The following is a 57,671-nucleotide window of genomic DNA, read 5'->3' as shown; positions in this document are numbered from 1 at the left end:
GAACTTGTGCGCGGAGGCCGCAAGCGTCGTCGCCCCGATTTTGTGGAAATCCACCGGGATTTTGCCCACCGCTTGCACCGCATCGACGTGGACGGCCGTATCCTGCTCGGCGGCGCGCCGGGCGATCTCTGCCACCGGTTGGATCGCGCCCGTTTCGTTGTTGGCCATCATGCAGGCCGCTACCGCCGCCGGGGAGTCGAGCGCGCTGAGATCCCTGACCGCACCACCTCGCCCGACGGGCAGACACGCCACCTCTGCGCCTTCCTCGCGCTCCAGAGACAGCACCGTCTCGCGCACCGCAGGGTGCTCAATTGTCGACGCCACCACGCGCCGCGGACCCCCAGCCGACACCGCAGCACGGTAGAGGCCACGTACCGCGATGTTATCGGCCTCCGTACCGGAGCCGACGAACACAACCTCGGCAGGCTCGGCGCCGAGTGCCTGGGCGACGGCCTCGCGGGCGTCGGTAAGAGCTGAGTTGGCGCGCCGCCCCGACGCGTACTGTCCGCCAGGGTTGACGGCCCCGGCGTGCTCGACCCAGGCGTCGATGGCGCACTGGCGCATGGGGGTGGTTGCGGCGTGATCGAAGTAGGCCATGTCCCCACAGCCTAGTCCCGGCTACTGCGCTACCGGCGCCCACACCCGCGGCCCGCAGACGTAAGCCGTCGCGCCGTTGCCGACACGAGCGATGACCACCGCAGCCTGGCCCCCACCGGACAGCTTGAGCTTCTTGCGCAGCACGTCCGGGTCGACGTCGACACCGCGCACGAGAATCTCCGCTGCGCCAATACCACGCGTCTTAAGCGCCGCCTTCAACTGTTTCAGCGGCACCTCCTCGAGAAACGGAAACCCCGAGTGCCCTGGTGGGATGGTCGGGCCGGTCAGAAACGCGATGTGCGGGTCGAGCATGCTCAAGTTGTGGTGGTGCGCCCAGTGACGCACGAGGCCGGCGCGCACGACTGCGCCGTCGGGCTCGATGATGTAGTCTTGCGCGCCCGTGACGTCGACATCGTCGTTTTCCTGCGAGGTGATCCGCTCGGTGAATCCACCCACCACCACCGCCTCGCGGGCGAGGCCCTCGGACAGGCCCGGGGTGTAGAGACAGGCTTCCTTCACGCCCCCGTCGACAGAGACGATGCTGACCAGGCCCTCCCACGAGGAATAATCGATGCCCGGGGCACACTTGACCGCGAGTTCGCGACCCGACTGCGCCTGAACGAGATCTGGCAGCGGCGGCAGAAGCTTGGCCGGGTCAGTGATCCGGCGCCCGCCTGCCCGGCGCGCGGGGTCTGCAACCACCGCGGTGCGCATGTTTTTCGACGCCGCAGGTGACGTCACCGGTACGAGCGCGTCCGCACGGGCGAGCCACGCCCCGGGGCCCAGGTTGTGCCGGGCCATGAGCAGTCGCGCTGGATCGAGGTCGGAGCCGAGCCACGCCATCCCGGCCTCGCCAACGGCGACTGCCTCGGTGCCGACGGAGCAGGTGACGTCGTGGACGAACTCCACGCCCGCGCGCCGCAGCCGATCTGCGCGCACTGCGGCAACGCGGGCGGGTGTGGCCTGCTGGGCGGCGTCGGTGTCCGTGAGCCACGTTTCCGGGAATTTGCCCGCGGCAGATCGCCGGGCCGCGGCGAGCTCAAGCGCGGCGCGCGAGAGCTCCCCGAAGATTGGGGTGAGCAGCGCGCGGTCGGCAAACGCACTCGCCTTGGTCAATTGCAGCTCCCCGGCGACGGCGGAGATCTCATCGGATCGCGCGGCGAGTTCGGCAACCTCGGCCACGCTAAAACTCATGGGGCTTGCCGATCCGATCTGTGGGGGTCACGGTGAAGTACTCGCGGTAGCGCGGGTGGTTGACAGGGTCGCCGATCATTGGCGTCAGGTTCACGCCCTTGACAGCGGCGAGCACATCCTCGACGCACGAGTACCGGGAGAGGTCGAGCAGCTGCGCCCACGTCGCCGGGGCGAAGCGCACTAAGCCGGCACGCCAGCCCTCAAGCAGCAGTGCTGGCGGGAACCAGTTGGCGTCATCAGCCTCGCCGGTGACCTCCAACTGATCCTGCCCGCCGGGCGAGACCGCGATCCAGGAAAAGACGTCGAACCACGTGCCACGCTCGGATTGGCCCACCCACCGCGCGTAGGGGTGGAGCAGGTCGGCGTGGACGTTGAGCTTGTTCATCTGCAGCACGTCCGTCAGCGACAACTCATGCGACTCCAGTTGGAGGCGTTGGCTGTCGAACGCGCGGGAGTCGTTGAGCAGCACACCGTCGTCGTCGACGGCGAGCAACGTACCGGTTTCCTCAAACAGCTCGCGCACCGCGGCGAACAAAAGAGCGTGGGCCTTGTACTTCGTCACGCCGAGCTGGCGCGCCAGCGAGATTGCGGAGCGGCCGACCCACAGCTCGCCGTCGCCCCAAGAGCGGCCCGGGAAGTCGCGGCTGTCCACGCCGCCGCCGGGAAAGACCGTCATGCCCGGGAAGTTGCGCATCGTCATCACGCGCTCTTGCATCCAAACTTCGAGGCCACGTGGACTGTTGCGAGTCAGGATTACCGTGCTGGCGAGCCGGGAGCCGTTGTAGCCGAGCATGTCGAACGCATCGACCTCGTCCTTTGTGTCCTTGAGGTCCCGTCCGTCGTGGTGCGCCTGAGCCACAGACTCTCACCTCCCCACGGGTTGCACGATTCGCTGTCGCTAGCCGGCGTTGTTGGTTGATTCGGTTGGTTTCCTAGATTAGTCGCCCGATTGCGCGCGGTGGGTGCCGCCGCGGCGCACCCGCCGCGCTGAGTAGCGCCCGTCGACCTGGGTGACCTCGATGGGCTGGTGGTAGGCGCGCGAAACATTCTCTGAGGTGAGGACGTCGTCGATGAGGCCCTGGGCGACGACCTGCCCTTCGTCGAGAAGCATGGCGTGCGTGAAGCCATAGGGAATCTCTTCGACGTGGTGGGTGATCATCACAGTCGCGGGGGCGTCCGGATCGAGCGCGAGCTCGCCGAGGAAAGCCACGAGGTCCTCGCGCCCGCCGAGGTCCATCCCCGCGGCAGGTTCGTCCAGGATGAGCAACTCAGGGTTCGTCATCACAGCGCGCGCGATGAGCACGCGCTTCTTCTCGCCGTCGGAAAGCGTGCCCCACGTGCGGTCAATCAGGTGCATCGCACCGACCTGCTCGAGCACCTCGAGGGCCTGTTCATAATCCATCTCGTCGTACTCTTCGCGCCACCTACCGACGATGGCGTAGCCCGCAGAGACCACCAGGTCCTTGACCTTCTCGTCGGAGGGCACCCGCTGGGCCACGGCTGAGGACGTCAGGCCTATCGACGCCCGCAGGTCACGCATGTCCGTGCGCCCAATCCGCTCCCCCAGAACAAACGCGGTGCCGTGGGTGGGAAACTCCAGCGCCGCCGCCATGCGGATCAAGGTCGTCTTGCCTGCGCCGTTGGGCCCGATGATGACCCAGCGCTCGTCAAGTTCGACCTGCCAGTCAATCGGCCCCACGAGCGTCGCGCCACCCCGGACGAAGTCCACCCCATGGAAGTCGACCATGAGGTCCGGGTTCGGCTCGAGCGACTCCGTGGAGGCGGAGGCCGCGGGTTGGGAAGTCTGGGTGCTGGGGGTGTGGGCGTCGGAAGTCACGCCCCCCATTTTGGCCTAAATTCCGCCCGCCTGGTGGACCTTGTCCGCGCCCCGGCGCGCCAGGCGGCGCGTGGCTATTCTGGGAGGCGAATCGTGGGTGGCGAATGCCTGGGCAACGATGCCTCAGGTTGCACCACGCATACACACGCCGAGAACATCAACCCGAGTAAGGAAGTCTCCCCCGATGATTGGACGCTTTGGCATTGACGACGTCCGCCCGCAGGTCTCCGGGCGCACCCTGCCGTCGAAAGCTGTGGTCGGCGAGGTAATTCCGATCTCTGCCCTGGTGTGGCGCGAAGGCCACGACGCCGTGGCCGCCACCTTAGTTGTGACCCGCCCGGACGGTGAGCAGGATTCGGTGCACATGCAGCAGGAGGTCTACCGCCCGGACTACGTCCACGCCGTCATTGTGCCGGACACCGAGGGCCTGTGGCGCTTCCGCATCGATGCCTGGAGCAACGTCATGGCCACGTGGCGCAACGCTGTGACGAAGAAGTTCAACGCCGGGCAGACCCCCGCGGAGCTTGCCAACGACCTCGCCCACGGCGTCGAGCTGTTCGAGGCCGCCGCCGCGCAGACCCCGGCAGAGGAAAACGGGATTCTGCTCCGCGCCGCGCGCGCTCTCGCCGACGAGTCGGCGCCACTGCCCGATCGCCTCGCCCCGGGGTTGAGCGAGGACGCGCTCGAGGTGCTCGACGCTTACCCGCTGCGCGAGCTGGTCACCCGCGGTCCGGTCTGCGACATCCTCGTGGAGCGCCGCGAGGCCCTGGTCAATTCCTGGTACGAGCTGTTCCCCCGCTCCACCGGCGGCCGCGACGCAGCGGGCCGCCCCGTCCACGGTACGTGGGCCACGACCGCACAAGCACTCGACCGCGTCGCTGCAATGGGCTTTGACACCGTCTACTTCCCCCCGATCCACCCGATCGGAACCGAGAACCGCAAGGGCCGCAACAACTCGTTGACCCCGGAAGATGGCGACGTCGGCTCGCCGTGGGCCGTGGGCTCCGCCGACGGCGGCCACGACGCGTTCCACCCCGAGCTCGGTGGCGAAGACGAGTTCGTGGCAATGCTCGAACACGCCGCTGACCTCGGCCTGGAAATAGCCCTGGACTTCGCCCTCCAGGCCGCGCCCGACCACCCGTGGGCTAAGGAACACCCGGAGTTCTTCACCGTGCTTGCCGATGGCACCATTGCCTACGCCGAAAACCCGCCGAAGAAGTACCAGGACATCTACCCCATCAACTTCGACAACGCGCCGGAGACCCTGTACGAGGAGATCTACCGCGTGCTCATGTACTGGGTGGATCTGGGCATCACCACCTTCCGCGTGGACAATCCCCACACCAAGCCGGTGAACTTCTGGCACTGGCTCATCTCCACCGTGCACGAGACTCACCCCGAGGTCATCTTCCTTGCCGAGGCGTTCACCCGCGCGCCGCGCATGTACGGGCTGTCCAAGGCCGGGTTCTCCCAGTCGTACACCCACTTCACGTGGAAGACGACCAAGGCCGAGCTCACCGACTTCGCGCGCTCGCTTGTCGACGTCGCCGATGTCTCCCGCCCCAACCTCTTCGTCAACACCCCCGACATCCTTCACGCCAGCCTGCAGACAGGCGGCCCCGCGGTCTTTGCTATCCGCGCCACCCTGGCGGCGACGCTGAGCCCGCTGTGGGGCGTGTACTCCGGCTACGAACTCTACGAGTTCGAGCCCGTGCACGAGGGCAGCGAGGAATACCTCGACTCGGAGAAGTACGAGCTGCGCCCGCGCGACTTCACGGGCGCGCTCGAACGCGGAGAGTCTCTCGAGCCGTACCTGACGCTGCTCAACTCCATCCGCCGCGACAACCCGGCCCTGCAGCAGCTGCGCCAGATCCGCTTCCACGAGGCGCCCAACGACCAGATCCTCGCCTACTCCAAGGTCGACGCGATCACCGGCAACGCGGTGCTCGTCGTGGTCAACCTCGACCCCGCATCTGCACAGGAGGCAACCGTCTACGTCGATGCCGAGGCCATCGGCCTCAACCCGGGTGAGTCGTTCGTAGTCCACGACCTTGTCACCGGTGGGCGCTACACCTGGGTCGCAGGCGCCGGAAACTATGTGCGCCTCGCCCCCGACAACAACGTCGCTCACATCTTCCGGCTTCCGGACGTCAACCCGCAGCGTCGCGAAGCGCTCGCGTTCCGCCAGATTTCCGACCATGACTACCGGCCGTAACCACGATATCCGGTAGCGTCAGACAGACGAAACCCTCCCCGCAACGACCCGACACATCCCTAAGGACAAGTCCATGGGCATCGACCCGAAGCTCCTCATTCCCGAGCAAGACCTTGCTCGCCTGCTCGCCTGCAAGCACCACGCGCCCCACGACTTCTACGGCTGGCACGCCACCGGCGACGGCTCCGTGGTGCGCACGCGGATCCTCGGCGCTGAGCGAGTGGAGCTGCTCATCCACAACACTCACGTGCCGATGACCGCTACGGGCGACGACATCTGGGTCGCCGAGCTTGACGACGACCGAGCCCCCGACTACCGCCTCCACGTGACCTACCCAGGCGGAACAACGGCCATCATCGCAGACCCGTACCACTTCCTGCCCACCCTGGGATCGCTGGATCTCCACCTGATCAGCGAGGGCCGCCACGAGCGCCTCTGGGATGTCCTCGGCGCAAACGTTCGCTCCTATTCCACCACTCTCGGTGAGGTTCGCGGCACGTCCTTTGCCGTGTGGGCTCCCAACGCGCAGGGCGTGGCTGTCATCGGCGACTTCTGCGGTTGGAACCCCAACCAGTACCCGATGCGCACACTCGGTTCGTCTGGGGTGTGGGAGATCTTCATCCCGGGTATTGAACCCGGCACCTCCTACAAGTTTGCCGTTCACACGGCAGACGGGACGCGCATCGACAAGGCCGACCCCATGGCGAAGCGGACGCTGACTCCCCCGGAGACGGTCTCGGTCGTCGCCGAGCCGTCGAGCTTCGCGTGGAGCGACGACGACTGGATGCGTCAGCGCCAAGGCGTCGACGCCACGAACGCCCCCATGAGTGTCTACGAGTGCCACATCGGATCCTGGAAGCAGGGGGCGACGTATCGCACCCTGACTGAGGAGCTCGTGCCCCACCTCGTGGACCACGGCTTTACCCACGTCGAGTTCCTCCCCGTCGCCGAGCACCCCTTCGGCGGCTCCTGGGGCTACCAGGTCAGCGGCTACTACGCCCCGAGCGCGCGCTGGGGCACCCCGGACGAGTTCCGCGAGCTCGTGGACACCCTCCACGCGAACGGGATCGGCGTCATCGTCGACTGGGTCCCCGCTCACTTCCCCAAAGACGACTGGGCGCTCGCCCGCTTCGACGGCACCGCCCTCTACGAACACCCGGACTGGCGCCGCGGCGAGCAGAAGGAATGGGGCACCTACGTTTTCGACTTCGGCCGCAACGAGGTCCGCAACTTCCTCGTGGCCAATGCGCTGTACTGGTGCGAGGAGTTCCACCTCGACGGCCTGCGCGTCGACGCGGTGGCCTCTATGCTCTACCTCGACTACTCCCGACAGCCCGGCGAGTGGCTGCCCAACCAGCACGGCGGGCGCGAGAACTGGGATGCGGTGCAGTTCCTCCAAGAGATGAACGCGACGGTCCACCGCACCCACCCTGGCGTGGTCACTATCGCGGAAGAGTCCACCGCGTGGCCCGGTGTGACCGCGCAAACGTCTTCCGGCGGGCTCGGCTTCAGCCTGAAGTGGAACATGGGCTGGATGAACGACACCCTGGAATACTTCTCCCTCGACCCGATCCACCGCTCCTACCACCACAACGAGATCACCTTCTCGCTGGTCTACGCGTTTTCGGAGAAGTACGTGCTGCCGTTCTCCCACGACGAGGTCGTCCACGGCAAGGGCTCACTCTGGGACCGCATGCCTGGCGACGACTGGAACAAGGCCGCTGGCCTGCGCGCACTTTACGGCTACATGTTCTCCCACCCCGGCAAGCAGCTGATGTTTATGGGCTGCGAGTGGGGCCAGACAACCGAATGGGACGAGGCGCACTCCATCAACTGGGATAACGTCTCCGATTCCTGGGGGCACGGCTACCACCGCGACATCCAGCGCCTCGTGCGCGACCTCAACCGTGTCTACCGCGACACCCCGGCGCTGTTCTCTCAGGACAACACCCCGCTCGGGTTCCAGTGGATCAAGAGCGACGATGCCAACCGCAACGTCCTGGCGTACATCCGCTGGGGCGCCGACGGCGTACCCGTGCTCGCCGTGGTCAACCTCTCCGGAGCCTCGCACCTGGACTACCGCCTCGGGCTTCCCGAGGCCGGTAACTGGGAGATGGTTGTCAACACCGACGACGCCGTCTACGGCGGCGCCGGCAACGACCTGCCCCGTATGGTGCACACGGAGCCGACGCAGTGGGACAACTTCGAGCAGTCCGTCTCGCTCCACCTGCCCGCGATGAGTACCCAGTACTACCGCCTGGTGAGCTAATGCGTCGTTAGAACAGCGCCGAGGCCAGCTTCGTGCGGGCCTCGATCACACGGGGATCTGCGGGCTCGAACAGAGTGAACAGTTCGAGCAACCGTTCCTTCGCGCGCGGCTCGGCTTTCACCAGTGCCAACAGTCGGTCGAATGCGCGCTCCGGTGCCCCGGCAACGACCTCGGCGTCGGCGGCGTCGAGCTGCTTGTCCACGTCCGCCGGGGCCGCGTCTGCCTCTGCCAGCGGGTCGGTGGTGCGGTTCTGCGGGTCGAGGCGCTTGAGCACCGCGACGGTGGCCTTGGCCTGCTTTACCTCGGCGTTGGAGGGATCCTGCGCCAGGATCTCGTCGTAAACCGCCGTTGCCCCGTCAAAATCCCCGGCGTTGAGCAGCTCACTGGCCTGCTCCAGGCGCGGATCCTGCGCTTCGGATTCGTCTGCGCCTTCCGCGCCGCCAAGCCCCTCGAGCTGCGGGCCGACCTGGGAAACAAGCGCCGACACCCACTGTGCGAGCTGCTCGCGCGGCTGCACGCCAGGGAAGCTGGCCACCGGACGTCCCGCTGCCAGCGCCAGTGTGGTCGGTACCTGCTGCACGCCGAGCATCTGCGGCAGCATGGGGTGCTTGTCCACGTCGACGTACGCCACGCGGAAGCTGCGCTGGCCCGCGGAAAGCTCAGTAAATGTCGCCTTGAGCTGCTCGGATTCCCCCGACGCCGACGACCCGACCAGGAGAATAACCGGGATCTTCGCAGACATGCGCAACACCTCGGCCTCGAGATTGTCCTGGGTCGCGGTAATAAACGCCTGGAACTCCCCGCCGCCTGTGCCGTTGGCAGGCTCCGTCTGGTTCAGGGCCGAAAGGTCAAACGCACCAGATCCGAAATTAGCCATTGTTCTCCTCTGCCTCGAAGTGCTTGTTCAACGACTCCACCTTTTGGTGCAGCATGTCCGTGTAGCCACGGCGGATATCCGCCTTGATCACAAGAGAAACGCGCGGCGACACCGCTTCCACGGCTTGGGTGGCACGCTTGATCACGTCCATGACCTCGTCCCATTCGCCCTCGATGAGGGTAAACATCGCGTTGGTCTCGTTCGGCAGTCCAGACTCCCGAACAACGCGGACAGCCTCGGCGACCGCGCCCGACAGCTCAGCCTCCGGATTGTCAGCCACGGCAGGGGCAACAGAAAATGCAACAATCATGGCACCAAGCTTAGCGACGATCCCAGCAATGCCGGTGCCAATGCCTCCGGTCGTCTCCTCCCCGGCCGGTGTCGCGGGGTCAGGCCACAACGTGGGTAACTCCGGGCGGGATGTTCTGGTTGCACCCTGGGCAGACGTAGAACTTCACCGCCGCGGCCGACCCGATGACGCGCATCAGATATGTCTCGCCATGTGTCCACGACGGCCCCTCGACCTCGCGGGTTCCAAGAAAAGTGGAACCGTCGCGAGGCAGCCCGCGCGACGGGGTGACGTTGCTGCGTCTGTTGCGCCTAGGCATGAGTGACTCTTTCTCCAGTGTGACCTAGAACAGTCGCAGCTCGTTGGACTCAATCCCGCGCAACTCGTCGTAGTCGAGCACAAGGCAGCGAAAGCCACGGTCGGCAGCCAAAGTGCGTGCCTGAGGCTTGATCTCCTGAGCCGCGAAGACGCCCGTGACTGGCGCGAGGAGCTCGTCTCGGTTGAGCAGCTCAACGTAGCGCGTTAGCTGCTCCACGCCGTCAATTCCGCCGCGGCGCTTGACCTCCACCGCGACCGTTTTCCCGTTGGCGTCGCGGGCGAGGATGTCGACAGGACCAATCGCAGTCGGATACTCGCGTCGAACAAGCGTGTACCCCTCGCCGAGAGTGGAAATGTGCTCGGCGAGCAGCTCCTGCAGGTGCGCCTCCACCCCATCTTTGACCAAGCCCGGATCGACACCGAGCTCGACTTCGGTGTCGTGCACAACCTCCTGGATGGTGATCCGCAGCTGCTCGCCCTTCGTGTTCTCCACGATCCAGAGCCGATCCCCGGTGTCCTCCCCGTCGAGATCTTCGACCGTTTCCTCGGTCACCGTGCACGGGGGCGTCATCCAGTTCAGCGGCTTGTACGCGCGGTCGTCCGCGTGGACCGAGACGGAACCGTCAGCCTTGACCAGGATGAGACGTTTCGCACTCGGGAGGTGGGCATCAAGGCGCCCGACGTAATCGACAGAGCACTGGGCAACGAGCAAACGCATGCTGAACAGACTACCGTCTGCGCAAAGCTCCTAGCGTCCGCCCGACTTATGGGAGCGCGGATTGTTGCCACGATGATGCGCCTGGTGCTCCTGGTGGGCCCAAAACGTCAGGTCACGGCGCTCCTGGCGGCGGTCCGGTGCCGCCTCCACCCACGAAATCAGCGCCATCTGAGCGTGGCGTTGGCCAGCGAACTCGAAGCTGCCGCGGGGGCTGGTCAGCTGCAGGACCTGGCTTACTCCTGGGATGAAGTCGTGCTCCTGTGCAGTGAGCTCACGGAAGCCGTCAATGGTGATGTCTCGACGGTTCAGGATGAGGTCGTTCGTCAGCGATAGGGACCGAAGCTTGTAAAACAACAGCTCCTCCCCCTTGTAACGCAGCACCCCATGCCGCCAGCCGTGCACCCCCTGTGCAGGCAACAATCGGAAAAGGCCCGTCGCCCCAGCGTTGCGGAACCTGGTGAAGCGCCACGCCGCCGCCAACACGGCGAGAACGACGATGAGGAGAAGGAAGTACATCACATACTGCATCGATCACTCCTGCCCGATAGTCGATTGTTCTCAACAATTTTACCGCTGACGTGGATAGGAGCAACTCCATCGAGTCGCGCACTATGACAAGGACCCCCGCCCCAGTGAAGGGGCGGGGGTCCTTGCAACCAGCAGGCTGCTTTCCTAGCGGCCAGAGCTGCGGCGCACCGCGGCAAGCTCAGCCTGCGCGCGGGACTTCAGGCGGTCATCCTCGTTGTCGAGCTCAGATTCCGCCGAAGCGGAGTCGACCTCGTCGGCGAAGATGGCGTAGTCCGCCAGAATGGTCACCTTGTCTCCAGTGACGGAGAGGAAACCTCCCTGCACGGCGGCGACAATGCGCTCACCGTCGACAGGGCGGATGGTGACAACGCCGTTGTCCTTGAGCTTGCCAAGGAGCGGCTCGTGGCCGGGCAGAATGCCGATCTCACCCTCAGTGGTCTGAGCCGTGAGGATACTTGCCTGGCCGGACCAGAGCATGCGGTCGACCGAGACCAGTTGCACGGTGATTTCTGCCATGACGGGCCTCCTACTTCTCCTGCAGCTTCTTGTACTGTGCCTCGACGTCCTCGAGACCGCCAAGGTTGGAGAATGCCTGCTCCGGGTAGGCGTCGAACTCGCCCTCGCAGAGCTTGTCGAATGCGTCGATGGTCTCCTCGAGCGGCACGTAGGAACCCTCGTCGCCGGTGAACTTCTTCGCAACGAAGAAGTTCTGGCCGAGGAAGCGCTGGATCTTACGTGCGCGCATGACGGTGATCTTGTCCTCTTCGGACAGCTCGTCCATACCGAGGATGGCGATGATGTCCTGCAACTCCTTGTTCTTCTGCAGGATACCGATCACCTTCTGGGCGACGCTGTAGTGTCGCTCGCCGACGATGCCCGGCTCGAGAATACGAGAGGTCGAGGTCAGCGGGTCCACTGCAGGGTAGATACCCTTCGATGCGATGGAGCGGGAAAGCTCCGTGGTTGCATCGAGGTGGGCGAAGGTCGTCGCCGGAGCCGGGTCGGTGTAGTCGTCCGCCGGCACGTAGACGGCCTGCAGAGACGTAATCGAACGGCCCTTGGTCGAGGTGATGCGCTCCTGGAGAACACCCATCTCGTCAGCCAGGGTGGGCTGGTAGCCCACGGCAGAGGGCATACGGCCCAGAAGGGTCGAAACCTCGGAACCTGCCTGGGTGAAGCGGAAGATGTTGTCGATGAAGAGCAGCACGTCTTGGTTCTGCTCATCACGGAAGTACTCCGCCATGGTCAGGCCGGACAGGGCCACACGCATACGGACCCCGGGCGGCTCGTCCATCTGGCCGAAGACAAGGGCTGTGTCGGGAAGAACGCCCATGTCCTCCATCTCGAGGAAGAGGTCGGTGCCCTCACGGGTGCGCTCGCCGACGCCGGCGAACACGGAGGTACCGGAGAACTCGCGGGCGATACGGGTAATCATCTCCTGGATGAGAACCGTCTTGCCCACGCCCGCGCCGCCGAACAGGCCGATCTTGCCGCCCTTGACGTACGGGGTCAGAAGGTCAATGACCTTGATACCGGTCTCAAGGATCTCAGTCTTACCCTCGAGGTCCTTGAAGGCCGGCGGCTCGCGGTGGATGCCCCAGCGCTCGCCGTCAACGCCTACCGACGGGTCGTCGAGGCACTCGCCGAGAGCGTTGAAGACGTGGCCCTTGACCTGGTCGCCGACCGGAACAGAGATCGGGTTACCGGAGTCGCGGACCTGAGCGCCACGCACGAGACCGTCGGTCGGCGCCATGGCGATGGTGCGCACGAGGTTGTCACCCAGGAACTGGGCGACCTCGAGCGTGATGGTCTTGGACAGTTCGCCGAACTCAATGTCGACGTGAACAGCGTTGTACAGCTCGGGCAGCTCGCCGCGCGGGAATTCCACGTCGACGACTGCACCGATGACGCGCACGACACGGCCGTTCTCGGAACCGGCAGGGTTCTGAGTGTTCACGGCACCGGCGGACGTGGCCTGAGCCTCGGTGGTCTCAGCGCCGCCCGCCGGCTCGTCGATGCGCCCCTCGTAAGAGTGAGCAGTTGTCATGATTTAGTCACTTTCTCCGCTACCGGACAGCGCGCCAGCGCCGCCGATAATCTCGGTGATTTCCTGGGTGATTTTTGCCTGACGGGCTTGGTTGGCCTCACGCGACAGGTTGTTAGCCAGGTCTGTCGCGTTATCCGTCGCGTTCTTCATGGCGGTACGGCGCGAGGCGGACTCGCTTGCCGAGGACTCCAAGAAGATCGAGTACAGCGTCCTGGACACGTATGCCGGAAGCAGATGCTCCATCAGCGTGTCCGGATCCGGCTCGAACTCCATGTCCGGCTGGGTGGTACCACTCGTCGACAGCATGTCCTCCTGCTCGTACTCGAACTCGGAGAGAACCGGCTCGATCGGCAGCAGCTGGTGGACGCGAGCCTCCTGGGAGAGCATGGAGACGAACTCGGTGTAGACCACGTGAACCTGGTCGAAACCGCGGACACCATTCTCGCTCGTGGAGTCGACGCCATCGCGGGCTTTGACTGTGCCCTCGGAACCGGCGAGGAAGCCGTCGATAAGGTGGTGGCGCACATCGTGCGTCCCCTTCCACGACGGTTTCTGGCTCCACCCGGTCCACGATCCAGCGACATCCATGTCACGGAACTTGTAGTGGGTGACGCCCTTGCCACCAGTGACGTAGCGAACAACGTCGTAACCCGACTCTTTCAGCATGCGCTCGAGCTCCGCAGCCTTCTTGAGAACGTTGTGGTTGTAACCGCCAGCCATACCGCGGTCAGAGGTGACCACGAGGATTGCCGCGACTCGACCGTTCTCACGCTCGCGGAGCATGGGGTGGTCGAGGGAGCTCGCGGCAGCGAGGCGTTCCATGACTTTTTGCATCTCGTCGGCGTACGGCTTGGCCGCCTCGACGCGCTGCTGAGCCTTGGTGATCTGCGAAGTCGCGATCAGCTCCTGGGCCTTGGTGATCTTCTTAGTCGAGTTGACGGACCGGATACGGTCACGCAATTCGCGAAGTGTTGCCATGGTCTACTCCCCTCCTTTCCTTTCGTATTGCTTGTCCAAGTCGGTAACTACTTGGTGCGGTTGACGTTGAGCTGGTTCTTGGAAACCTCATTGGCGTCCAGGACATCAGCCTCAGGCTCGCGAACGATACGCTCGCCGTCCGAGGACTGGAAGGTGCGCGCGAACTCGTCGTTGACGCGCTTAAGCGTCTCCTGGGACTGCTCGTCGAGGGCCTTGCCACCAGCGATCTGGTCGTAGACCTCAGAAGCATTGGCGCGGAGGTGCTCGTGCAGCTCGGACTCGTAACGGCGAACGTCCTCGACGGGAACGACGTCGAAGGCGCCCTCGTTGGCGAGCCAGATCGAGATGATCTGCTGCTCGACCGGCTGCGGGGAGTTCTCCGGCTGCTTCAGTAGCTCGACCAGTCGCTGGCCACGCTCGAGCTGTCGCTTCGACGCGGCATCCAGGTCGGAGGCGAAGGCAGCGAATGACTCGAGGTCGCGGTACGCCGCGAGGTCGAGACGCAGGTTACCGGCAACCTTCTTCATGCCCTTGGTCTGCGCGGCACCACCGACACGGGAGACGGAGATACCGACGTCGATAGCCGGGCGCACACCCTGGTTGAAGAGGTCGGACTGCAGGAAGACCTGGCCGTCGGTAATCGAGATGACGTTGGTCGGAATGAAGGCTCCGACGTCGTTCGCCTTGGTCTCAATGATCGGCAGGGCGGTCAGCGAACCGGCACCGAGCTCGTCGTTAAGCTTCGCGGCGCGCTCCAGCAAACGGGAGTGCAGGTAGAACACGTCACCCGGGTATGCCTCGCGGCCCGGCGGGCGGCGCAGCAGCAGGGAGATCGCACGGTAGGCCTCAGCCTGCTTGGTCAGGTCGTCAAAGATGACCAGGACGTGCTTGCCCTGGTACATCCAGTGCTGGCCAAGGGCAGCACCGGAGAACGGTGCGAGCCACTTGAAGCCGGCGGAGTCAGACGCGGGAGCCGCCACGATGGTGGTGTACTCCAGAGCGCCGTGCTCCTCGAGGGTCGCACGGACACCTGCGATGGTGGAACCCTTCTGGCCCACGGCAACGTAGATGCATCGAACTTGCTGGGACGGGTCACCCGTCTCCCAGTAGGACTTCTGGTTCAGGATCGTGTCAATGCAGACCGCGGTCTTGCCGGTCTTGCGGTCACCGATGATCAGCTGGCGCTGACCACGCCCGATCGGCGTCATGGCGTCGATAGCCTTGATGCCGGTGGCCATCGGCTCCTCGACCGGCTGACGGTCGAGGACACCTGCGGCCTGGAGCTCAAGTGCGCGCTCCTCGGTGGACTCGATCGGGCCCAGGCCGTCAATCGGCTGGCCCAAGGGGTTAATAACGCGGCCAAGGAATTGCTCCCCGACCGGGATGGACAGGACCTCTCCGGTCCTCTTGACTTTGTCGCCCTCGGTGAGGGTCTCGAAGTTGCCCAGGACAACGACACCGATGGTGTCGGTATCAAGGTTCTGTGCGACACCGATGACACCGTTGGGGAACTCGAGCAGCTCATTCGTCATGCAGCCCGGCAGCCCAGAAACCTGGGCGATGCCGTCGGCAGCCGAAATCACCACGCCGACCTCCTCACGGGAGGCCTCCGCAGAGTAGCTCGAGGTGTAGTTCGCTATCGCGCTACGGATCTCATCGGAGGAGATCGTCAGCTCCGCCATGTTCTTCCTGCTCTCGGTAGTTTGTTCCAGCATATTTTTGTCTAGTAGGCCATGCTCGCGGCAAGGTCGGCGCGCAGACGCGTGAGCTTGCCCCGCGTCGAACCGTCGATTTCCTCGTCGCCAACCCGAATCACCATTCCGCCGAGGAGGCTGGGGTCTACCTCGGTGTGAACAGCGATGTCCTGGCCATAAATCTTCTGAAGCTTCCCGGCAAGCGTCTCGCGCTGAGACTCATCGAGAGCCTCGGCCGCGGTGACTCGAGCCACAGTCTTGCCACGCATGCCCGCGACCTCGTCCGCCACAGCGGCAAGATCATCGATCGGGTTGTGGACCGGGCGGCCGATTACCTGCAGCGCAAGAGCCTCGGTAAACATGGTCACCTTGCCGTAGAGCACGCTGGCCAGAAGGCTGCGCTTCTGCTTCGCGTCCGCAGTGCGGTCGGACAAAAGCTGCGTGAGCTCCTTCTCCCCCTCCAAGAGGAAGGAAAGCTGGAATAGCTCGCTTTCGACCTGTTCGAGCTGGCCCTGCTCCTGCGCGGCGAGCATGAGTGCGCGGCGTCCAAGGTGAATCAGACCGGAACGCATGTCGCGCGGCGTGGACCATTCCTGGCCGGCAACGAGGCGCAACACGGCCCGGGTGGGCTCTGCAACCTTCGCTCCGAAAACATCATCGAGGATGCCCTGGCGCTGCGTTGCGTCCAGCGAGGAGTCAGCTGCGGCAACGCGGAGTGCGCGTTCCTTGTCCAACTGGTCGACGACGAGGAAGAGCTCGGTGCCGATCTGCGCTGCAGTGGCGACGCGGACATCTGCTGCATCGCCGTTACCGGCATCGCGGATGAGCGCGTCGAGCTCGCGTTCGACGTTTGCCTGTGCTTCGCGGCTAGCTGCCTTCATCTCGCCTACTTCCTCGTCGAGACGTTGTCGAGCTCGGCCAGGAAGTCGTCGATCGTGTTCGAGCGGCGGGTAGAGTCCGCCAGCTCGGTGCCGAGCAGACGCTCAGCCAAGCTGATGGAGTTCTGGCCCATCTCGTTGCGCAGCTCGGAGACGACCTGCTCGCGCGATGCCTGCAGCTGCTTTTCGCCGGCTGCGACAATACGGCGGGACTCGGCCTCGGCGTTGGCGCGGGCTGCTGCCTCGATTTCCTTGCCGCGTGCACGCGCGGCTTCGCGGATCTCGGCTGCCTCGGCGCGCGCCTCGGCGAGCTCAGCGTTGTTCCTCTCCAGAGCAGCCTTGGCCTCGGCCTGGGCAACCTGAGCACGCTCAATGCCGCCCTTGATCCGGTCTTCGCGCTCCGCGAGCACTTCCTGGAACTTCGGAAGCACAAACTTCCAGAAGAGCAGGAAGACGACGATGAAGACGACCAAAGACCAAACCACGTCGTACATGGCGGGAAGAAGGATCGAGGGCTCGCTCTCGAGAGGGAGCGCGTGACCTTCCGCCGCCACAATAAAGTTAGTGACGTTTGTCATGGGTTGCTCCTGATCTAAGAAGGGGTACGAGTTGTGCGTCAGTTCTTCTTAGAACAGGAAGCCGGCAACGAGGCCGATGAGGGCGAGCGCCTCGACGAAGGCGATACCCAGGAACATGGTGGTGCGGAGCTGACCGGCCATCTCGGGCTGGCGAGCCATGCCCTCGACGGTCTTACCGACGAGCATGCCGATACCGATGCCGGGGCCGATGGTGGCGATACCGTAGCCGATGGACTGCAGACCGTCGAAGGCGGTAACAGTCTCGTTTGCCTGAGCGAGGATGATGTCGTTCATGTGAAAGTCGTTCCCTTTCTTGGTGCCCGTCTGCGATATTCCGCGAGGCGGGCGTGTGACAAAAAGTTATGGGGTTTTGTAGTGTGGCCGGTTTCGCGCTTGTGCTAGTGCGAATCAGCGTGCAGCGACAGTTCGATGTACACAGCCGTCAGAAGAGCGAAGATGTACGCCTGCAGGAAGATGATGATCAACTCGTACAGGGTGAACAGGATTGCTGCGATGAGGGTCAGTCCACTCAAACCCGTCCAAGCGTTAAGCTGCCAGAAGAAGAAATTCGTGGCGGAGTACAACAGGACGAGAATGATGTGACCGGCCAGGAAGTTCGCCATAAGACGAAGCGCCAGTGTGACCGGGCGCAGAATGAAGGTCGAGAAGATCTCGATGGGAACCACCAGCAGGTGGAGGAAGGGCGGCAGCCCAGGAATCACGACCGAGTGCTTGAAGTAGCTTGCGCCGTAGCGCTGAACGCCGGCGTAGATCATTGCGATATAGGCAACAACCGCGAGCACGATCGGCATACCGATACGCGAGTTCGGGGAAATGTTGAGACCCGGAATGATCGTCGCTGCATTCATGAACAAGATCGTGAAAAAGATGGTGGCGATAACCGGAAGGAATCGCTTGCCGTCCTTCTTGCCCAGCGTGTCCTCTGCGATGTTGACGCGGACAAAGTCCACGCCCATCTCCGCTAGATTCTGCAGACCTTTAGGAACCAGCTTCGGCTTCCTAAACGCAATAGCAAAAAGAAGCACCAGGACTGCCGCCACGAACAGGCGGACAATCATGATGCGATCCAATGCGAACCACCCATTGGCGAAGTCCTCGCCGATGAGCTGGCCGTACGTTTGCCCCGGGAAAAATTCTGGACCAAGTGCGGGCGCGTGGAAGGAACCCTTCATGCCCTCGGCCAAAGTTGTAACGCTCAGCGTTCTCTCCCGTTCTCGGGCCGCGCCAACAGATGCGGACGCGGTGCGATGGACGTCTACGAGACAACTGCTCCCGCGGCGGACTCCGTCGCACATCAGCGACCGCGGTGCAGGGGATGTTTCTTCAGGCAGCGTATTGCCCACTCATTAGCGGGCCTTTAGATACCTCAAGCTAACCCAGCGGATAGCCTAACAGGTTGATTACGGTTTCGGAGCGTATGGGGGTGTTGGTTTTTCGCCCCTCCCCTTAGAGTGGCCTTGAGCACCGAAAACACCACAAATATTGGCGTCTACGCTCAGTATTTGTTTTGGACGCGACGGAGAATTATTCCCAAACACCAAGACCGCCATCCCACTCAGAATGCAATACGTATAAATCGACCTGAGAGGCCCTATCGACAACCCGGAGCAGCACATTTACCGGACTGCGCGGCACCAGCAAACCGCCCCAAGGTCCCATTGTTGACAAGTCATCAATGCCTGCTATGTTTGTTGCCACATCATCAATCCGCTTCAAGGAGGCCCTCATGACCGATTTCGCAGGAACCTGGAACATCGACCCCGCTCACAGCAACATCGGCTTTGTCACCCGCCACGCAATGGTCACGAAGGTCCGGGGCAACTTCGATGACTTCACTGGGACGGTAACTGTTGACGGTGACGACTCCTCCACATCGCGCGCCGAGGCCGTCATCAAAACCAGCTCGGTCAACACCAACAACGCAGACCGGGACGCCCACGTCCGCGGAGAGGACTTTTTCGACGTGGAGAAGTTCCCCGAGATGACTTTCACCTCGACCGGTTTCGATATTGACGATGCGCGCGGCACCGTCACCGGCGACCTCACCATTAAGGGCGTGACCAAGCCGGTCACCCTCGACGTCGAGATCACCGGTGTCGACACCGACCCGTTCGGCAACACCCGCATCGGTTTCGAGGCATCGACGACGATCAACCGCACGGACTTCGGCATCGACTTCCAGGCCCCGATGGGCTCCGGCGGCGTGCTGGTCTCCGAAAAGGTAGCCATCGTCATCGATGGCTCAGGCATCAAGCAGTAAGATGGTCAATACGAGAACGCGGCCCCCAACGGGCCGCGTTCTCGTTTTTCTGTTTTCTACTTGTTTCGGTTTCGGCGCAACGCGCAGTTAATGGCCAGTCGCGCCTAACAAAAGGTCCGCATTCCCGTTCGCCCCTTAGCCCGTAGACGAGGGTGCTTTCAGCGAACAGTGCGAATGTTGCATAGAGACTCAAAAGGCCGGTGTGGGGTAGTTTCATTACCCCACACCGGCCATTGACGATTCCGCCTAGCGCCCACCGATTCTACAAAATCGGGAAGGCGAACGAACGGACCTCCAAGAACAGCCCTTATGCTGTCCTGCGCCGCCAGATGATAAGACCGGCACCCGCGAGAATGCTTAACGCTGCAAGCGCGAAAAGCCCACCAGAATTTGCTCCAGTATTTGCGAGCGCTGACTCACCCTTGGGAGTATTGGACTCAGTTTTGTGAGACTCGGACTAGCCGCCAGGCGTAGGACCATCCTGGAACGTGGATCCTCCCGACAAGGGCGTAGTCGTGGCGGTTGAGCTGGCTCCTGGCCGCGGCCGGGCCGGCATATTCGGCTCCGTCGAAGTCGGCGTGGTCCGCTCGGTCGTGGTCGTAGTCGACTCGGTCGTGGTCGTAGTCGACTCGGTCGTGGTCGTCGTCGGCTCCGTCGTCGTCGGCTCCGTCGTGGTCGTCGTCGTCGTCGGCTCCGTCGTGGTCGTCGTCGTCGGCTCCGTCGTGGTCGTCGTCGTCGTCGGCTCCGTCGTGGTCGTCGTCGTCGTCGTCGGCTCCGTCGTGGTCGTCGTCGTCGGCTCCGTCGTGGTCGTCGTCGTCGGCTCCGTCGTGGTCGTCGTGGTCGACTCGGTTGTGGTCGGCTCCGTCGTAGTCGGCTCAGTCGTAACAGGCGTCGACGGAGAAATCTTGGAGTTCGTCACGGTTACTTCGCCTGCGGGAATATTGCCCAAGTCACTTAGACTTGGGGTGTAGGAGCCCGAGACCTCAGTCTTCCAACCTTCTACACTCAGCTCCTTGACGGTGTACTCAATTGGAACATTCCTGCCACTCTGAGTGGGCAGTTTATCCCATTTTCCCTCGGTGACACCGTCTTCCAGGACCAACCGTGGAATCGGCTTATTGTTGATGTCCACTGCTGGTACTCCATCGGCGAGAAGCTCGAAAGTCGCTTGTGGAGCGGTCTCTCCTTCGCCCAAACCACTCCATACCTTCTTAAGGACAACGGAGGTAAGAGGCTGATCACCCCAAATCCATCCATCAGCCGTAATCGTCTTGAACCACCCGGGATCGCTGACGCCTCCCGGATGCTCCGTGGTTTTGACCGTAGCGACATTGGTGACGTTTGCGTTTTTCGCGGGCACGAGCGAGTAGTAGTTCAAGGCATACTGAGCTCGATCTGAGGCTGTTACGTTAATGGATTTGAAGAAGTCAGAAACCCTGAAGGTAAAACCATTACCGGTGAAGTCGATGTAATCAAGCATCGACGGGTACTCCAAAGCCGAGAAGGTGCGATTAACATATTCACCTGCTTCGTTTTTCTCCCTGATAGTGATAGTGAAGAAGTTACGGAGAATTGATCCTTCAAGAAGGGAAGCAACTTGTTCTTCAGTAATCTGGTTAAAGCCTTGCGGAACCTGTGAAACCTCCACCCCTGGAGTGAAGTCTGTAGGAAGACCGCTGATACTGTCCGAAATTTCAATTTCCTGTCCAATTACCCCCGGGTCGAGCTTGCCCTGCCAGTTATTCAGCTCGATAAACCAATGCGCCATGGTTTGGCCTTCTACAGGCTTAATCCAGTTGTAGTTATAACGCGGACTCTGCAGCTTGAGTTCTTTGGCCAAGTTCACGTCGTGCGTGCTGTACCCAGACCACTTGTTGATCACCATATCCGGCGCCGGCGGCGGCCCGGCTCCCTTGTGGATCTCTTCATAAATCTTCTCATTACCAAATTGGACTTCAATGGTCGCAGGAGTTGCTTCCCGAAGAGTCTCGGTAAAATTGGCGACGATTGATAGGCCGCCCTTAATGCCGATTTGACCTAGCAACTCATCACCGATTGTGACCTCAACCTTCTGACCGTCAACAACAGCCTTCGAGTTGCCACTTCCCAAATTAGCCGAAATCGGAGTAAAACCTTCAGGAATAGCGACGGTAAATGTGTCGCCTGGTTGCGTCCCGTCCGGAACTTGGAACTCAAAGTTGAAAGTGTACGGAGTTTGATATGTCACGGCAGTCGTTGGCTGACCGTCAGGACCCAACAGTTCAAACTTTGTCACTGTGGGCGTTACCGTGGCTGCGTGCGCGCGAGGGCTTGCGCCAAAAACTGTCACGCCTAGAATGAGCGCGAGGATCACTGCTACCGCTGTAACAGACCTCCTCGAAAACCCTAAGAATAAGTGTCTGGACATAAAGCTCCTAAATCTTAGATCCCCACCGGCGGCGGCGGATCGCACAATGAACAGTCACTGAATCTACAGGGTTTCCGTAGGTTTACAAAGCCTCCCTTGAGAGATTTCTATAAGTTTACCTATCTGGTGCGCCACCTCCGCTACCTGCACCCAGCTAGATCACCTACTCGAAGGGTTTCACCTCACAGGTGTAAAAACAGCAAAGTGCAGTTACCTGCCGAGATAGCTCACACGCGAGGTAATAACGCCCCATGCTTCCGCGCCGAGCACCACGATAAGCGACAGAATCGTGGTCACTGCAAAGGCTGTGTGATCGTAAAATGTGAGATCACGGATCAGCATCAGGACGATAATCAAGACCACCATCTTGACTAGCCAACCGCCGAGCACCACAGCCATCGTTGCCGACGGCGTTGCACCCGAGGTCGCCAAGACGGAGACAGCCGTAAGGAGCACGAACCCTCCACCGATGACAGCGCCAAGCAACACAGCCCAGATGCCGGGAAGTCCGCGGGCTGCACCCCAGCCCATGAGCGACGCGACAGTCAGCGCCAGCAACATCCATCCCCCCAGGCGCAGCGCGCGTGTCAGAGGACGCCGCGGGTTGTCGAACTCGCTCGCGTCCGCAACGGTTAGGTCGTCTGTCTTTTGCTCGGATGTAGCCACGGAGCCACATCCTAGCGTCTCTCCGGCACGCTAAGGAAGCCGCGGTGCACGATGTCACGACACTACTCGGACCGAAACTGCACCGGCAGGGTGCCGTTAGCCAGTGCAAGGACAGGCACTATGAAGCAGCCTAAATTAACGCCGCGCGCCTGTCTTTTCTCGTCCCTGTGTCTCGAACCACCACATTTGATAGCGACATCACTGCATCAGCGACGTCGTTGCAGGGCAACGGGCGAACGCTGCGAGACACGCTCTGAGCGCAGCGGGCCAATCTTGCCCTTCACAAACGGCACCGCCGTCAGCACTGCCGCTCCCGCTATGGCGATTGCCGTAAATGCGATAGCCCACTGCGCCGGGACGATGGAGAAGCTGACCGCCCCGAAAGCCACGGCAGAGACCCACAGGTACAGCACCAGGACGGTGCGCCGGTGGGTGTGCCCCAACCGCAGGAGGCGGTGATGGATGTGCCCGGCGTCGGCTGCGAACGGGCTCTGGCCACGTGCCGTTCGGCGCAGCACGGCCCAGACGAGATCAAGTACGGGCAGCGCGACCGCCGCCATGACCACCACGATGGGGCTAATTAGCGCGACGAAGTCCGCTGCCCCGTAGAGCGAAAGGTTGATCTTGCCGGAGGCTGAGATCGACGCCGCAGCCAAGAGCAGGCCAATCAGCATCGAGCCAGAATCGCCCATGAAGATGCGCGCCGGTTCGAAGTTGTGGGGCAGAAATCCGCCGCAGATGCCCACCAGCGCAGCGCAGATGATGGCGGGCGGATACGCGGAGACAGCACCGCCCTGGTCGTGCAGCACGGTCAGTGAGTACAGCAGAATCGCCGCCCCAGCGATGAGGCCAAGCCCGGCCGCCAGTCCGTCGATGCCGTCTACAAAGTTGATGGCGTTGACGAGCATCACCGTGAACACCGCGCTGACAAGCACGCCTTGGACGTTGTCGAAAATGACGGACGTCCCTCCGCCGAACGGCAGGTAGAACACGGTAAAAACCAGCCCCAACACGCTCATGAGTGCGGCTGCGAAGATCTGGCCGACTAGCTTGGTCACGGCTCCGAGCTCGTACAGGTCATCGATCACACCGACAATCACGATGGCGAACGCCCCGCCAAGCACCGCCGTCATCTCGGGAGTGACCGGGGCGAATCCGCGTGTCAACGCCGGCAGCTGTCCGGCGAGAAACACCGCCGAGACGAAACCGGTGAACATCGCCACGCCCCCTACGGAGGGTGTTGGCTGTGTGTGCACGTCGCGGGTGCGGATCTCCGCCACGCGGCCCGTGCGCACGAGCAGCGAGCGCACCACCCCTGTGGTGAGGTAGGTGATCGCAGCCGCGACAAGCAGAACGAGTCCGAGCTCGCGCAGTGGTACTCCCACGCCTGACACCTACTTTCTCCGCAGCTGCTCCGCGTCCAGTCCCAGGACGTCGGCGATGCGCTCGGCGGAAATGGCGCCTTCGCGCAGGATCACAGGTGCGGGCCCTGAGATGTCGATGATCGTGGAGGGCTCCCCCACCTCTGCCTCGCCGCCGTCGAGGTAGACGGGGACGGAATCGCCGAACTGGTGCTGGGCACCGGCTGCGGTAGTCGGCGGCTGGTGTCCGCTGAGGTTCGCACTCGAGACAGCCATGGGCCCAACCTCACGCAGAAGCTCGATTGCGAGCGGCTGGTTGGGCATGCGCAACAGGACAGTCCCGCGCGTGTCGCCGAGGTTCCACGGCAGGCTGGGCGCCTCGGGCACGATGATGGACAGCCCGCCCGGCCAAAACGCTTCGACGAGTATTCTAGCGGTGTCGGAGAATTCCCGTACGAGCCCCTGGATGGTCGTCCAGGAACCGACGAGGACCGGGACGGGCATGTCGGGACCGCGGCGCTTGGTGGCCAAAAGGCGCGCGACGGCGTCGTTGTTGAAGGCGTCGGCGCCGATGCCGTAGACGGTGTCCGTGGGCAAAACCACGCACTGCCCCGCGCGAGCGGCCTCAACCGCGGCTTTCAGACCGCGCTCGCGCCCCTCGTTTGTCAGGCAGTTGTAGATCTCGCTCGGCATGGTTCTCCCTCGTTGTTTCCCTCACCACGGTCGCGTGTCAGGGCACTACCTTACCCGCGGTGACAAACCTCTCTCGACCAGCTAGGTCTCGCAGCACCGCGATGTCGCTGAATGACCCGTTCGCGTGCACGGTGTCGCGCACTGCGCGCGAGGTCGTGTCGTCGTGCTCAATCCCGATGCGGCCTGTCGGGGTAAGCAGGCGCGCCGCGACGGGAACAAGCCCGCGGATCGCGTCCATCCCGTCCGCGCCCGAGAACACGGCCTCATCAGGGTCGAAGTACACCTCCGGCTGCAGGTCGGGGTCCTCGGGCACGTACGGCGGGTTCGTCACCACGAGGTCGACCTCGCCGGTGAACTCGGAAAGCAGATCCGGGTCACACATATCCCCCGCCACCACGCTTATCGACGCCCCATTGGCCGCCGCATTTTCCTGCGCGTACTCGCGCGCCACCTCCGAGCGCTCCACCGCAATAACACGCGCATCCGGGCGGGCGTGCGCAATGAAGATCGCCAGCGCCCCGGACCCCGTCCCCAGGTCGACCACCAGTGGCGCGTCGATCCCGTCGAGGGCGTCAACGGCCCATTGGGCGAGCACTTCGGTCTCCGGCCGGGGGATGAACACCCCAGGGCCGAGGCGCAGCTTCAGTGGGCCGAACTGGGCGGTGCCCGTGATGTGTTGCAGCGGCTCGCGTGCGGCGCGGCGCGCAATAGCGGCGTCGTACGCCTCGGCGAAACCTGCGGGCGCGTCGGTGAACATGAGCGCAAGCGGGGGGACGTCGAGAAGCGCTGCGGCGATGAGGCGAGCGTCGACCTCGGGCGAGGCAACGCCCGCGTCCGCCAGAAGTGCGGCGGCGCGGGCGATACGGTGGCGCAGGTCGGCGCTGTTACTCGGCCTCAAGGCGCTCCTGGCGCTCGTGTGTCTGGAGAGCGGTAATCAGCTCGTCCATGTTGCCGTCGAGCACCGAATCAAGGTTGTTGGCCTTGTAGTTGATGCGGTGGTCCGAGATGCGGTTCTCCGGCCAGTTGTAGGTGCGGATGCGCTCGGAACGGTCCATCGTGCGCACCTGGGAGGCGCGACCCTCGGCGGCTTCCGCCTCCGCCCGCTCGCGCTCGAGCTGGTCGAGGCGTGCCTGGAGCACGAGCATCGCGCGGGCGCGGTTCTGGATCTGGGAGCGTTCGTTCTGGCAGGTGACCACGATATTCGTGGGCAGGTGCGTAATACGCACGGCGGAGTCAGTGGTGTTGACACCCTGGCCGCCCTTGCCCGAGGAACGGTAGACGTCGATGCGCAGGTCCTTCTCGTCGATGTTGACCGAGCCGACCTCTTCCGGCTCCGGGTAGACGAGCACACCGGCGGCGGAGGTCTGGATGCGGCCCTGCGACTCGGTCACGGGGATACGCTGGACGCGGTGCACGCCGCCTTCGAACTTGAGCACGCTCCAGGCGCCGTCGCGCGAGGGTGTCTTGGCCTTAACAGCAACGGTCATGTCCTTGACGCCGCCGAGGTCCGACTCGGCGATGTCGAGAACGTCCCAGGTCAAGCCGTGCTTTTCGCAGTACTTCTGGTACATGCGGGCGAGGTCGCCGGCGAACAGGGCCGCCTCCTCGCCGCCGGCACCGGCCTTGATTTCCATGATGATGTCGTCGCCGTCGTGCTCGTCGCGCGGCGCGAGCAGGTCGGCGAGTTCTTCCTCGAGGCGCACGATCTCGCCCTCGAGGCGGGTCGCCTCTTCGGCGAACTCCTTGTCCTCGGTGGCCATCTCGGAGGCGGCCTCGTGGTCCTCACGGGCCTGAACGAGCGCGTCGTTGACCTTGATGATCGGCTGCAGCTCCGCGTAGCGCTTGGACAGCTTGCGGAACGCGTCCTGGTCGCCGGCGACATCGGGGTCACCCATTTGTGCCTGGATGCCCTGGTATTCGGAAACGTAGTCGTCGACAAGCGAGACGTGCGATCCCATGCTGGAAGGCTTGGCCATTAGCTGTACTCCTCCTCGTCCTGGCTCGCGGTCATCGGCGCGGACTGGGCCACGCCCATGAGGAACTCGCCGTTGGACTTGGTCTTCTTCAGCTGCTTGATGAGCATGTCGATGGACTGCTGCGGGTCGAGCGCGGACAGGATGCGGCGCAGCTTGTGCATGATGCGCGCCTCCTCCGGGCTCATGAGCAGCTCGTCCTTGCGGGTGCCGGACGGGTTGACGTCCACCGCCGGGAAGACGCGGCGCTCGGCGATCTTGCGGTCGAGCTTGAGCTCCGCGTTGCCGGTGCCCTTGAACTCCTCGAAGATGACGGTGTCGCCGGCGGAGCCGGTCTCGACCATGGCGGTCGCGATGATCGTCAGCGAGCCGCCCTCCTCGATGTTGCGGGCAGCACCGAGGAAGCGCTTCGGCGGGTAGAGCGCGTTGGAATCCACACCACCGGAGAGGATGCGGCCCGACGCTGGGGACGAGTTGTTGTAGGCGCGGCCCAAGCGGGTGATCGAGTCGAGCAGGACCACAACGTCCTGGCCCATCTCCACCAGGCGCTTCGCGCGCTCGATGGCGAGCTCGGCCACGGCGGTGTGCTCGCTCGGCGGGCGATCGAAGGTCGAGGCGATGACCTCCCCCTTGACGCTGCGCTGCATGTCGGTGACTTCCTCGGGGCGCTCGTCGACAAGCACAACCATGAGGTAGCACTCCGGGTTGTTCGTGGCGATCGCGTTGGCGATGTTCTGCATGATCGTCGTCTTACCGGCCTTCGGCGGGGAGACGATCAGCGCGCGCTGGCCCTTGCCGATCGGCATGACCAAGTCGATGACGCGGGTGGTCAGGATGTTCGGCTCGGTCTCGAGGCGCAGGCGCTTGTTCGGGTACAGCGGGGTGAGCTTGTGGAACTCCTTGCGCTGCTGCGCCTGCTCCGGGCTCATGCCGTTGACGGAATCAACGCGTACGAGCTGGTTGTAGCGCTGGCGGTTGCGCCCGTTGCCGTGCGCGTGGCTTTGGCCGTTCGCGCGGACCTGGCCGATCACGGCGTCACCGGAACGCAGGCCGTTTTGGCGCACAAGCTTGTTGTTGACGAACACGTCGGCCTGGTTGGCACGGTATCCGGTTGTGCGGATAAACGCGGTGTTGTTGTCCACGACATCGACGATGCCGGCGACTTCTTGCAGGTCGGCCGGATCGAAGTTCTGGTTCTGGTCGTTGTTGTTGTGGTTGTCACCCTGGTTGCCGTCGCCCCCGCGGCCGCGGTTGCGGTTGCGGCGGTTGCGACGTCCGCGGCGGCTGTTGCCGTCTGCATCGTCGCGGTTGTGGTCACGGTTGTCACGGTTGTTCCGGCCGTTGCGGTTGCCGCGGCCGCCGCGCTCGGAATCGTCGCGGTTGTCGCGGTCGCGGTTGTCGCGGTCGCGGTTGGTCTGCTCGTCGTTGCCGTTGTTGTCCTGTCGGGAATCCTGGTGGGAATCCTGGCGGGAATCCTGCTCGCGGTCCTGATCCTGGTTCTGGCGGGCGCGGTTGCGGCGGGCGCGGCGGGCAGCGGAACGCGACTCGTAGCGCTGCTCGTCACCGTTGGAATCATCGCGGTCTCCACGGTCACCACGGTCGCCACGCTCATCGCCGGAGGCCGCAGCCTCGTCCGTGTGTTTCTCGCTCTTCATCGACGCTTCAGTGTTGTCGGCAGAGGTGGATTCCTGCGCGGCGTCGGCGGCCGGGCGGCTGGAGCGGCGGGCGGCGCGGCGCCGCGGCGCCTCGCCGGAGCGGTCCTGGTCGCGGGACTCGTTGCCCTCGGCCGCAGTGGTTTCGGCCGGTGCTTCTGCACGCTCGGCGGCTGCGGCCGCGCGGCGCGGAACCACGCCGGTGTTGATCGCCTCGATCAACTCGCCCTTACGTAGGCCGGACAGGCCTTTAAGGCCCTGCTGCGCCGCAATCTGGCGCAGTTCTGGGATCTTGAGCGCAGCGAGGTTCGTGCCTGCTGCGTTGGTGCCCGATTCGGTCACGGATGTCCTTTCGTCGCTTGACCGGCGTTCGTTGGCTATTCGCCCAGGTGTGGGGCGCTGTAGGCCGGAAGCTTTCGTGTGCAATTAGTCTCTAGTTCTGCTCGTGCGGCGGGCGCGTATGCGCGTCGCTTCCGCACGCCCCCGAAATCACACCGCCCTGAGCCCGGCGCGCATGTGTTCAGCGCGTGGGAAACAATCAGGGACTGAATCTGGGGTGGTGCCAGCCCACTCACCCGTGCTGCTTTGCTCCGAGGCGGTGAAGGCGTGAAGAGAAGAGAGCGGGAAAGACGCTCGAGAGCTCTCTAGCGCGGTAGTCTATCGCATCTTTGGTCGGGCGGCTCACTATGCCTCCCTATACCGCGCGTCCGTAGCGTGCGACGAAGGTCTAGGGCCGTTCCTGACGGGTGGTGTCGGGTCGGGCGCTAGAGTTGTACGCATGCTCTCCACGATGCAGGAAGTGCCGTTTTCGGTCGGCAGGATTCTCGCCCACGGTGAAACTGTTCATGCGTCCACGAAGGTCACCACGTGGCGCAATGGCGAGGCGGAGGAGTCGACCTTCGGCGAGATTGGGGCGCGCGCCGCGGCGTTCGCGCACGCCATTCATGACGATCTCGGCATCGACGGCGACCAGCGCGTGGCCACGTACATGTACAACTGTGCGGAGCACCTCGAGGTGATGTTCGGGGTTGCGTCGAAAGGCGCGGTGTTTACCCCACTCAACGTCCAGCTCGTCGAGGACCAAGTCATTTATGTGGTCAACCACTCCGAGGCGGAGGTGGTTGTCGCCGATCCCCGTCTCGCGGAGCGCCTCGGCGGCATCCTCGCGCACTGCCCCTCGGTGCGCGTCGTCGTCTTTACCGGCCTTGCCCCGCTTGCCGAGGCCGCAGCTCACCTGCCCGAGGGCGTCGAAGCCCGAAGCTACGAGGCGCTGCTCGACGGCCGATCGACCGTCTACAACTGGCCCGAGCTGCCGGAGAACACCGCGGCCGCGCTGGTCTACTCGACGGCGACAACGGGTGCGCCGAAGGGTGTCGCCTACTCACACCGCTCCATCTGGCTAGAAGCGATGAGTCTGCGCGCGACAGACTCGCTCGCGGTGTCCCACGGTGAGTCCTTCCTGTGCTGCATCCCCGTCTACCACGTGATGAGCTGGGGCGTTCCGTTCGCGGCGTTTCTGGTGGGCACCCCGCTCGTTCTGCCGGACTCGGACATGTCAGCGCCGACTCTCGCGCGAATCATCGCGGCGACGCACCCGCGTGTGGCGCACGGCGTGCCCACCCTATGGATCCAACTCGTGGTCCATTACCTCCACCACCCGCCGGAGCGCATGAGCCTGACGGAGATCTACGTCGGCGGCTCCCCCGCCCCGCCGGGACTGATCAAGATTTGGGAGGAGCGCTACGGCGTCGACGTCGTCCACGTCTGGGGCATGACGGAAACCTCGACGGTCGGGACGATTGCCCGCCCGCCGTCGGGCGTGTCCGGCGAGGCGCGCTGGGCGTACCGCGTCTCCCAGGGCCGTTTCGCCCCGTGGCTGGAATTCCGCGTGGTCAACGATGGCGAGGTCATGGCATCGACCGACCGCACAGAGGGTGAGATCCAGGTGCGCGGCAACTTGGTCGCGGCGTCCTACTACCACTCCCCGACGCAGGAACCTGGCCAGATCGCCAGCACCTTCCGCGGCGAGGACGTCACGGATGCACACTTGTTCTTCACCGCCGACGGTTGGCTGCGCACGGGAGATGTGGGCACGGTGACCAGCGACGGATTCATGACGCTGTACGACCGCGCCCGCGACGTCATCCGCTCCGGCGGCGAATGGATTTACTCCGCCCAAGTGGAAAACCTCGTCATGGAGGCTGACGAGGTTGTCGAATGCGCGGTCATTGGCTACCCCGACAAGAAGTGGGGCGAGCGCCCCCTGGCTGTCACGGTGCTCCACGATGACATCGCTCCGACGGAGGAGACCGCGGCCCATCTGCGCGAGTCGCTCTCCGGGGTACTTCCGGCGTGGATGGCGCCTGAGTACTGGACGTTTGTCGAGTCCATCGACAAGACCTCGGTGGGCAAGTTCGACAAGAAAGACTTGCGCAAGCACCTGGCCGACGACGAGTTCGAGATCGTGGCCCTGCCGGGACCGGGCAACCACTCCCGCGGCAACCCGACCAGCGAACAGGTGAAAGAGGTCGCAAAAGCGAACGCCACGCGGTCGATGTCCGAGCCTGAGCCGGAGGCAGATCCGCAAACAGAGTCGAGGGCAAATAGCGAGTCGGAATAGGTGGGAAATGGTGATGTGGCCCGTACAATGGGCCCATCATGGTCGATTTCCCCTCGCTCGAACTCGTAGACCAGCACGGACGCACCGCGCGTGACCTGCGCGTCAGCCTCACCGACAGGTGCAACCTGCGGTGCACGTACTGCATGCCCGCCGACGGGCTCGAGTGGCTTCCCACGGAGCATTCGCTTGACGACGCCGAAGTGATCCGCCTCATCCGCCTCGCCGTCGAGCACCTCGGCATCCGGGCAGTGCGCTTTACCGGCGGTGAGCCCCTGCTGCGCGCGTCCCTGGAGCACATCGTCGCCGCGACCACGCAGATGCGGACAGACCAGGGAACTGCCCCACGAACCGCGATTACCACGAACGCCCTCGGGCTGGACAAGCGCGCGGCCGGGCTCGCGGCGGCGGGACTCGAGCGGATCAACATCTCGCTGGACTCCACCAGCCGCACCTCGTTTGCAGCACTTACCCGCCGCGACCGCCTCGATGACGTCATCACCGGCATCGAAGCCGCCATCGACGCAGGGTTGAGCCCCATCAAGGTCAATTCTGTCGTGATGCCAGGTGTGAACGAAGAAGGTGTGTGCGACCTCGTCCGCTTCTGTCTGGAGCGCGGGCTGCAGCTGAGGTTTATCGAACAGATGCCACTCGGGCCGCGGGGGAAGTGGACACGCGAGGGCATGATCACCGCCCGGGATCTCCTCGACCGCCTCGAGCGCGAGTTCACGCTCACCCCCGCCGCCGAGCCACGTGGTTCCGCGCCCGCGGCGCTGTGGGATGTCACGGACGGGGTTCACTGCGGCAAGGTCGGCATCATCGCCAGCGTGACGCACCCGTTCTGCGGGGCATGCGACCGCACGCGGCTGACCACCGACGGCGCCGTGCGCTCTTGCCTGTTTTCGTCTGCCGCCGACGAAGTTTCGCTGCGCGACATGATGCGCGCCGGGGCCGATGACGCGGAGCTTGCCCGCGCGTGGGCGACGGCGATGTGGCACAAAAAGCCCGGTCACGGAATTGATGACACTGGATTCCTCCAGCCGGAGCGCACCATGAGCGAAATCGGGGGTTAGCGTGGCTGTCAGTATCGCCGAGCACCGCAGCCGCGTGCTCGCCCTTGCCGCGCCCCGGATTCTGCGCGGGGTCCCCCTTGACGCGGCTACCGGTTGCGTCCTCGCTACCGATGCCGTTGGCGCCTACCCCGTGCCCCCGTTCGACAACTCGGCGATGGACGGATTTGTGTTGCATGTGGCGTCGTTAAGCGGGCCCGGCCCGTGGCCCCTGCCCGTCGCCGGCGACATCCCCGCTGGGGTTCCCGCCGCGCCGTGCCCGCCTGGCCACGCCGTGCGGATCATGACCGGTGCGCCGCTGCCGGCTGGCGAGCGACTGACAGTCATCCCCGTCGAGGACACCGACATTCCACCCGGCCCGGTACCGCTGCCCGATTGCGTGACAATCACACGGTGGGACCCGGCGCGCACCCACATCCGCCCGGCGGGAGCGAATCTCGCGGCCGGGTCTGTGGTCGCCGCCGCCGGCACGCTTATCGACGCCGGGACGCTCGCCGCCTTAGTCTCCACCGGCGTCACCACCGTCGACGTCTTTGCCCCTCCCCGCGTCGCCGTCGTGTCCACCGGCGACGAGCTCGTTGCCTGGCCCGCCGCGCCCGGCCCGGGCCAGCTGCCCGACTCGAACCTGCCAATGATTGCAGCACTCGCCCGCGCGAACGGGGCCGGCGACGTCGTCGAGTTGCGCACCGACGACAACAACGCCTCCTTCGCCGACGTCCTCGACGCCGCCGCGCAAGATGCCGACATTGTCGTCACGACCGGCGGGATCAGCGAGGGCGCCTACGACGTCGTCCGGGCCACCACCGAGCCCGGCGGTTTCGTGTGGTTCGGCCGTGTGCACCAGCGCCCCGGCGCGCACCAGGGCGCCGGGTGCTGGCGAGACACCGCACTGGTGTGCCTGCCCGGCAACCCGGTTGCTGCGTGGGTGTCGTTTCACCTCTACGTCGCACCCCTCATCGCGACCGCGGCAGGGATCACAGACGATCCGCTGCGCGTGACCGCGCGCGCCGGCGCCGGGTTCCGGCCCCCGCGCCGGGCAGTGCCGCAGATCGTGCCGGTGCGCTACTCCGGCGGGGTGGCGACGCCGTTTTCCGCCGGGGACCACATCTCCGCCGATGTCAGTGCGTTGACCGCGGTCCGCGGCTACACCATTCTGGACGGCCCCGACGTGCCCGATATCCTTGACGTTTATCTAACCCACAGCTAGGCGAGGAGAAACATTGAAGTTCACACACCTGAACGGCTCCGGCGAGGCCTACATGGTCGATGTCACCGACAAGCAGCCCACGGTGCGCCGCGCCACCGCCCAGGGCGAGGTCGCCTGTTCCCCCGAGGTGATCGAGGCGCTGCGCAGCGGTGCTGTGCCCAAGGGCGACGTCCTCGCGGTCGCCCGCGTCGCCGGAATCTCCGCGGCCAAGCGCGTCCCGGATCTGCTGCCCTTGGCGCACACCATCGGCGTCCACGGCTGCGCGGTGGATCTGGAGATCCGCGACGATCACGTGTTTATCCAGGCCACCGTGCGCACCGCCGACCGTACAGGCGTGGAGATGGAGGCGCTGACTGCGGTGAGTGTGGCGGCGCTGAGCGTGGTGGACATGGTCAAGGGCGTGGACCGCACCGCCTACATCCGCCGCATGGGAATCACCGCCAAGTCGGGCGGACGCTCCGGGGACTGGTCGCGTGAGCTGCCCCAGGGCTAGATCCGAATGGGACGATGTCGGCGTCATCGTGCTCGCCGGCGGTCGCTCCACTCGCATGGGTGCGGATAAGGCGCAGGTGCGGGTGGACGGGCGCAGGCTCGTCGACAAGCTTGTGCAGTGCCTGCCCGAGGTCGCAGACATCGTGGTGGTCACCCCGCAACCCGTGACGGTCCCGCGCGCGCGAGTGGTCAGCGAAGATCCGCCCTACGGTGGCCCGGTCGCCGGGATCGCGGCGGGTGAAGCTGCGCTCGCAGAGGCGTGCACCCTTGTTGCTGTGCTCGCAGTCGATGCGCCGGCGTCCCCGCGCCACCTGCCTGGCCTAGTGAGCGCGGTGCGCAACGCTCCCGCCAGCGGCTGCGCAGTGGTGGTCGACGGTAGCTTTCTCAACCCGTTGTGCGCCGTGTGGCGCCGCGACGCGCTGCAGGCCGCGCTCGTTAGCGTCGGTACCCGCGATGTCGCCGCGAAGGCGCTGGTGCGCGCCGCGGGAAACCGCGTGGAGATTGCCGGCAACGGGTGGGAGCGCGATTTCGACACCCCCGACGAGCTCAGTACATTAGGCAACGTCGAACTGTAGGACCCGCGCGTCCCCCATTTCACGTCCCACCCCTGTCCACAACCGGGAGATTCCATGCGCCTTTCGCGAGTCCTCACCCCCCTTGCCGCGCTCACCGCGGCCACCTTGTTGTCTTCGTGCGCTGCCGAGGACGACGCCGAGCTCCTGGTGCTGGGCGCGTCCTCTGTGCGCGTGGTCAACGACGACATTCAGACGCTTTCACCGGTTCCGCTCTCCTTTGTCAACGCCGGATCGTCGGAGCTCGTCAGCCAGCTTATCGACGGCTCCCCGGGCGACCTGCTTATCACCGCCGACCGCAAAACCATGGATGCGGCTGTCTCCGCCGGGGTCGCCGAGAACCCGGAAGTACTCGCGCAGAACACGATCGTGCTGGTCGTGCCCGCCGGAAACCCCGCGGGCGTCACGTCGCTTGAGGACCTGAGCCGCGATGACGTGCGCACCGTCGTGTGCGATGTGCAGGTCCCCTGCGGCGCGGCAACGCAGCAGATCCTCGCTGCGAACGCGGTCACGATGACTCCGGTGTCGATGGAAAACAACGTCGCCGGAACGCTGGGCAAGGTCGTCTCCGGCGACGCTGACGCCGGGTTCGTCTACCGCACGGACGCCATCGCCGCAGGCGAGCAGGTCGAGACGATCGACATCGCCCACGCCGAGGATTTCCCCACCACCGTCATCGGCGCCGTGGTTGCCGACAGCGCCCGAGCAACACAGGCGCGCGCGCTGCTCGGCACCCTCGCCGGCGACGATTCTGCCGAGATGTGGAAGCGCCACGGGTTCGCGCCGGCGTCCTCCTAGCGCGCCTCCGGTACGCTGAGCGCGATGCGATGGAATGGATTCTCGCCGGTAGCGGCTCTCGGTGCTCTCGCCCTCGCGGTGCTTGTCGCACCTGTCGTCGCGCTGGGCTCGCGCGTTCCGTGGGCGCGCCTGCCTGAGATCCTCCGCACCCCCGAGACCGCCGAGATGCTGGTAATCACGGTGTCCTCGGCCGCGATCGCGACCGCCATCACGCTCGCGCTAAGCATTCCGCTGGCGGTGTGGACAAGTTCGCTGCGCCGGGGCTCCCACCTCGCCCGCGTGGTCGTGCTCCTGCCGCTGGCGCTGCCGCCGATCGTCGCGGGCCTGGCGCTCAACGCACTCATCGGCCGCCGCGGTCTTGCCGCTCCGCTTCTCGACGCCCTCGGGGTCTCCTTCGCTTTCACCTTCGCCGGCGTCGTGGCCTCCCACGTCTTTGTGGCGCTGCCTTTTGCCGCCATCACCTTAGATTCCGCGCTGCGCCAGGTCGACCGCGCGATCGTGCACTCCGCGGCGGGTGTGGGCATGAGTCAGACGCGCATCGCGCGCAAAATTCTCCTGCCCGCTCTGGCGCCAGCCCTGGCCGCAGCAGCAGGGTTGTCCTTCGCCCGCTCCCTGGGAGAGTTCGGCACGACGCTGACATTCGCCGGCTCCCTGCCCGGCCAGACCCGGACCATGCCCATCGGGATCTACCTGGCCCGCGAGATCGACTACGGCACCGCCTACGGCCTCGCCGCCGTCCTCGCACTGCTTGCCGTCGCGGTACTGGCAGCCACGACCCTGCCCGCGCTCCTGCGCCGGCCCCACCGGCACCAGGTCCACGCCCTCGGCCCGATTGACGCGAGCACGCTGCTGGATCTTGCCGCACCGGCCGCCGCGGCCCCGGATCTCAGCGCGCGCGGCACCCGCTGGACAGCCGCGCGGATCACCGCCCTCATTGGTCCGAATGGGGCGGGCAAAACGACGCTGCTGCGCGAGGTCGCCGCCGCCGACCCCGGCGCTGCGGCGCTGCTGCCTCAGCACCCCGCGCTTCCCCCGGCAGCAAGGGCACTCGACTGTGTCGCGATGGTCACCCGCGATCCGGATCTGGCGCGCCGCATGCTCGAGGCAGCTGGGCTCGCCGCGCTCAGCGAGGTGCCCGCTGCGGCCCTGTCCGGTGGCCAGTCCGCCCAGGTGGCGCTGGTCAGAGCACTCGCAGCGCGGCGGCCGGTGCTGCTTCTCGACGAACCCTTCGCCGCCATGGACGTCACCTCAGCGCATGCCTGGCGCGGCGTGATCCGGGCAGCCCGCGACGAGCGCACCGTAGTTTTTGTTACCCACGACCTCTACGACCTCTACAGCGTCGCGGACGAGGTAGCGGTCGTCGACCACGGACGCCTCACCGCTGCCCGGCCCGTCGCCGCGGAGCTCGCGGCGCCGTCCACCACCTTCGTCGCCCGCCTCGTCGGGATGAACCGCGTCCCAGGATCTCTCCTCAGCGCGACCCGTGCGGGCACAACCGCTGTGTTTCCTCCGTCCGCGGTGCGGGTGACCGCCTCTGGCGAGGCAGAGCACGTCACCCTGCGAAGCCGCGTGTTAGGGATAACGGCGCTGCGGGCCGGCGACATGCAGGTCGAACTCGACGTCGCCGACGGAGTCCTCGCGGCTGCCGTCACACACGTTCACGCCCGCCAGCTGGCTATCGGCGATCCAGTCGGCGTCCACGTCGATCCAGACGCGATTGAGTTCATCGCGCACAAGTCGCAGCCCGAAGAGCCCTAGCTGCCGGAGCGCTACCCACCGGCGAACGGGGGCAGGACATCAACTCGCTGCGCACCCGAGAGGCTCGTGTCCGCTTCGGCGCGTGCGCCGTCGACCAAGAACGTGCAGCGTGTCAGGATGTCGCTGAGTGTCAGGCCGGAATCGGTGGTCAAGGTGTGGCGCTGGGAGGCGTCGTCAAGCAACTGCCCCAAGGTGTCGAACGCGCCGACCTCCTCGTCGCGCACACCTGTGGCTGCTCGAGCCGCGGCGAAATAGTGGACACGCATGGGCACGATCCTACAGCCGGCCCACAGTAGGCTGGGCAACCATGGACCGCTCACCCGAAGCCCACGAGGCCGCACTGCGCGCACTGATTCCCCCGCGGCCGTGCGAGGTCGTCGATCTCGCGTCCGCGGCGCTGCGGCGGGCTCGGTTGTCGCGGACGATCGTGGCGCGGGAGAACCAGCCAGCCTTCGACAACTCGCAAATGGACGGCTACGCCGTCGAGCGCACCGACGCCCACACTGCGGCCGCAGGCCCGACCATCCCCGCAGGGACGAACCCGGCAACGCTGTACCCGCACGGGCTGACTGGGCGCGCCGCACCGATTATGACCGGCGCCGCCATTCCCAGCGGAACCCGCGCCATCGTTGCGGTCGAGCGCTGCCGCCCGCCTCGTTTCGTCGCCGCGGGTGACAAGATCTCGTTCCCGGCCGCGCCCGAGGGCGAATTCATCCGCCGCGCCGGATCAGACATCCGCGCAGGTGACGTCCTCGCCGAAGCCGGTGCGCAGATCACCCCGGCGCTCTACGCCGCGTTGGTCGCGCAAGGGATAACGGAGGTAGAGGTAGAAGCCCAGGCGCGCATCATCATCGTTTCCGGCGGAGCGGAAGTTACGTCCTCCGCCAAGACCGGCCCCGCCACGGTGCGCGACACCAACGGACCGATGTTGGAGATACTCGCCCACCACGCGGACATCGACGTCGCGGCGCGAATCACCACAAACGATGACCCTGACCGGCTGCGCGCGGATCTCACCGACGCGATTGACCGCTATCGCCCCGACGCGATTGTCACCTCAGGCGGCATCAGCCACGGCGCCTTCGAGGTCGTGCGCCTCGTGCTTGACACGGGCTGGTTCGGCCACGTCGCTCAGCAACCGGGCGGGCCCCAAGGACTGAGCATGTTTGACGGCGTGCCCGTGATCAGCCTGCCCGGAAACCCCATATCCACACTGGTCAGCTTCCGCCTCTACGTCGCACCAGTTCTGGGCAACGCACCTGAGCCGGTCCGCGTTCCCCTCGCCGAACCGCTTCAGGGGATCGACGCGAAGGAGCAGTTTCTGCGCGGCGTCATCGTCGACGGGCGCGCAAAGCCCGTGGGTGATGCGGGCTCGCACCTTCTCGCACAGGCCGCACCTGCCACATGCCTGATCAGGATGCCTGCGGGCGCCAACTGCGCGGCCGGCGACGTCGTGGTAGTGTACCCGCTCGATTGATCCACCCAGGCGGAAGTGTTTTCCCAGTTCAGCGGTAAGTGTGGGCAATTTCTCACGTTTGTCATCGTGCAAAAGTATGAATCTTGCCCCCTAGGCGATAGCCTTAGCAAAAGCGGTTCATTCGCAATAATTGTCAATTATCAATCGGCTCGGCACTGACCACGGAAGGACACTGCCTTGACATCGTTCGATTCATCCCAACGAGTTCTTCACGGATGGGACCCTGAAGACCCCGAGAAGTGGGATTCCCGAATTGCACAGCAAACGCTGTGGATTTCGACGGTCACACTCTTCTTCGGTTTCGCTACCTGGTACCTCGTCTCGGCAATCGCGCCGCACCTGAACAACATCGGGTTCGACCTCACCTTGACGCAGCTCTACTGGCTCACCTCTGTGCCCGGCCTGACCGCAGGTCTTCTGCGCCTGGTCTGGATGTTCCTGCCGCCCATCCTGGGTACCCGCAAGCTGGTCTCGATGTCCGCGCTGTTGTTCATCATCCCGATGATCGGCTGGGGCCTCGCTGTCCGCAACCCTGAAACCCCCTACGGCTGGCTGCTCGCCCTGGCGTTCATGACTGGCCTCGGCGGCGGCGTTTACTCGGGCTTCATGCCCTCGACCGCGTACTTCTTCCCCAAGTCCAAGGCGGGTACCGCCCTCGGCCTCCAGGCTGGCCTGGGTAACCTCGGTATGTCGGCGATCCAGCTGGTCGCCCCGTGGCTGCTGAGCATCAGCCTCTTCGGCATCGGCGCCCTTGCACCGCAGCAGAACACCGCCACCGGTGAGTCGGTGAACATTCACAACATCGCCTTCTTCTTCATTCCGTGGGTGATCGTCATGGCCATCGTCGCCTGGATCTTCCTCAAGGATGTCCCGGTCACGGCCAACTTCCGCCAGCAGATCGATATCTTCAGCAACAAGAACACCTGGCTTTTGACCCTCGTGTTCGTCATGACCTTCGGTTCTCTTGCCGGCGTTTCCGCCCAGCTCGCGCTGCTGATGCGCAACTCCTTTGACGCCTCCGCCGAGAAGTTCATCCTCTGGGTCTTCATGTTCCCGCTCGTCGGTGCCCTGACCCGCGCCGCATGGGGCCCGCTGTGCGACAAGTTCGGTGGTGCCATCTGGACATTCACCTCCGGTATCGGTCTGATCATCACCGCCGCCATTTCGGCTGTCGCCATTTCGCGTGGTGCAGAATCAGTGACGCTGTTCTTCTTCGTCATGCTGGTGTTCAGCTTCTTCGCGGGCATGGGTAACGCCGGTGCCACCAAGCAGATGCCGATGATCCTCCCGCCGCGCCAGGCTGGCGGCGTCATGGGCTGGACCGGCGCTATCGCCTCCTTCGGTCCGTTCTTCGTCGGTGTGTTCCTGTCGACGACCAGCCCCTCCGCTTTCTTCTGGTACCTGATCGTCTACTACATCATCGTGACCGCGATCGTCTGGTACTTCTACGCTCGCCCCAAGGCTCCCTTCCCGGGATAAGCGCCTTGCCGCCCACCACGTGGGCATGAGCTAGCAATCGAAGCTCCCGCGTTGAACTACTCGTTCAGCGCGGGAGCTTTTGCGTTAGGTCGCGTGGGCGAAATCCAGTGGCAATAGACGTCGCCGTTCCCGCCTAGCCAATCCACTCTGACAGGTTCGGCCACAGTCCGAGAATGACTTTGAGTGTGTCCCGCACGCCACCGCGGGAGGCGGGCGCGTTGACCACGAGGGTTCCGCCGGGCTCACGCGTGGTCAACCCGATGACGCCGCGTGACAGCCCGGCGCGGGGTGTGTTCTTGAGCCCTTCGATCAAGACCTGGGTTTCCAGTCCGTTCAGGCGCGTCGAAATGAGCTCCAACGTCTCTTCCGGCGTGAGATTGTGCGGCCCGAATCCCGTTCCCCCGCACGTCAGCACCAGCGACACTCCCTGTGAGATTCCACCGCGCATCTGCTCACGGACCCGATCCGCACCTTCTGGCACTATCACGGGATCAGAGAACGCAAACCCAGCGTCCGAAAGCATGTCGGTGGCTAACTGCCCGGGCGTGTTTTCTCGCTCGCCGGAGTAGATCCGGTTTGACACCACAATGATCTTCGCGGTTTTTTCTCGCACCATCGGGCATTCCCACTTTCGCTTGGGCCCAGCTGGGCGGGCAGATCGGGACTAGCGTCAGAAAACAGCGTACATTTGCGTGTTTAAATTCTCACGTATTTTGCCGTTAATAATGCTGAAAGTCCTGCCTATAGCGAATAAGCTCGTTCTCATCGTCGGCACAGTGTCGCTCCCTGTCTATCCGTACACGCCACTGCCGACCTGGACATGTCCGCTGGCATCAGGATTGCCTACACCCACCTCATCGCCCCCAATTCTCAGCCAGTCGCCCGATCACCTGCGCTAAGGAGCTCCACCATGACCACAGCTTCCCCCTCGAACCCGCTGTTCAGCCTGGGCGGGTTCGTCCGTCACGGCAAGGTGACGCCGTCGGGCCAGCAAATCTTCCTGGAAGGCGGGCGCCAGGCAGACGTGTTCTACCGCAACCGCTGGTCCTTCGACAAGGTGGTCCGCTCAACGCACGGCGTCAACTGCACCGGATCGTGTTCGTGGAAGGTCTACGTCAAAGACGGTGTGATCACATGGGAGTCGCAGGCTGTCGACTACCCCACCGCCGGCCCCGACACTCCCGAGTACGAACCGCGCGGCTGTCCGCGCGGCGCGTCGTTCTCCTGGTACACCTACTCACCCACGCGCGTGCGCTACCCGTACATCCGCAGCGCGCTGCTGGACATGTACCGCCACGAAAAGCAGGTACACGACGGCGACCCGGTCCTGGCGTGGAGGGCCATCCAGCAGGATCCTCTGAAGCGACGTGCGTATGTGGGCGCGCGCGGTAAAGGCGGGCTCGTCCGCGTCGACTACGAAGAAGCGATCGAGATCGCCGCCGCCGCCCACGTGTACACGATCCGCCAGTGGGGCCCGGACCGCATCGCCGGCTTTACCGTGATCCCCGCGATGAGCCAGGTGTCGTACTCGGCGGGCACGCGGTTCCTCGGCTTAATCGGCGGCGCCATCTTGTCGTTCTACGACTGGTACGCCGACCTGCCGCCCGCCTCCCCGCAGACGTTTGGCGATCAAACGGATGTGCCCGAATCTGGCGACTGGTTCAACTCCAGCTACCTCATCATGTGGGGCTCGAACATCCCGGTCACGCGCACACCCGACTCCCACTTCATGGTGGAGGTCCGTTACAAGGGCACCAAGGTCGTCTCAGTCTCCCCCGATTTCAACGACGCGGCGAAGTTCGCCGACGAGTGGGTGCGCATGGAGCCGGGCACCGACGGCGCGCTCGCCTTCGCCATGGGCCACGTCATCTTGAGCAAGTTCCACGTCGCCGAGGCTCCGGAGTACTTCATGGAGTACATGCGCCGGTACACGGACTCGCCCTTCCTCGTCGAGCTCGACCAGCTTGCCGACGGCTCCTTCGCCCCCGGGAAGTTTCTCACCGCCGACAAGCTTGACGACGACCCCCTTGCCGCCACCGACAACTCCGAGTACCGCCTGCTCAACATGGAGGCCAGCGGCCGCATCGTCGACCCGGGCGGAACCCTGGCCGACCACTACAAGACCCAGCCCGGAAAATGGAACCTCAACCACGAGGGCGTCGCGCCGATCATGTCGATCGCGGAGACTGACGAGTTCTCCACTGCCGAGGTCTCTTTCCCGCGCTTCGACAAGGACGCCTCCCAGGACGCACTGGGCTCTACCGGCCCGATCGGCGCGGGTGTGTACCGCCGCGGAGTCCCCGTGCGCGAGGTCAACGGGCGTACCGTCACCACTGTCTACGACATCCTGCTCGCCCACTACGGTGTCAACCGTCCCGAGCTGAATCTTCCCGGTAAGTGGCCGGTGGACTTCAACGACGCCTCCGAGGTCGGCACCCCGGCATGGGCCGAGGAACTGTCCAACGTTCCGGTCGCCCAGATCGAGCGCATCGCCACCGAGTTCGCCCACAACGCACTCGTGTCCGAGGGACGCTCGCAGATCATCATGGGCGCAGGAGTGAACCACTATATCAACGCGGACTCCCACTACCGCACGTTCCTCGCCCTGACCTCCATGTGCGGCACGCAGGGCGTCAACGGCGGCGGGTGGGCCCACTACGTCGGGCAGGAGAAGCTGCGCCCGCAAAGCGGGTGGAGCCAGTACGCGTTCGCGGCAGACTGGAACCGCCCGCCGCGTCAGATGATCACCACCGGTTTCTACTACCTGACCACGTCACAGTGGCGCTACGACAACTCGAAGGCTGAGCGCCTCTCCTCCCCGCTCGCCCGCAACGGCGCAGCCGAAGGCAAGTTCCTGTCGGAGACGCTCGTCGAGGCGATGAAGCGCGGATGGATGCCGTCCTACCCGCAGTTCAACCGCAACCCGCTGCTCCTCGCCGAGGAGGCCAATAAGGCGGGGATGGACGTCAAGGAGTACGTCGTCAAGCAGCTCGAAAGCGGCGAGCTCGAGTTCGCGGCGCAGGACCCGGATGCCGAGGAGAACTGGCCGCGCATCCTGCTCAACTGGCGCACCAACCTCATGGGCTCGTCCGCGAAGGGGACCGAGTACTTCCTGCGGCACATGTTGGGCGTCGATTCCGACGTTTCCGCAACCGAGCTCCCGCCCGAGGACCGACCGGAGTCGATCCGGTGGCGCGACGATGCGCCCATCGGAAAGCTCGATTTGATGATGACCACGGATTTCCGCAACACCTCGACCACCCTGGTGTCGGATATCGTGTTCCCCGCGGCGACCTGGTACGAGAAGAACGACATCTCCACGACGGACATGCACCCGTACATCCACACTTTCAACGCTGCGATCAACCCACCGTGGGAGGCGCGCAGCGACTGGGAGATCTTCCGCGATATGACAGATGCGGTCTCACGTCTGTCCGCCAGGTGGCTCGGCACCCAGACCGACGTCGTCGCGGCACCGCTGAACCACGATTCTCCGGACGAGATCAACCCGATGATGGCCAACGGCGTCGTCCCTGACGTAGCCGAAGTCGGCCTCATCCCGGGACAGACAATGCCGAAGCTCATCCCCGTCGAGCGCGACTACACCCGGATCTTCGAGAAGTGGATGGCATTCGGCCCTCTGTCCGCCAAGGCCGGCACCAACGTCCACGGCACGCCTTTCGACGTCTCCCAGCAGGTCGAGGAGCTGTACTCCATGCTCGGCACGTCCGAGACCGCGGACGGGCCGCTTCCGTCGCTGAACTCGGCGGTGAAGGCGGCGAAGGCAATCATGCACCTGTCCGGTGTCTCCAACGGCGCGGTCGCCCGGAACGGCTTCGAGAACCTGGGCACGCTCATGGGAACCGACACCCGCGAGTTCTGGGAGGGCACGGAGGACGTCCGGATCAACTGGGACCAGGTCAAGGAGCGTCCGCAGGAAGTCATCACCTCCCCGGAGTGGTCCGGAGACAAGCGCGACGGTCGGCGCTACACCGCGTTCTCCCTCAACCTGCGCATGGGCAAGCCGTGGAACACCCTGTCGGGCCGCATGCACTACTTCATCGACCACGACTGGTTCATCGACTACGGCGAGCAGCTCCCCGTGTTCAAGCCGCCGCTAGACCGCATGCGACTCAACGGTGAGACCGCCCCCGGCCAGTTGCTGACGGGCGAGGACGGCAACCCGGAGATCACCGTGCGCTACCTGACGCCGCACAACAAGTGGTCGATCCACTCGCAGTACTTCGACAACCTCCACCTGCTGTCCGTCTCCCGCGGCGGACAAGTGGTCTGGATGTCCGACCGTGACGCGGCCAAGATCGGCGTGGCGGACAACGACTGGGTCGAGCTGTACAACCGCAACGGCGTGGTCTCGGCGCGCGCGATCGTCACCCACCGCATCCCGGAGGGCACGGTGATCATGAACCACGCACAGGAACGCACGGTGGGCACACCTCTCAACGAGAAGTCGGGGCGCCGCGGCGGAACTCACAACTCTCTGACTCGAATCACAATCAAGCCGCTCCACGTGGCAGGTGGATACGGCCACTTGTCGTACTACTTCAACTACATCGGCCCGACGGGCAACAACCGCGACGAGGTTACCCGCATCCGCCGCCGCTCCCAGGAGGTGCAGTACTAATGAAGGTCATGGCCCAAATTGCCATGGTGATGAACCTGGACAAGTGCATCGGCTGCCACACGTGTTCCGTCACGTGCAAGCAGGCGTGGACGAACCGGGAAGGCACCGAATACGTCTGGTTTAACAACGTCGAGACCCGCCCGGGTGTCGGCTACCCGAAGAGGTGGGAAGACCAAGACAAGTGGAAGGGCGGCTGGACGCTGACCGGAAACGGCAAGCTCAAGCCGCGCCAGGGAGGCCGGATCAGCCGCCTCGCCACACTGTTCCACAACCCGAACATGCCCTCCATCGAGGATTACTACGAGCCGTGGACCTACGAGTATGAGCGACTCCTCGCCGCCCCGGCAGGACAGAAGACCCAGCCGACGGCGCGACCGCAGTCCCAATTGACCGGCAAGCTGATGGACACCATTTCGTGGTCGTCGAACTGGGACGACAACCTCGGCGGTTCCACGGAAACCCTGGACGCAGACCGTGTTCTCGAGCAGATGAACCTCGAGGTGAAGAAGGAGATCGAGGACTCCTTCATGTTCTATCTCCCCCGTATCTGCGAGCATTGCCTCAACCCGACGTGCGTCTCTTCGTGTCCGTCAGGTGCTATGTACAAGCGCACCGAGGACGGCATCGTGCTCGTGGACCAGGACACCTGCCGTGGCTGGCGCATGTGTGTGTCCGGTTGCCCGTACAAGAAGGTGTACTTCAACCACAAGACCGGAAAGGCCGAGAAGTGCACCCTGTGCTACCCGCGCATCGAGGTCGGCCAGCCGACGGTGTGCTCTGAAACGTGCGTCGGCCGGCTGCGTTACCTGGGAGTCTTGCTTTACGACGCCGACCGCGTCGCCGAAGCCGCGTCCACGCCGAATGTTGAAGATCTGTTTGAGGCACAGAAGAGCCTCCTGCTCGACCCCCACGATCCAGAGGTTGCGCGCGCCGCGCAGGAAGAAGGCATCCCGCACACGTGGATCGAGGCGGCGCAGCAGTCGCCCATTTACGACCTCATCTTCCGTTTCGGGGTGGCGCTGCCGCTGCACCCGGAGTTCCGCACGCTGCCCATGGTCTGGTACATCCCGTCGCTGTCGCCCATCGTCGACCAAGTAACGCGAACCGGCAATGACGGTGAAGACCACAAGATCCTCCTCAGTGCTATCGCCAACATGCGCATCCCGCTCGAGTACCAGGCGGGACTTTTCACCGCCGGAGACACTCGCCCTGTGGAGCTGTCGCTGCGGCGCCTCGCCGCGATGCGCTCCTACATGCGCGACATCAATCTCGGCCGGGACACAAACGAAGACATCGCCGGTGCAGTCGGGATGACTGGCTCCGAGATCGAGGCTATGTACAGGCTCCTGGCGATTGCCAAGTACGACGACCGCTACGTCATTCCCTCGGCTTCGCCGGAATCCCCACGCGGAATGCAGAATCTCGACCCCTTCGGCGGAGTCGACCCCGCGAAACCGAACCTCATGACCAACCTCGGGATGGGTGCGCCGGCGGCTTGCCACACCGAGGCAGCCAACCCCACAGGCGGCAAGGTGTCGCTACTGACCTGGTCAGGTGGACGCCCGGACGCGATGTTCCCGACCACCACGGAAGGTGCTCCGGAAGCGTCGGTGCCCACCCCGGACCCGGAAAACCCGTCCGATGGCACACTGGCGCGCCGGGAGGGTGAGCAGTGAGGCGCACCCACGCCGGCCCGACACCGGATGAGTTCGTCGCACCCGTCGAGATTGATGTGCAGCAGCGCCGGGTCACCGCCATGGCGGTCTCGCTGCTGCTCCGCTACCCGGACGAGGACTTTCCCTCCCGCGTTGACGCGGTGGCCGAGCAACTCCCAATGCTGCCTCCCACCGTTGCGCACGAGGTGGGCGACTTCATCGCCTACGCGCGCGGGGAGGATCTGCGAGCGTTGCAGGAGGAGTATGTGGACACCTTCGACCAGCGGCGGCGATGCTCGCTGTTTCTCAGCTACTACTCCGTAGGGGATACCCGCCAGCGCGGCGCGGCGATTCTCGCCTTCCGCCAGCAGCTCGCGGGTCTGGGCGTGGAGGAGATCTCGGACGAACTACCCGATCACCTCTGCGTCGTCCTCGAAGCGCTGGCCCTGTGCGGCGAGGAGTCGCTTCCCACCGCGGTCGACATGGTGGCCAGCCACCGAGAGGGCATCGAGGTGCTGCGCCGGGCGCTCACCGACCTCGGTTCCGCGTATTCCTCGCTGATCACGGCTCTGTGCATGTCCCTGCCCCACATCGACGAGTCGACGGCGGCGCGCTACATCAATTTGATCCGCCAGGGTCCTCCGTCAGAGCTTGTCGGCCTCGACACGACTCCCCTCCCGTTTCCCACCGCCCAACCCGACCTCGTCTAAGGACTCGACATGAACGGTTTCCAAGAATTCCTCTGGGTCGCCTTCCCCTGGTTGGCCATTGCCGCCTTTGCCATTGGAATCCTCTGGCGGTGGCGCTACGACCAGATGGGGTGGACCACCCACTCCTCCCAGATCTACGAATCCACGCTGCTGCGCCTTTCGTCGCCGCTGTTTCACTGGGGCATGGTGTTCGTCGTCATCGGCCACCTGATGGGTCTTGCCATTCCCAAGCAGTGGACCCGCGCGGTAGGCGTCAGCGATACCGCCTACCACTGGATCGCGACGATCCCCGGCACAATAGCGGGCATCGCCGTGGTCCTCGGCTTGGCTGGCCTCGTCTACCGGCGAGTGGTCAACCGCTCCGTGTTCCTCTCCACATCGCGCTCGGACAAAGTCATGTACATCCTTCTTGCTGCCGCGATCCTCAGCGGATTTGTTGCCACGGTGTCCTTGCAATTGCTCGGCGGGCCGCACGGTTACGACTACCGCGAAACCATCTCGCCGTGGCTGCGCCAGTTGCTGGTCTTCAACCCGCACCCCGAGCTCATGGCGAACGCGCCGTGGCAATTCAAGGTCCATGTGGTTGCCGGCTTTACCCTGATCGCTCTGTGGCCGTTCACGCGTTTGGTCCACGCTTTCTCCGCTCCGGTCGGCTACGTCACTCGACCCTACGTCGTGTACCGCTCGCGTGGCGGCGACTCCCGTTCGCGCCGATCCGAGGCGCAGTGGGAGCCGCTGCGCAGCCCACTGGGCAAGCACTAGCTTTACGCCTGGCCCTTGTATTGTGGAGCACCTAATGAGAAACGCCGTCGTCATTGTTGCCTCCACCCGCGCCGCAGCCGGGGAGTACGAGGACCGCTCCGGCCCGGTAGCCGTGGAGTTCCTTCGCTCCCAGGGCTTTGACACCCCCGACGCGACCGTTGTCGCGGATGCCGAGCTTGCCCCAGCGGTGCACGCTGCCCTCGCGGATTCACCCACGGTCCTTCTCACCTCGGGCGGGACCGGAATCACACCAGACGATTACACCGTGGAGGTCGTCGAACCTTTGCTGGACAAACAGCTGCCCGGCATCGTCCACGCTTTTTGGGAGAACGGGCGAGCCGTGACCCCAACCGCGATTCTCTCGCGCGCGGTGGCGGGTATTTCTGGCACGACTTTCGTCATGACTCTGCCGGGTTCGCGTGGCGGCGTTGCGGACGGCTGCGCTGTGTTGGAACCGGTCCTTGGCCACATCGTCGCGCTCATGGAGGGCAACCGTGACCACGCCTAAAGATCCCGCTTACGTCGCTGCCCAAACCTCGGTGGTCATCGGCACTGCCATCACCGATCAACCCCTCGATAAGCTCGTGGCCGATGCCGTAGCTACTACGACGACCCGCGCAATGGGAGCACTCGTCCGTTTCGACGGCATCGTCCGCGACCACGACGGCGGCGCCGAAGTCGCTGACCTAACCTACGAGGCGCACCCCACCGCCGCGGCGGAGCTTGAGCGCGTAGTCGGCGAGATCGTCGCCACCACCCCGGTACGAGCCTTCGCCGCCCACCGCACAGGCCCCGTTCCGATTGGGGAGCTCGCCTTTGTCGTGCTGGTTGCTTCGGCGCATCGTCGAGAAGCGTTTGCGGCATGCGCTGAGATCGCCGACCGCGTCAAGGCTGAGGTCCCGATCTGGAAAGAGCAGGGCATGGCCGACGGCACAACGCAGTGGGTGGGCATTGAGTAGTTCGCAGGAACGCTACCGGCGCCAGGTCACGCTCGTCGGTGCACAGGCGCAGGCACGCATCCGCGCCGCGCATGTCGCGATCGTGGGCGCTGGCGGGCTCGGCTCCCCCGCCGCGCTTTATCTCGCGGCAGCTGGGATCAGGCGCATCACGCTTATCGACGACGACCTCGTCTCCCTATCCAACCTCCACCGCCAAATCCTGCACTCGACGGGCACCGTCGGCAGCGCCAAGGCAGAGTCGGCGCGCGCACGCCTTGCCGACATCAACCCCGACGTACACCTCGACACGGTCACCGACCGTCTCACCTGGGACAATGCGCTTAGTATCCTCGATGGGGCCGACGTTGTCCTCGACGGCACCGACAACTTCTATACCCGCCATGTCGCCTCCCACGCGGCGGCGAGGCTAGGTATTCCCCACATCTGGGCGTCCATCTTGGGGTTTGAGGCGCAAATGTCGGTGTTCTGGGCTGGGCGCGGACCTGTCTACGAGGACGTCTTCCCTGCCCCGCCGCCGCCGGGCAGCGTTCCCTCGTGTGCCGAAGCCGGAGTCCTCGGCCCGGTGGTGGGCGTGGTCGGATCCGCCATGGCGATGGAGACTCTCAAGATCGTCACCGGGATCGGCTCGCCGCTGATCGGCGAAATCGCCTACTACGACAGCTTGGCCGCGGCGTGGGAGCGCATCCCCGTTACTGCCGACCCGGCGGTCACGCAGCGGGTGCGCAGCAGCGATCCACCGCGTGGCCCCGCCGAGGTCGCCTCCATCACCGCGGGCGCGACCGTCATCGACGTGCGCGAGCCTGAGGAGTTCGCCGCCTTCCACCTGCCGGGTGCGGTCAACTACCCGCTCGGAGACATCCTTGCGGGTGTGACCCCCGATGAGGCCGAAAATGGCGCCGTTGTCGTGTGCGCGCGCGGGATGCGCTCAGCACAGGCCGTCGAGGCGCTCACCGCCCGCGGTGTCCACGGGCTAGCGAGCCTGCGCGGCGGCCTCGAGCAGTACTTTTCTGCTACGGGCGGCTGAGCTGCGCCGAGACGGGGCCGGCGATCTCCAGGTCGATGACGCGCAGGCCCGCCTCGCGGGCGCTGTCGAGGATCTCGGCCGGAACCTGCTCGGTGCTCAGCACCAAAGCGGTCGGGCCCGCACCGGAGAGGAACGCGGCGAAACCGCGGTTGCGCAGACGGTTAACCCATTCCGCGGTCACCGGCAACACGTCGGCACGGTACGGCTGGTGCAAGCGGTCGCGGGTGCCCTCCCACAAAAGCTCCGGGTGGTGCTGGATGGCCATGGTCATCACCGCGGTGCGCGAGACGTTGAAACGCGCGTCCTGGTGCGTGACGTGGCTGGGCAGCACCTTGCGCACGGCGTTGGTTGACGCGTGGAAGTTCGGAACCAGCGCTGTCGCGCGGATATCCGGGTGCACGGGCACACTGATTGCGCGGTACTCCGGGTGGGACACCCCGTCGACGGGGATATCGGTCCACGACACGACGGCCCCGCCGAGGACGGAGGCCGCGGCGTTGTCGGGGTGGCCCTCGAAGGCGGAGGCGAGTTGGATTACGGCGGCGTCGTCAAGCGGGCTACCCGCGAGCGTGTTCGCCGCGACGACTCCGGCGACCGCGGCGGCGGCCGAGGAGCCGAGCCCGCGGGACTGCGGGATGGCGTTGGTGCAGCTCACCTTCAAACCGGGCGCGTGGACGTCGGAGGCGCTCAGGCCAGACTGGATCGCCTTGACCACCAGGTGCGAGGAGTCGCGCGGCAGGTCGTCGGCGCCCTCGCCGAAGATCTCGATCTCGAGGCCGGACTCGGTGACCTCCACCTCGACGGTGTCGTAGATCCCGAGCGCGAGGCCGAGGGTGTCGAAGCCGGGCCCGAGGTTCGCCGAGGAACCGGGCACGTTAACGGTTGCTTTCAGCCCTACGGGCAGCTCTGTTGCCATCTCCGAAGTCCTTTACGCGTCGAGGCGGATCACGGAGTTAACCGCGAGGACGTCCTCGTGGCTCGCCAGAGTGTCAACGATCGCCTGCAGCTGCTTCTCCAGAGCCGCGTGGGTGACCACGATCAGGTGGGCCTCGTTGCCGGACTCCTCCTGGCGCACGGCCGACAGGGACACACCCGCATCGGCGAAGGTGCGCGAGAGGTCGGAGAGCACACCCACGCGGTCGCTAACCGTCATGTTGATGTGGTAGCGGGTGGTCACCTCGCCGAAGTCGACGACCGGGTAGTCGGCGTAGGGGTTCTCGGCCGGGGCGCGTCCGCCGTGGACCTTGTTGCGCGCCGCGCCCACGAGGTCGCCCAGCACTGCAGAGGCCGTCGGCGCGCCGCCGGCGCCGTTGCCGTAGAACATGAGTCGGCCCGCGGCTTCCGCCTCCACGAAGATGGCGTTGTAGGACTTATCGACGCTCGCCAGCGGGTGCTCATTCGACACGAGCGTCGGGTGCACGCGGGCGTTGACCCCGGTGGTGTTGCCGGCGTCGTCGACAAGCCTCTCGCAGATGGCGAGCAACTTGATGGTCTCGTTCGACGCCTTGGCCGCCTCGATGTCGTCCGCGGTGATCTTGGTGATGCCCTCGCAGTGGACGTCGTCGAAGTTGACGCGGGTGTGGAAGCCCATGGACGCAAGGATGGCGGCCTTGGAAGCGGCGTCGTGGCCCTCGACATCGGCGGTCGGGTCAGCCTCCGCGTACCCGAGGCGGGTCGCCTCGGCCAAAGCCTCGTCGTAGCTCATGCCGGAGGTGGTCATGGCGTCCAGGATGTAGTTGGTGGTGCCGTTGACAATGCCGGAGATGCGCATCACCTGGTCACCCGCGAGCGAGCGGCGCAGCATACCGACGACCGGGATCGCGGCCGCGACGGCCGCTTCGTAGTAAAGGTCCACGCCCGCAGAGTTGGCCGCGGCAGACAGCTCGTCGGCGTGCGCGGCCACGAGTGCCTTGTTGGCGGTGACGACCGACTTGCCGTTCTTCAGCGCCTCGAGAACGACCTCGCGCGGGAAGTCGATGCCGCCGATGAGCTCGACGACGATGTCGACGTCGTCGCGGGAGATGAGCGAGCGGGCGTCGTCCGTCAGCTCCAGGCCCTCGAGCTCCGGGCTGCCGGCGTGGCGCTCGAGGTTGGACACGGCCACGCCGCGGACCTCAATGCGCCCGCCGATGCGCTGCTCGAGGTTCTCCCCGAACTCGCCGATCAGGCGCAGCACCTCGGAGCCCACGGTTCCCTTACCCAGAATGGCAACGCCGACGGCCTCGCCGATTCCCTTGCCGGGGAAATTGCCGTTGCGGTCCTCAACGTGTGCTGCAGTCATGTTCCTCGGGTGCTCCTCAATAAGTCGTGCTGTGTACGTGGTACTCGGCTGAGTGTACGGATTGGTCTGTTTTTCCGCGACCTTTGATTTCGCCGCGGTGCTCGTTCTAGGCGGCCTAGACTTCCCGAGCGAGAATGTCGTCGACTGTTTCACGCCGCACCATCGGGGTGACGTGGCCGGCGCGCACGGAGACGACAGCCGGACGGCCAAACGAGTTGTAGTTCGACGCCATCGAGTAGCAATAGGCGCCCGTTGCCGCCAGGGCGACGAGGTCGCCGCGGGCAACGTCTGCCGGCCACATGGCGTTGTTGATCAGGATGTCGCCGGATTCGCAGTGCGAACCCACCAGGCGTGTCTCGGTCTCGGGGCCTTCGACGAAGCGGTTGACCACGCGCGCGTCGTACTCCGACTGGTAGAGCGCCGGACGGATGTTGTCGCTCATGCCGCCGTCGACAGCAATGTAGCGGCGCGAGGTGGTGAACGAGGTGTGGACGTCCTTGATCGTGCCCACGGAATAGACCGTCACGGTGGACGGCCCGGCGATCGCACGGCCCGGCTCGACGACGACGGTCGGCGCGGTGATCTCCAGCTCCGCCGCGGCCTCGCGGACGGCGCTGAGCAGGTCGCCGGCGACGGCGGTGACGTCGAGCGGCTCTTCCTCCGGCATGTAGGCGATGCCGTAGCCGCCGCCGAGATCGAGGTATTCGAGAGCGACGCCGCGCTCCTCCCAGATCTGGCGGTACAAGGCGAGCACGCGCTCGGCGGCGAGCTTGAACCCCTCCGCGTCAAAGACCTGGGAGCCGACGTGGCAGTGCAGGCCGGTCAGCGCAAGGTGGTCAGCCTCGATTGCCTCAACCGCCGCCCGGAACGCGGATCCCGACGCCAGGGACAGGCCGAACTTCTGGTCCTCATGGCTGGTGGCGATGAACTCGTGGGTGTGCGCGTCCACGCCAGGCTTGACGCGGATGAACACCTCCTGGATCCGGCCGCACTCAGTCGCGACCGCGTTGAGCTCCGCGAGCTCCTGGTGCGAGTCGATCACCACGTGCCCCACGTGCGAGGTCACGCACAAGCGCAGGAAGGAATCCGACTTGTTGTTGCCGTGGACGGTGATGCGCTCCGGCGGGAACCCTGCGGCAAGCGCGATACGCAGCTCGTTTTCACTGGCGACGTCGAGCGCGAGACCTTCCTCATCGACCCACGTCGCGATGCGACGGGTGAGGAACGCCTTAGAGGCGTAGTGCACGTTGTGTGCGCCGTCGAACGCGCGGGCCATGTCGCGGCAGCGAGAGCGGAAGTCGTCTTCATCCACAACCATGACGGGGGTGCCGTATTCCTCGGCGATCTCCGTCAGCGGGACCCCGGCGATGGTGACCACGCCGTCTTCCTGGCGGGCGGCGCCGCGCGGCCAGACGTGCTGCGGCAGGTCGTTGAAAGTGGTGTGTTCCGCCACGTGCTACATCCTCTCCGGCGCGCTCACACCGACCAGGTGTAGTGCGTTGGCCAGCACCTGACGCGTTGCCATTGCCAGCGCCAGGCGGGCGGCGTGGATCGGCTCCGGCTGCTCCCCTGCCTTCGGCAGGATCTGGCACGAATCGTAGAAGCGGTGGAAGGAGCTGGCCAGTTCCTCGGCGTAACGCGCGATGCGGTGCGGCTCGCGCAGCTGCGCGGCGGCGGTGACCACGGCCGGGAACTCTCCCAAGGTGCGGATCAGGTCGCCTTCCTTGTCGTGGCTGAGCAAGGCGACGTCAGGGTTGTCGTAAGTGACCCCGGCCTCGTTCGCCCGGCGCTCAATCGAGCACAGGCGGGCGTGGCCGTACTGGACGTAGTAGACGGGGTTGTCCGAGGACGCCTTCGTCCACAAGTCAAGGTCGATATCCAAAGTCTGGTCCACCGACGAGCGCACCAGTGCGTAGCGGGCGCCGTCAACACCGATCGCATCGACGAGGTCGTCGAGGGTAATGATGGTGCCGGCGCGCTTGGACATCTTCACCGGCTTGCCGTCGCGCACGAGGTTGACCATCTGGCCGATGAGCACCTCGACCGCTTCGGGGTTGTACCCAAGCGCCTGGGCGGCCGCGCGCAGGCGCGCGATGTAGCCGTGGTGGTCGGCGCCGAGCATGTAGATCGCCAGCGAGTGGTCGCGGTCGAACTTGTCGGCCACGTACGCGATGTCACCCGCGATGTAGGCGGCGTCGCCGTCTGACTTGATCACCACGCGGTCCTTGTCATCACCGAAGTCGGTCGAGCGCAGCCACCACGCGCCCTCGTTCTCGTAGAGGTTGCCGTTGTCCTTCAGCGTCGCGATCGCCTTATCCACAGCGCCGGACTCGAACAGGGAGTTCTCGTGGAAGTAGACATCAAAGTCCACACCGAAATCGTGCAGCGACTTCTTGATGTGGCTGAACATCATCTCCACGCCCTCAGCACGGAACGTCTCCTGGACGTCCTCGGCCGCGCCCTCGAGAGCATCGGGACGCTTCTCGACGACCCCGCGAGCGATCTCCGCAATGTAGTCTCCACCGTAGCCGTCTTCCGGAGTGGGCTCGCCCTTCGCCGCGGCCACCAGAGAGCGCGCGAAGCGATCAATCTGGCCGCCGTGGTCGTTGAAGTAGTACTCGCGGGTGACCTGCGCTCCAGCCGCCTCGAGCACGCGTCCGAGCGAGTCGCCCACAGCGGCCCAGCGGGTGCCACCCAGGTGGATGGGTCCGGTCGGGTTGGCGGAGACGAATTCGAGGTTGATCTTCTCGTCCGCGTACGCGCTGGAGGTGCCGTAGCCGGTGCCCGCCTCGAGCACGTCGGTGACAATCTTGCCCTGGGCGTCCGCCGCTAGGCGAAGGTTAATAAATCCGGGGCCAGCGACGTCTGCGCTGTCGATGGCGGGGTTGTCCGAGAGGGCTTCAACAAGCCACCCTGCGAGCTCGCGCGGGTTGGTGCCCGCCTTCTTGGCCACCTGGAGGGCGACGTTGGTTGCGTAATCGCCGTGCTCTGGATTGCGCGGGCGCTCAACCGTCACCGTCTCGGGAACGACGGAAGCGTCGAGGTCGTGGGACGAAAGCACGGCCGCGGTGGCCTGCTTGATGGCAGTAGCGAGATCTGCTGGCGTCATGGGACGCAAGTCTAATTCAGGCACCGGACATCGTCCTTATCAGGCTCCGGGCAACCATTTTTGCGGGGACGTACAGTAGGCGGGGTGAGAATCGTGCCACCACCTCGAAAGGATTGCCGCGTTGCATAAAATGCCGCTAGCAAAGAGTCTTACCAGCCTGATCGGAGCAGCCCTCGTCACCGCGGGAGCGGTCGCCGCCCCCGCCGCATCCGCCCAGCCGGCCCCGCACATCCGTTGGGAATCGTGCCCGCCCCACGTCGACGTTGCCGGGGCGCAGTGCGGCAGCTTCGACACCCCGATGCGCTACGACGACCCGAACGGGCCGAAGATTTCCATCGGCGTGCTGAAGATCCCGGCCGCGAACCCGTCTGCCCGCCGCGGCGCGCTCTTCGGCAACCCCGGTGGCCCGGGCGGCGACGCCTTCTCTTACTTCGGCAGCACCGGGCTGGGCTTCGACTGGCCCCAGGAAATCCGCAACGAGTGGGACTTGATCGCGGTCCAGCCGCGCGGACTGAAGTACTCCACGCAGCTGGAGTGCACCCTCCCCGAGGTTGACGACGCCTCCTCCATCGCCCAGCTCATGTCCGACTCCGTCTTCGTCGCGGGCGCCCAGTCCCGCGCGATGTGCGACGGCCCCGTCCCTGGCTTCGGCGCAACGTTGACCACCGAGAACAACGCTCGCGACTGGGACGCCGCCCGCCGCGCGCTGAGCTACGACTCGATCTCGATCATGGGCCTGTCCTACGGCACCTACCTCGGTGCCGCATACGCGAGCCTTTTCCCGCAGACGACCGGCAAGGTCGTGCTCGATTCCGCGATGGACCCCAACGCACAGTGGCAGCAGCTCATGCGCGACCAGCAGGGCGGTTACGAGCGCGTCCTCAACGAGTACTTCGCGTGGGTGGCGGCCAACAACGACACTTACGGCATGGGCGACACCCCGCTGAAGGCCTACCAGTTCTGGTCCAACCGGATCGTCGCCGAAACTGGAACCAACCCCACCGTCACCCCGCCCCCGGCTCGCGTGGGCGACCTCCCGCCCGGCCTCGAGTTCGCCGGCCAAGCGGGTGCCGACGCCATCACTGCCACCGGCCGCGCCCGCGTCGAGAGCGAGGGCATTGTCTCGCGCATGCTCCACCCCGGCGCGAACCAAGCCACCTCCGAGCTGCTGATTCTTACCCGCAGCGTTCTCCCCCAGTCCGCGAACTGGGACATGCTCGCCCGCGCGACGAACGGCACGGCACCCGCAAATCCCCTTCCGGACGGCTTGTCACCAGAGATTGAAGAGGAGCTCGTCTCTCAGATGATCGCGTTGTCCCAGCTGCAGGCCGTGCAGATGTGCAACGAAAACATCACCCCGCCGGACTACTCGCTCCTGCCCGCCTACGCATGGTCGAACTTCGTCACCGGCGATATCTTCACAGCACCCAACGCCATGATCGGATCCGGAGCCTTCTGCAACGGTGCGGGCCCCGTCGCCGCACCGGTACCGCTGAGCGGCGCGGGCCTTACCACCCGCCCGCTGCAGATCAATGGCGTCAACGACCCGCAAACCCCGTACCCGGGCCACGGCACCATCGCGAACGCGATGGGCTCCCAGCTGGTGACAGTCCACGGCCCCGGCCACGGTCACGTCGCCCTCGGCAACAAGGCTGTCGACCGCCTGGTGGTCGATTACCTGCGCACCGGCAACGCCGCCGCCAGCGACGCACCCGGGTTCTTCCAGGCGCAGTAGCCCCAAAGCACCCGAGCCCCAGCCATTTATCACCCCGCTTCGGCGGGGTGATAAGGTAGTAACTCGTTGCGCCGCCTGGTGGCGGACGACGATTGTCTTCGTAGCTCAGTGGATTAGAGCATCGGTTTCCGGTACCGAAGGTCGCAGGTTCGAATCCTGTCGGGGACACAAAAAATCTTCAGGCCGGTGTGGCTGCCGCGACTGTTTCCCTTCCGGTTAAGAACACAAGGCTAAGAATCCGCCATTTTCCGTGATTCGGGAGGTTTCTTACCCATGCGTTCTTAGCCTGAAGCAGACGGCCCTTTTAAACACCCCAGAAGGGAAAGTCAACCCTGTTGTTTGAGGGATCCGTCACTCTAGTATGACGCCATGAAACTCCATGACGCCTTCAACACTGCCGCAGCGGCCGCGCTCAAGGCCACTCCAAACAGACTGTTGTCGCTGTTCGGCACCACCCGTTCCACCGACGGATTGACCCTGAGCCCCGACGTCCGCGTCTCGAATGTGGCCGTGCAGCTGCTCAGCGAGGACTTCTCTGACCATTCCCCGCCCAAGGCCCGCGAGATCATCGAGGCCGATTCCCGCATGGGCGCCGGGCCAACGATCAAGGTCGGCGCGGTGTGGGACGACACGATTGCGGACACTACGGTGCGCATCTACCGCCCGGAGGGCTTCACCGAACGCACCGAGGCTCTCCCGACCGTGGTCTACCTGCACGGCGGCGGGTGGGTCGCCGGGTCGCTCAACACCCACGACAACACCGCCCGCTTCATCTGCCGCCACGCCCAGGTGCAGGTCATCCTCGTCGACTATCCCCTGGCCCCGGAGTTCCCCTTCCCGCACGCGGTTAATGCCGTCGCAACGCTTCTCGACGACGTGCTTGCGGGCAACGTCGTGGGCGTCGATAAGCGGCGCGTTGCTGTCGCCGGCGACTCCGCCGGCGGAAACCTCTCGGCAGTGGCGTGCCTCGAGCGCGCCGCACGAGGCGTCGAGCAGCCAGCGCTACAGGTGCTGTTTATCCCGGTGACGAACCTGGCGGAGTTCTCCACCGGTTCGTACAGGGAGTTCGCCACCGGCCACTACCTGACGCTCAAGCAGATGGAATGGTACCGCGGGCACTACACGCAAAGCGGCGATGACCTGCGTGACTGGCGCATCTCTCCCCTGTTCGCGCCCCGCGATCTGCTGGCCAAGGTCGCGCCCGCCTACGTCGCGGTGGCGGGGTTCGATCCGCTTCGCGACGAAGGCGTCGCCTACGCCGAAACCCTCGCAAG

Annotated in this window: 50 protein-coding genes, 1 tRNA gene and 3 pseudogenes (1 of these 54 running past the window's edge); 24 read left to right on the top strand and 30 right to left on the bottom strand. The window is 64.9% G+C overall.

Annotation, left to right across the window (positions count from 1 at the left end; all coding sequences use genetic code 11):
- From VVR41_RS07305 to VVR41_RS07290, 4 genes are all read right to left on the bottom strand, one after another.
- Positions 1 to 597 carry the 5' portion of a cysteine desulfurase family protein gene (locus VVR41_RS07305; RefSeq protein ID WP_368524195.1) on the bottom strand. Its footprint begins 540 nt before the window's first position, so the window shows 597 of its 1,137 coding nt (coding positions 1–597); it begins with the start codon at positions 595 to 597; its stop codon lies off the left edge, out of view.
- A gap of 21 nt (positions 598 to 618) precedes the next feature.
- On the bottom strand, positions 619 to 1,791 hold the full coding sequence (locus VVR41_RS07300; RefSeq protein WP_368524194.1) for a THUMP-like domain-containing protein: 1,173 nt from the start codon (positions 1,789 to 1,791) through the stop codon (positions 619 to 621).
- Complete coding sequence (locus tag VVR41_RS07295) at positions 1,781 to 2,584, bottom strand: NUDIX domain-containing protein (protein ID WP_321101122.1); 804 nt, start codon at positions 2,582 to 2,584, stop codon at positions 1,781 to 1,783. The genes VVR41_RS07300 and VVR41_RS07295 overlap by 11 nt, the downstream gene beginning before the upstream one ends.
- 144 nt (positions 2,585 to 2,728) lie before the next feature.
- Entirely contained in the window at positions 2,729 to 3,637 is a 909-nt protein-coding gene (locus VVR41_RS07290) for an ABC transporter ATP-binding protein (protein ID WP_409338291.1), read from the bottom strand.
- A 175-nt stretch (positions 3,638 to 3,812) separates the two neighbouring features.
- Here VVR41_RS07290 and VVR41_RS07285 point away from each other — a divergent pair, with 175 nt between their 5' ends.
- Entirely contained in the window at positions 3,813 to 5,843 is a 2,031-nt protein-coding gene (locus tag VVR41_RS07285) for a maltotransferase domain-containing protein (protein WP_368524193.1), read from the top strand.
- Between the two features lie 73 nt (positions 5,844 to 5,916).
- Positions 5,917 to 8,112: a 1,4-alpha-glucan branching protein GlgB gene (gene glgB, locus VVR41_RS07280; RefSeq protein ID WP_368524192.1), complete on the top strand. Its 2,196-nt coding sequence runs from the start codon at positions 5,917 to 5,919 to the stop codon at positions 8,110 to 8,112.
- Between the two features lie 7 nt (positions 8,113 to 8,119).
- Here glgB and VVR41_RS07275 read toward each other — a convergent pair whose 3' ends face one another.
- The 13 genes and pseudogenes from VVR41_RS07275 to atpB form a co-directional block, all read right to left on the bottom strand.
- A complete protein-coding gene (locus VVR41_RS07275) occupies positions 8,120 to 8,989 on the bottom strand; it encodes a tetratricopeptide repeat protein (RefSeq protein WP_368524191.1) in 870 nt (289 codons plus the stop codon).
- A complete protein-coding gene (locus tag VVR41_RS07270; protein WP_321102996.1) occupies positions 8,982 to 9,299 on the bottom strand; it encodes a thiamine-binding protein in 318 nt (105 codons plus the stop codon). The genes VVR41_RS07275 and VVR41_RS07270 overlap by 8 nt, the downstream gene beginning before the upstream one ends.
- A 10-nt stretch (positions 9,300 to 9,309) precedes the next feature.
- Positions 9,310 to 9,597: pseudogene (locus VVR41_RS07265) on the bottom strand (hypothetical protein).
- A gap of 24 nt (positions 9,598 to 9,621) precedes the next feature.
- Positions 9,622 to 10,314 carry an endonuclease NucS gene (gene nucS / locus VVR41_RS07260; protein ID WP_321103000.1) on the bottom strand — a complete coding sequence of 231 codons (693 nt, stop codon included), beginning with the start codon at positions 10,312 to 10,314 and terminating at the stop codon, positions 9,622 to 9,624.
- A 30-nt stretch (positions 10,315 to 10,344) separates the two neighbouring features.
- Positions 10,345 to 10,842, bottom strand: coding sequence for a DUF2550 domain-containing protein (locus VVR41_RS07255; RefSeq protein ID WP_321103002.1), 498 nt, complete (start codon positions 10,840 to 10,842; stop codon positions 10,345 to 10,347).
- Positions 10,843 to 10,986: 144 nt separating this feature from the next.
- Positions 10,987 to 11,358 (bottom strand): F0F1 ATP synthase subunit epsilon, encoded by a 372-nt coding sequence (locus tag VVR41_RS07250; protein ID WP_368524190.1) that lies wholly within the window; start codon positions 11,356 to 11,358, stop codon positions 10,987 to 10,989.
- 10 nt (positions 11,359 to 11,368) lie between these two features.
- Positions 11,369 to 12,889 (bottom strand): F0F1 ATP synthase subunit beta, encoded by a 1,521-nt coding sequence (atpD, locus tag VVR41_RS07245; RefSeq protein ID WP_368524189.1) that lies wholly within the window; start codon positions 12,887 to 12,889, stop codon positions 11,369 to 11,371.
- Between the two features lie 3 nt (positions 12,890 to 12,892).
- On the bottom strand, positions 12,893 to 13,867 hold the full coding sequence (locus VVR41_RS07240) for a F0F1 ATP synthase subunit gamma (protein ID WP_368524188.1): 975 nt from the start codon (positions 13,865 to 13,867) through the stop codon (positions 12,893 to 12,895).
- A gap of 47 nt (positions 13,868 to 13,914) precedes the next feature.
- Entirely contained in the window at positions 13,915 to 15,582 is a 1,668-nt protein-coding gene (gene atpA, locus VVR41_RS07235) for a F0F1 ATP synthase subunit alpha (protein WP_368524187.1), read from the bottom strand.
- 8 nt (positions 15,583 to 15,590) lie between these two features.
- Positions 15,591 to 16,442: a F0F1 ATP synthase subunit delta gene (locus tag VVR41_RS07230; RefSeq protein WP_321103797.1), complete on the bottom strand. Its 852-nt coding sequence runs from the start codon at positions 16,440 to 16,442 to the stop codon at positions 15,591 to 15,593.
- A gap of 5 nt (positions 16,443 to 16,447) precedes the next feature.
- Positions 16,448 to 17,017 (bottom strand): F0F1 ATP synthase subunit B, encoded by a 570-nt coding sequence (locus tag VVR41_RS07225; protein WP_368524186.1) that lies wholly within the window; start codon positions 17,015 to 17,017, stop codon positions 16,448 to 16,450.
- 48 nt (positions 17,018 to 17,065) lie between these two features.
- The gene (locus VVR41_RS07220; RefSeq protein WP_038589976.1) at positions 17,066 to 17,311 is read right to left on the bottom strand and encodes an ATP synthase F0 subunit C; all 246 of its coding nucleotides are present in this window, start codon (positions 17,309 to 17,311) and stop codon (positions 17,066 to 17,068) included.
- 104 nt (positions 17,312 to 17,415) lie between these two features.
- Positions 17,416 to 18,210 (bottom strand): F0F1 ATP synthase subunit A, encoded by a 795-nt coding sequence (atpB, locus tag VVR41_RS07215; RefSeq protein WP_368524185.1) that lies wholly within the window; start codon positions 18,208 to 18,210, stop codon positions 17,416 to 17,418.
- Positions 18,211 to 18,764: 554 nt separating this feature from the next.
- On the opposite strand from atpB, the gene VVR41_RS07210 reads away from it, so the two are divergent.
- Positions 18,765 to 19,298 (top strand): YceI family protein, encoded by a 534-nt coding sequence (locus tag VVR41_RS07210; protein WP_368524184.1) that lies wholly within the window; start codon positions 18,765 to 18,767, stop codon positions 19,296 to 19,298.
- Positions 19,299 to 19,605: 307 nt separating this feature from the next.
- Here VVR41_RS07210 and VVR41_RS07205 read toward each other — a convergent pair.
- A pseudogene (locus VVR41_RS07205) lies at positions 19,606 to 19,695 on the bottom strand (LPXTG cell wall anchor domain-containing protein); the annotation flags it as partial.
- A 91-nt stretch (positions 19,696 to 19,786) separates the two neighbouring features.
- On the opposite strand from VVR41_RS07205, the gene VVR41_RS07200 reads away from it, so the two are divergent.
- Positions 19,787 to 20,269, top strand: a complete 483-nt coding sequence (locus VVR41_RS07200) for a hypothetical protein (protein ID WP_368524211.1) — start codon at positions 19,787 to 19,789, stop codon at positions 20,267 to 20,269.
- A 1,646-nt stretch (positions 20,270 to 21,915) separates the two neighbouring features.
- Here the strand turns inward: VVR41_RS07200 and VVR41_RS07190 are convergent.
- From VVR41_RS07190 to rho, 6 genes are all read right to left on the bottom strand, one after another.
- A complete protein-coding gene (locus VVR41_RS07190; RefSeq protein ID WP_321102612.1) occupies positions 21,916 to 22,371 on the bottom strand; it encodes a hypothetical protein in 456 nt (151 codons plus the stop codon).
- 206 nt (positions 22,372 to 22,577) lie between these two features.
- Positions 22,578 to 23,765 carry an MraY family glycosyltransferase gene (locus VVR41_RS07185; protein WP_368524183.1) on the bottom strand — a complete coding sequence of 396 codons (1,188 nt, stop codon included), beginning with the start codon at positions 23,763 to 23,765 and terminating at the stop codon, positions 22,578 to 22,580.
- Positions 23,766 to 24,425: an L-threonylcarbamoyladenylate synthase gene (locus VVR41_RS07180; protein WP_368524182.1), complete on the bottom strand. Its 660-nt coding sequence runs from the start codon at positions 24,423 to 24,425 to the stop codon at positions 23,766 to 23,768.
- 37 nt (positions 24,426 to 24,462) lie between these two features.
- Entirely contained in the window at positions 24,463 to 25,323 is an 861-nt protein-coding gene (gene prmC / locus VVR41_RS07175; protein ID WP_368524181.1) for a peptide chain release factor N(5)-glutamine methyltransferase, read from the bottom strand.
- Positions 25,310 to 26,383 carry a peptide chain release factor 1 gene (prfA, locus tag VVR41_RS07170; RefSeq protein ID WP_368524210.1) on the bottom strand — a complete coding sequence of 358 codons (1,074 nt, stop codon included), beginning with the start codon at positions 26,381 to 26,383 and terminating at the stop codon, positions 25,310 to 25,312. Before prfA ends, prmC begins: the two co-directional genes overlap by 14 nt.
- A gap of 17 nt (positions 26,384 to 26,400) precedes the next feature.
- Entirely contained in the window at positions 26,401 to 28,392 is a 1,992-nt protein-coding gene (gene rho, locus VVR41_RS07165) for a transcription termination factor Rho (RefSeq protein WP_368524180.1), read from the bottom strand.
- A 436-nt stretch (positions 28,393 to 28,828) separates the two neighbouring features.
- Here rho and VVR41_RS07160 point away from each other — a divergent pair, with 436 nt between their 5' ends.
- The 7 genes from VVR41_RS07160 to VVR41_RS07130 are packed head-to-tail and all read left to right on the top strand — an operon-like array spanning position 28,829 to position 36,564.
- A complete protein-coding gene (locus tag VVR41_RS07160; protein ID WP_368524179.1) occupies positions 28,829 to 30,670 on the top strand; it encodes a long-chain fatty-acid--CoA ligase in 1,842 nt (613 codons plus the stop codon).
- Positions 30,671 to 30,708: 38 nt separating this feature from the next.
- Complete coding sequence (gene moaA, locus VVR41_RS07155) at positions 30,709 to 31,740, top strand: GTP 3',8-cyclase MoaA (protein ID WP_368524178.1); 1,032 nt, start codon at positions 30,709 to 30,711, stop codon at positions 31,738 to 31,740.
- A 1-nt stretch (position 31,741) separates the two neighbouring features.
- Entirely contained in the window at positions 31,742 to 32,944 is a 1,203-nt protein-coding gene (locus VVR41_RS07150) for a molybdopterin molybdotransferase MoeA (protein ID WP_368524177.1), read from the top strand.
- Between the two features lie 13 nt (positions 32,945 to 32,957).
- Positions 32,958 to 33,437 (top strand): cyclic pyranopterin monophosphate synthase MoaC, encoded by a 480-nt coding sequence (gene moaC, locus VVR41_RS07145; protein ID WP_321103760.1) that lies wholly within the window; start codon positions 32,958 to 32,960, stop codon positions 33,435 to 33,437.
- Positions 33,418 to 34,011 carry a molybdenum cofactor guanylyltransferase gene (locus tag VVR41_RS07140; protein ID WP_368524176.1) on the top strand — a complete coding sequence of 198 codons (594 nt, stop codon included), beginning with the start codon at positions 33,418 to 33,420 and terminating at the stop codon, positions 34,009 to 34,011. The genes moaC and VVR41_RS07140 overlap by 20 nt, the downstream gene beginning before the upstream one ends.
- Before the next feature lie 54 nt (positions 34,012 to 34,065).
- The gene (gene modA / locus VVR41_RS07135; protein ID WP_368524175.1) at positions 34,066 to 34,806 is read left to right on the top strand and encodes a molybdate ABC transporter substrate-binding protein; all 741 of its coding nucleotides are present in this window, start codon (positions 34,066 to 34,068) and stop codon (positions 34,804 to 34,806) included.
- Positions 34,807 to 34,830: 24 nt separating this feature from the next.
- Positions 34,831 to 36,564 (top strand): ATP-binding cassette domain-containing protein, encoded by a 1,734-nt coding sequence (locus tag VVR41_RS07130; protein ID WP_368524174.1) that lies wholly within the window; start codon positions 34,831 to 34,833, stop codon positions 36,562 to 36,564.
- A gap of 11 nt (positions 36,565 to 36,575) precedes the next feature.
- Here the strand turns inward: VVR41_RS07130 and VVR41_RS07125 are convergent, their stop codons facing one another.
- A complete protein-coding gene (locus tag VVR41_RS07125) occupies positions 36,576 to 36,830 on the bottom strand; it encodes a MoaD/ThiS family protein (RefSeq protein ID WP_321103756.1) in 255 nt (84 codons plus the stop codon).
- Between the two features lie 41 nt (positions 36,831 to 36,871).
- On the opposite strand from VVR41_RS07125, the gene VVR41_RS07120 reads away from it, so the two are divergent.
- The gene (locus tag VVR41_RS07120; protein WP_368524173.1) at positions 36,872 to 38,041 is read left to right on the top strand and encodes a molybdopterin molybdotransferase MoeA; all 1,170 of its coding nucleotides are present in this window, start codon (positions 36,872 to 36,874) and stop codon (positions 38,039 to 38,041) included.
- Between the two features lie 177 nt (positions 38,042 to 38,218).
- Positions 38,219 to 39,520, top strand: coding sequence for an MFS transporter (locus VVR41_RS07115; RefSeq protein WP_368524172.1), 1,302 nt, complete (start codon positions 38,219 to 38,221; stop codon positions 39,518 to 39,520).
- 133 nt (positions 39,521 to 39,653) lie between these two features.
- On the opposite strand, the gene VVR41_RS07110 is transcribed toward VVR41_RS07115, so the two are convergent.
- Positions 39,654 to 40,136: a molybdopterin-binding protein gene (locus tag VVR41_RS07110; protein WP_368524171.1), complete on the bottom strand. Its 483-nt coding sequence runs from the start codon at positions 40,134 to 40,136 to the stop codon at positions 39,654 to 39,656.
- 294 nt (positions 40,137 to 40,430) lie between these two features.
- On the opposite strand from VVR41_RS07110, the gene VVR41_RS07105 reads away from it, so the two are divergent.
- From VVR41_RS07105 to VVR41_RS07075, 7 genes are read left to right on the top strand one after another with little or no spacing between them, the layout of a single operon-like run.
- Complete coding sequence (locus VVR41_RS07105; RefSeq protein ID WP_368524170.1) at positions 40,431 to 44,162, top strand: nitrate reductase subunit alpha; 3,732 nt, start codon at positions 40,431 to 40,433, stop codon at positions 44,160 to 44,162.
- Entirely contained in the window at positions 44,162 to 45,838 is a 1,677-nt protein-coding gene (gene narH, locus VVR41_RS07100; protein ID WP_368524169.1) for a nitrate reductase subunit beta, read from the top strand. Before VVR41_RS07105 ends, narH begins: the two co-directional genes overlap by 1 nt.
- A complete protein-coding gene (narJ, locus tag VVR41_RS07095) occupies positions 45,835 to 46,527 on the top strand; it encodes a nitrate reductase molybdenum cofactor assembly chaperone (protein WP_368524168.1) in 693 nt (230 codons plus the stop codon). Before narH ends, narJ begins: the two co-directional genes overlap by 4 nt.
- A 9-nt stretch (positions 46,528 to 46,536) precedes the next feature.
- Positions 46,537 to 47,289: a respiratory nitrate reductase subunit gamma gene (gene narI / locus VVR41_RS07090; RefSeq protein WP_321103750.1), complete on the top strand. Its 753-nt coding sequence runs from the start codon at positions 46,537 to 46,539 to the stop codon at positions 47,287 to 47,289.
- Between the two features lie 34 nt (positions 47,290 to 47,323).
- Complete coding sequence (locus VVR41_RS07085; RefSeq protein ID WP_321103749.1) at positions 47,324 to 47,797, top strand: MogA/MoaB family molybdenum cofactor biosynthesis protein; 474 nt, start codon at positions 47,324 to 47,326, stop codon at positions 47,795 to 47,797.
- Positions 47,784 to 48,248: a molybdenum cofactor biosynthesis protein MoaE gene (locus tag VVR41_RS07080; protein ID WP_321103748.1), complete on the top strand. Its 465-nt coding sequence runs from the start codon at positions 47,784 to 47,786 to the stop codon at positions 48,246 to 48,248. Before VVR41_RS07085 ends, VVR41_RS07080 begins: the two co-directional genes overlap by 14 nt.
- On the top strand, positions 48,241 to 49,272 hold the full coding sequence (locus VVR41_RS07075; protein ID WP_368524167.1) for a ThiF family adenylyltransferase: 1,032 nt from the start codon (positions 48,241 to 48,243) through the stop codon (positions 49,270 to 49,272). The genes VVR41_RS07080 and VVR41_RS07075 overlap by 8 nt, the downstream gene beginning before the upstream one ends.
- Here VVR41_RS07075 and thrB read toward each other — a convergent pair.
- The 4 genes from thrB to argS form a co-directional block, all read right to left on the bottom strand.
- Positions 49,259 to 50,188, bottom strand: a complete 930-nt coding sequence (gene thrB, locus VVR41_RS07070) for a homoserine kinase (RefSeq protein ID WP_368524166.1) — start codon at positions 50,186 to 50,188, stop codon at positions 49,259 to 49,261. The genes VVR41_RS07075 and thrB overlap by 14 nt on opposite strands.
- Positions 50,189 to 50,200: 12 nt before the next feature.
- Positions 50,201 to 51,553, bottom strand: coding sequence for a homoserine dehydrogenase (locus VVR41_RS07065; protein WP_368524165.1), 1,353 nt, complete (start codon positions 51,551 to 51,553; stop codon positions 50,201 to 50,203).
- A 115-nt stretch (positions 51,554 to 51,668) separates the two neighbouring features.
- Entirely contained in the window at positions 51,669 to 53,006 is a 1,338-nt protein-coding gene (gene lysA, locus VVR41_RS07060) for a diaminopimelate decarboxylase (RefSeq protein ID WP_368524164.1), read from the bottom strand.
- A 3-nt stretch (positions 53,007 to 53,009) separates the two neighbouring features.
- Positions 53,010 to 54,662 carry an arginine--tRNA ligase gene (gene argS, locus VVR41_RS07055; RefSeq protein ID WP_368524163.1) on the bottom strand — a complete coding sequence of 551 codons (1,653 nt, stop codon included), beginning with the start codon at positions 54,660 to 54,662 and terminating at the stop codon, positions 53,010 to 53,012.
- Between the two features lie 130 nt (positions 54,663 to 54,792).
- On the opposite strand from argS, the pseudogene VVR41_RS10750 reads away from it, so the two are divergent.
- The 4 genes and pseudogenes from VVR41_RS10750 to VVR41_RS07040 all read left to right on the top strand — a co-directional run.
- Positions 54,793 to 55,584, top strand: a pseudogene (locus VVR41_RS10750) (alpha/beta fold hydrolase); the annotation flags it as partial.
- 6 nt (positions 55,585 to 55,590) lie between these two features.
- Positions 55,591 to 56,397 (top strand): alpha/beta hydrolase, encoded by an 807-nt coding sequence (locus VVR41_RS10745; RefSeq protein ID WP_409338292.1) that lies wholly within the window; start codon positions 55,591 to 55,593, stop codon positions 56,395 to 56,397.
- Between the two features lie 94 nt (positions 56,398 to 56,491).
- A tRNA-Arg gene (locus VVR41_RS07045) sits at positions 56,492 to 56,565 on the top strand.
- Positions 56,566 to 56,766: 201 nt separating this feature from the next.
- Positions 56,767 to 57,671, top strand: a 905-nt coding sequence (locus tag VVR41_RS07040) for an alpha/beta hydrolase (RefSeq protein ID WP_368524161.1), incomplete at its 3' end; no start/stop codon positions are given.

The organism is Corynebacterium sp. LK2510 (assembly GCF_040946405.1).
GTDB lineage: Bacteria > Actinomycetota > Actinomycetes > Mycobacteriales > Mycobacteriaceae > Corynebacterium.
This window is presented reverse-complemented; position numbering and strand designations above follow the sequence as displayed.

Excerpts from the sequence above, each read along its gene's own strand:
- VVR41_RS07300 (WP_368524194.1), bottom strand. The coding sequence starts at position 1,791 with ATGAGTTTTAGCGTGGCCGAGGTTGCCGAACTCGCCGCGCGATCCGAT.
- VVR41_RS07295 (WP_321101122.1), bottom strand. The coding sequence starts at position 2,584 with ATGCTCGGCTACAACGGCTCCCGGCTCGCCAGCACGGTAATCCTGACT.
- VVR41_RS07290 (WP_409338291.1), bottom strand. The coding sequence starts at position 3,637 with ATGGGGGGCGTGACTTCCGACGCCCACACCCCCAGCACCCAGACTTCC.
- VVR41_RS07285 (WP_368524193.1), top strand. The coding sequence starts at position 3,813 with ATGATTGGACGCTTTGGCATTGACGACGTCCGCCCGCAGGTCTCCGGG.
- glgB (WP_368524192.1), top strand. The coding sequence starts at position 5,917 with ATGGGCATCGACCCGAAGCTCCTCATTCCCGAGCAAGACCTTGCTCGC.
- VVR41_RS07275 (WP_368524191.1), bottom strand. The coding sequence starts at position 8,989 with ATGGCTAATTTCGGATCTGGTGCGTTTGACCTTTCGGCCCTGAACCAG.
- VVR41_RS07270 (WP_321102996.1), bottom strand. The coding sequence starts at position 9,299 with ATGATTGTTGCATTTTCTGTTGCCCCTGCCGTGGCTGACAATCCGGAG.
- nucS (WP_321103000.1), bottom strand. The coding sequence starts at position 10,314 with ATGCGTTTGCTCGTTGCCCAGTGCTCTGTCGATTACGTCGGGCGCCTT.
- VVR41_RS07255 (WP_321103002.1), bottom strand. The coding sequence starts at position 10,842 with ATGCAGTATGTGATGTACTTCCTTCTCCTCATCGTCGTTCTCGCCGTG.
- VVR41_RS07250 (WP_368524190.1), bottom strand. The coding sequence starts at position 11,358 with ATGGCAGAAATCACCGTGCAACTGGTCTCGGTCGACCGCATGCTCTGG.
- atpD (WP_368524189.1), bottom strand. The coding sequence starts at position 12,889 with ATGACAACTGCTCACTCTTACGAGGGGCGCATCGACGAGCCGGCGGGC.
- VVR41_RS07240 (WP_368524188.1), bottom strand. The coding sequence starts at position 13,867 with ATGGCAACACTTCGCGAATTGCGTGACCGTATCCGGTCCGTCAACTCG.
- atpA (WP_368524187.1), bottom strand. The coding sequence starts at position 15,582 with ATGCTGGAACAAACTACCGAGAGCAGGAAGAACATGGCGGAGCTGACG.
- VVR41_RS07230 (WP_321103797.1), bottom strand. The coding sequence starts at position 16,442 with ATGAAGGCAGCTAGCCGCGAAGCACAGGCAAACGTCGAACGCGAGCTC.
- VVR41_RS07225 (WP_368524186.1), bottom strand. The coding sequence starts at position 17,017 with ATGACAAACGTCACTAACTTTATTGTGGCGGCGGAAGGTCACGCGCTC.
- VVR41_RS07220 (WP_038589976.1), bottom strand. The coding sequence starts at position 17,311 with ATGAACGACATCATCCTCGCTCAGGCAAACGAGACTGTTACCGCCTTC.
- atpB (WP_368524185.1), bottom strand. The coding sequence starts at position 18,210 with ATGAAGGGTTCCTTCCACGCGCCCGCACTTGGTCCAGAATTTTTCCCG.
- VVR41_RS07210 (WP_368524184.1), top strand. The coding sequence starts at position 18,765 with ATGACCGATTTCGCAGGAACCTGGAACATCGACCCCGCTCACAGCAAC.
- VVR41_RS07180 (WP_368524182.1), bottom strand. The coding sequence starts at position 24,425 with ATGCCGAGCGAGATCTACAACTGCCTGACAAACGAGGGGCGCGAGCGC.
- prfA (WP_368524210.1), bottom strand. The coding sequence starts at position 26,383 with ATGGGATCGCACGTCTCGCTTGTCGACGACTACGTTTCCGAATACCAG.
- VVR41_RS07160 (WP_368524179.1), top strand. The coding sequence starts at position 28,829 with ATGCTCTCCACGATGCAGGAAGTGCCGTTTTCGGTCGGCAGGATTCTC.
- moaA (WP_368524178.1), top strand. The coding sequence starts at position 30,709 with ATGGTCGATTTCCCCTCGCTCGAACTCGTAGACCAGCACGGACGCACC.
- modA (WP_368524175.1), top strand. The coding sequence starts at position 34,066 with ATGCGCCTTTCGCGAGTCCTCACCCCCCTTGCCGCGCTCACCGCGGCC.
- VVR41_RS07130 (WP_368524174.1), top strand. The coding sequence starts at position 34,831 with ATGCGATGGAATGGATTCTCGCCGGTAGCGGCTCTCGGTGCTCTCGCC.
- VVR41_RS07125 (WP_321103756.1), bottom strand. The coding sequence starts at position 36,830 with ATGCGTGTCCACTATTTCGCCGCGGCTCGAGCAGCCACAGGTGTGCGC.
- VVR41_RS07120 (WP_368524173.1), top strand. The coding sequence starts at position 36,872 with ATGGACCGCTCACCCGAAGCCCACGAGGCCGCACTGCGCGCACTGATT.
- VVR41_RS07110 (WP_368524171.1), bottom strand. The coding sequence starts at position 40,136 with ATGGTGCGAGAAAAAACCGCGAAGATCATTGTGGTGTCAAACCGGATC.
- VVR41_RS07105 (WP_368524170.1), top strand. The coding sequence starts at position 40,431 with ATGACCACAGCTTCCCCCTCGAACCCGCTGTTCAGCCTGGGCGGGTTC.
- narH (WP_368524169.1), top strand. The coding sequence starts at position 44,162 with ATGAAGGTCATGGCCCAAATTGCCATGGTGATGAACCTGGACAAGTGC.
- narI (WP_321103750.1), top strand. The coding sequence starts at position 46,537 with ATGAACGGTTTCCAAGAATTCCTCTGGGTCGCCTTCCCCTGGTTGGCC.
- VVR41_RS07085 (WP_321103749.1), top strand. The coding sequence starts at position 47,324 with ATGAGAAACGCCGTCGTCATTGTTGCCTCCACCCGCGCCGCAGCCGGG.
- thrB (WP_368524166.1), bottom strand. The coding sequence starts at position 50,188 with ATGGCAACAGAGCTGCCCGTAGGGCTGAAAGCAACCGTTAACGTGCCC.
- VVR41_RS07065 (WP_368524165.1), bottom strand. The coding sequence starts at position 51,553 with ATGACTGCAGCACACGTTGAGGACCGCAACGGCAATTTCCCCGGCAAG.
- argS (WP_368524163.1), bottom strand. The coding sequence starts at position 54,662 with ATGACGCCAGCAGATCTCGCTACTGCCATCAAGCAGGCCACCGCGGCC.
- VVR41_RS10745 (WP_409338292.1), top strand. The coding sequence starts at position 55,591 with ATGGGCGACACCCCGCTGAAGGCCTACCAGTTCTGGTCCAACCGGATC.